The organism is Roseovarius conchicola, assembly GCF_041403425.1.
Taxonomy (GTDB): domain Bacteria; phylum Pseudomonadota; class Alphaproteobacteria; order Rhodobacterales; family Rhodobacteraceae; genus Roseovarius; species Roseovarius conchicola.
Genome location: NZ_JBGEHK010000014.1, coordinates 1 through 57671, shown reverse-complemented (window position 1 = coordinate 57671; position 57671 = coordinate 1). Strand labels below are relative to the sequence as shown.

Annotated in this window: 46 protein-coding genes and 2 pseudogenes (1 of these 48 running past the window's edge); 25 read left to right on the top strand and 23 right to left on the bottom strand. The window is 58.2% G+C overall.

Translation table 11 applies throughout. From position 1 onward, the window contains the following. Positions 1-650, top strand: the 3' portion of a protein-coding gene (locus V6N02_RS21730; protein ID WP_371229609.1) for an ABC transporter ATP-binding protein. Its footprint begins 1039 nt before the window's first position; 650 of the gene's 1689 nt are visible here — the last part of the coding sequence; its start codon lies off the left edge, out of view; the stop codon is at positions 648-650. Positions 651-693: 43 nt separating this feature from the next. Here V6N02_RS21730 and V6N02_RS21725 read toward each other — a convergent pair whose 3' ends face one another. The 3 genes from V6N02_RS21725 to V6N02_RS21715 form a co-directional block, all read right to left on the bottom strand. Further along, positions 694-1077 carry a DUF3461 family protein gene (locus tag V6N02_RS21725; protein WP_371229606.1) on the bottom strand — a complete coding sequence of 128 codons (384 nt, stop codon included), beginning with the start codon at positions 1075-1077 and terminating at the stop codon, positions 694-696. Positions 1078-1129: 52 nt separating this feature from the next. Next, positions 1130-3163 (bottom strand): oxidoreductase, encoded by a 2034-nt coding sequence (locus V6N02_RS21720; protein WP_371229604.1) that lies wholly within the window; start codon positions 3161-3163, stop codon positions 1130-1132. A 240-nt stretch (positions 3164-3403) separates the two neighbouring features. Then, on the bottom strand, positions 3404-4363 hold the full coding sequence (locus V6N02_RS21715) for a C-terminal binding protein (protein ID WP_371229601.1): 960 nt from the start codon (positions 4361-4363) through the stop codon (positions 3404-3406). 154 nt (positions 4364-4517) lie between these two features. Between V6N02_RS21715 and V6N02_RS21710 the strand changes: the two genes are divergently transcribed. Then, complete coding sequence (locus tag V6N02_RS21710) at positions 4518-6122, top strand: ABC transporter substrate-binding protein (RefSeq protein ID WP_371229599.1); 1605 nt, start codon at positions 4518-4520, stop codon at positions 6120-6122. Between the two features lie 176 nt (positions 6123-6298). On the opposite strand, the gene V6N02_RS21705 is transcribed toward V6N02_RS21710, so the two are convergent. Continuing rightward, complete coding sequence (locus tag V6N02_RS21705) at positions 6299-6958, bottom strand: GntR family transcriptional regulator (protein ID WP_371229596.1); 660 nt, start codon at positions 6956-6958, stop codon at positions 6299-6301. Between the two features lie 61 nt (positions 6959-7019). Here V6N02_RS21705 and V6N02_RS21700 point away from each other — a divergent pair, with 61 nt between their 5' ends. The 7 genes from V6N02_RS21700 (at position 7020) to V6N02_RS21670 (ending at position 16381) form a co-directional block, all read left to right on the top strand. Then, the gene (locus tag V6N02_RS21700) at positions 7020-7724 is read left to right on the top strand and encodes a GntR family transcriptional regulator (RefSeq protein ID WP_371229593.1); all 705 of its coding nucleotides are present in this window, start codon (positions 7020-7022) and stop codon (positions 7722-7724) included. 294 nt (positions 7725-8018) lie between these two features. Continuing rightward, positions 8019-9674, top strand: a complete 1656-nt coding sequence (locus V6N02_RS21695; RefSeq protein ID WP_371229591.1) for a hydantoinase B/oxoprolinase family protein — start codon at positions 8019-8021, stop codon at positions 9672-9674. Positions 9675-9684: 10 nt separating this feature from the next. After that, a complete protein-coding gene (locus V6N02_RS21690) occupies positions 9685-11775 on the top strand; it encodes a hydantoinase/oxoprolinase family protein (RefSeq protein ID WP_371229590.1) in 2091 nt (696 codons plus the stop codon). 18 nt (positions 11776-11793) lie between these two features. After that, entirely contained in the window at positions 11794-13404 is a 1611-nt protein-coding gene (locus V6N02_RS21685; protein ID WP_371229588.1) for a thiamine pyrophosphate-binding protein, read from the top strand. Positions 13405-13422: 18 nt separating this feature from the next. Then, positions 13423-14208 (top strand): SDR family NAD(P)-dependent oxidoreductase, encoded by a 786-nt coding sequence (locus tag V6N02_RS21680; protein WP_371229585.1) that lies wholly within the window; start codon positions 13423-13425, stop codon positions 14206-14208. Then, positions 14205-15119, top strand: a complete 915-nt coding sequence (locus tag V6N02_RS21675) for a branched-chain amino acid transaminase (RefSeq protein ID WP_371229582.1) — start codon at positions 14205-14207, stop codon at positions 15117-15119. The genes V6N02_RS21680 and V6N02_RS21675 overlap by 4 nt, the downstream gene beginning before the upstream one ends. A 71-nt stretch (positions 15120-15190) precedes the next feature. After that, positions 15191-16381 carry a M20 metallopeptidase family protein gene (locus V6N02_RS21670; protein ID WP_371229580.1) on the top strand — a complete coding sequence of 397 codons (1191 nt, stop codon included), beginning with the start codon at positions 15191-15193 and terminating at the stop codon, positions 16379-16381. Positions 16382-16405: 24 nt separating this feature from the next. On the opposite strand, the gene V6N02_RS21665 is transcribed toward V6N02_RS21670, so the two are convergent. Then, positions 16406-17629, bottom strand: a complete 1224-nt coding sequence (locus V6N02_RS21665; protein ID WP_371229577.1) for an aromatic ring-hydroxylating oxygenase subunit alpha — start codon at positions 17627-17629, stop codon at positions 16406-16408. A gap of 112 nt (positions 17630-17741) precedes the next feature. On the opposite strand from V6N02_RS21665, the gene V6N02_RS21660 reads away from it, so the two are divergent. Then, entirely contained in the window at positions 17742-18605 is an 864-nt protein-coding gene (locus V6N02_RS21660; RefSeq protein WP_371229574.1) for an aminotransferase class IV, read from the top strand. 67 nt (positions 18606-18672) lie between these two features. On the opposite strand, the pseudogene V6N02_RS21655 reads toward V6N02_RS21660, so the two are convergent. Further along, positions 18673-20130 (bottom strand): annotated as a pseudogene (locus tag V6N02_RS21655) (trimethylamine methyltransferase family protein); the annotation flags it as partial. A gap of 202 nt (positions 20131-20332) precedes the next feature. On the opposite strand from V6N02_RS21655, the gene V6N02_RS21650 reads away from it, so the two are divergent. After that, the gene (locus tag V6N02_RS21650) at positions 20333-20932 is read left to right on the top strand and encodes a short chain dehydrogenase (protein WP_371229571.1); all 600 of its coding nucleotides are present in this window, start codon (positions 20333-20335) and stop codon (positions 20930-20932) included. Here the strand turns inward: V6N02_RS21650 and V6N02_RS21645 are convergent. Genes V6N02_RS21645 through tcuA form a run of 4 tightly spaced genes read right to left on the bottom strand, consistent with a single transcriptional unit; the run spans position 20904 to position 26138 of the window. After that, entirely contained in the window at positions 20904-22238 is a 1335-nt protein-coding gene (locus tag V6N02_RS21645; protein ID WP_371229568.1) for an NAD(P)/FAD-dependent oxidoreductase, read from the bottom strand. The two genes, V6N02_RS21650 and V6N02_RS21645, sit on opposite strands and share 29 nt — an antisense overlap. A gap of 3 nt (positions 22239-22241) precedes the next feature. Continuing rightward, positions 22242-23687, bottom strand: coding sequence for an aldehyde dehydrogenase (locus tag V6N02_RS21640; protein ID WP_371229565.1), 1446 nt, complete (start codon positions 23685-23687; stop codon positions 22242-22244). Positions 23688-23692: 5 nt separating this feature from the next. Next, complete coding sequence (tcuB, locus tag V6N02_RS21635; RefSeq protein ID WP_371229561.1) at positions 23693-24757, bottom strand: tricarballylate utilization 4Fe-4S protein TcuB; 1065 nt, start codon at positions 24755-24757, stop codon at positions 23693-23695. Then, entirely contained in the window at positions 24747-26138 is a 1392-nt protein-coding gene (tcuA, locus tag V6N02_RS21630) for an FAD-dependent tricarballylate dehydrogenase TcuA (protein ID WP_371229558.1), read from the bottom strand. Before tcuA ends, tcuB begins: the two co-directional genes overlap by 11 nt. Positions 26139-26235: 97 nt before the next feature. Here tcuA and V6N02_RS21625 point away from each other — a divergent pair, with 97 nt between their 5' ends. Further along, positions 26236-27150: a LysR family transcriptional regulator gene (locus tag V6N02_RS21625; protein ID WP_371229556.1), complete on the top strand. Its 915-nt coding sequence runs from the start codon at positions 26236-26238 to the stop codon at positions 27148-27150. A 37-nt stretch (positions 27151-27187) separates the two neighbouring features. Here V6N02_RS21625 and V6N02_RS21620 read toward each other — a convergent pair whose 3' ends face one another. After that, positions 27188-29863: a hypothetical protein gene (locus V6N02_RS21620; RefSeq protein ID WP_371229552.1), complete on the bottom strand. Its 2676-nt coding sequence runs from the start codon at positions 29861-29863 to the stop codon at positions 27188-27190. Further along, the gene (locus V6N02_RS21615; protein ID WP_371229549.1) at positions 29860-31170 is read right to left on the bottom strand and encodes an ATP citrate lyase citrate-binding domain-containing protein; all 1311 of its coding nucleotides are present in this window, start codon (positions 31168-31170) and stop codon (positions 29860-29862) included. Before V6N02_RS21615 ends, V6N02_RS21620 begins: the two co-directional genes overlap by 4 nt. A 154-nt stretch (positions 31171-31324) precedes the next feature. On the opposite strand from V6N02_RS21615, the pseudogene V6N02_RS21610 reads away from it, so the two are divergent. After that, positions 31325-31471: pseudogene (locus tag V6N02_RS21610) on the top strand (glutamate dehydrogenase); the annotation flags it as partial. A 394-nt stretch (positions 31472-31865) separates the two neighbouring features. Here V6N02_RS21610 and V6N02_RS21605 read toward each other — a convergent pair. The 5 genes from V6N02_RS21605 to V6N02_RS21585 form a co-directional block, all read right to left on the bottom strand. After that, entirely contained in the window at positions 31866-32879 is a 1014-nt protein-coding gene (locus V6N02_RS21605) for an alpha/beta fold hydrolase (RefSeq protein WP_371229547.1), read from the bottom strand. 32 nt (positions 32880-32911) lie between these two features. After that, positions 32912-33712: an ABC transporter ATP-binding protein gene (locus tag V6N02_RS21600; protein ID WP_371229545.1), complete on the bottom strand. Its 801-nt coding sequence runs from the start codon at positions 33710-33712 to the stop codon at positions 32912-32914. Between the two features lie 30 nt (positions 33713-33742). Next, complete coding sequence (locus tag V6N02_RS21595; protein ID WP_371229542.1) at positions 33743-34789, bottom strand: ABC transporter substrate-binding protein; 1047 nt, start codon at positions 34787-34789, stop codon at positions 33743-33745. Positions 34790-34857: 68 nt separating this feature from the next. Beyond that, on the bottom strand, positions 34858-35613 hold the full coding sequence (locus tag V6N02_RS21590) for an ABC transporter permease (protein WP_371229539.1): 756 nt from the start codon (positions 35611-35613) through the stop codon (positions 34858-34860). A gap of 102 nt (positions 35614-35715) precedes the next feature. Continuing rightward, on the bottom strand, positions 35716-37155 hold the full coding sequence (locus V6N02_RS21585) for a glutamine synthetase family protein (protein ID WP_371229536.1): 1440 nt from the start codon (positions 37153-37155) through the stop codon (positions 35716-35718). Positions 37156-37919: 764 nt separating this feature from the next. On the opposite strand from V6N02_RS21585, the gene V6N02_RS21580 reads away from it, so the two are divergent. After that, the gene (locus V6N02_RS21580) at positions 37920-38378 is read left to right on the top strand and encodes an Lrp/AsnC family transcriptional regulator (protein WP_371229533.1); all 459 of its coding nucleotides are present in this window, start codon (positions 37920-37922) and stop codon (positions 38376-38378) included. Between the two features lie 43 nt (positions 38379-38421). Here the strand turns inward: V6N02_RS21580 and V6N02_RS21575 are convergent, their stop codons facing one another. The 3 genes from V6N02_RS21575 to V6N02_RS21565 form a co-directional block, all read right to left on the bottom strand. Next, positions 38422-39783, bottom strand: coding sequence for an MmgE/PrpD family protein (locus V6N02_RS21575; protein ID WP_371229530.1), 1362 nt, complete (start codon positions 39781-39783; stop codon positions 38422-38424). Positions 39784-39875: 92 nt separating this feature from the next. Beyond that, entirely contained in the window at positions 39876-41486 is a 1611-nt protein-coding gene (locus V6N02_RS21570) for an ABC transporter substrate-binding protein (RefSeq protein WP_371229527.1), read from the bottom strand. A gap of 54 nt (positions 41487-41540) precedes the next feature. After that, positions 41541-42266: a class II aldolase/adducin family protein gene (locus V6N02_RS21565; RefSeq protein WP_371229524.1), complete on the bottom strand. Its 726-nt coding sequence runs from the start codon at positions 42264-42266 to the stop codon at positions 41541-41543. Between the two features lie 285 nt (positions 42267-42551). Between V6N02_RS21565 and V6N02_RS21560 the strand changes: the two genes are divergently transcribed. From V6N02_RS21560 to V6N02_RS21525, 8 genes are all read left to right on the top strand, one after another. Next, complete coding sequence (locus V6N02_RS21560) at positions 42552-44150, top strand: 5-guanidino-2-oxopentanoate decarboxylase (protein ID WP_371229521.1); 1599 nt, start codon at positions 42552-42554, stop codon at positions 44148-44150. Positions 44151-44243: 93 nt separating this feature from the next. Beyond that, on the top strand, positions 44244-45305 hold the full coding sequence (locus V6N02_RS21555; protein WP_371229518.1) for a pyridoxal phosphate-dependent aminotransferase: 1062 nt from the start codon (positions 44244-44246) through the stop codon (positions 45303-45305). A gap of 89 nt (positions 45306-45394) precedes the next feature. Continuing rightward, entirely contained in the window at positions 45395-46363 is a 969-nt protein-coding gene (locus V6N02_RS21550; protein WP_371229515.1) for an ABC transporter permease, read from the top strand. Positions 46364-46373: 10 nt separating this feature from the next. Next, positions 46374-47294, top strand: coding sequence for an ABC transporter permease (locus V6N02_RS21545; protein WP_371229512.1), 921 nt, complete (start codon positions 46374-46376; stop codon positions 47292-47294). Beyond that, positions 47294-49099: an ABC transporter ATP-binding protein gene (locus tag V6N02_RS21540; protein ID WP_371229509.1), complete on the top strand. Its 1806-nt coding sequence runs from the start codon at positions 47294-47296 to the stop codon at positions 49097-49099. Before V6N02_RS21545 ends, V6N02_RS21540 begins: the two co-directional genes overlap by 1 nt. A gap of 108 nt (positions 49100-49207) precedes the next feature. Continuing rightward, positions 49208-49684: a cupin domain-containing protein gene (locus tag V6N02_RS21535; RefSeq protein ID WP_371229506.1), complete on the top strand. Its 477-nt coding sequence runs from the start codon at positions 49208-49210 to the stop codon at positions 49682-49684. A 32-nt stretch (positions 49685-49716) separates the two neighbouring features. Next, positions 49717-50133 carry a lactoylglutathione lyase gene (gene gloA, locus V6N02_RS21530; RefSeq protein ID WP_371229503.1) on the top strand — a complete coding sequence of 139 codons (417 nt, stop codon included), beginning with the start codon at positions 49717-49719 and terminating at the stop codon, positions 50131-50133. Positions 50134-50177: 44 nt separating this feature from the next. Then, on the top strand, positions 50178-50501 hold the full coding sequence (locus tag V6N02_RS21525; RefSeq protein ID WP_371229500.1) for a 2Fe-2S iron-sulfur cluster-binding protein: 324 nt from the start codon (positions 50178-50180) through the stop codon (positions 50499-50501). A gap of 57 nt (positions 50502-50558) precedes the next feature. Here the strand turns inward: V6N02_RS21525 and gloB are convergent, their stop codons facing one another. Then, the gene (gene gloB, locus V6N02_RS21520) at positions 50559-51338 is read right to left on the bottom strand and encodes a hydroxyacylglutathione hydrolase (RefSeq protein ID WP_371229497.1); all 780 of its coding nucleotides are present in this window, start codon (positions 51336-51338) and stop codon (positions 50559-50561) included. Between the two features lie 168 nt (positions 51339-51506). Here gloB and V6N02_RS21515 point away from each other — a divergent pair, with 168 nt between their 5' ends. Beyond that, positions 51507-52268: a creatininase family protein gene (locus tag V6N02_RS21515; protein WP_371229494.1), complete on the top strand. Its 762-nt coding sequence runs from the start codon at positions 51507-51509 to the stop codon at positions 52266-52268. On the opposite strand, the gene V6N02_RS21510 is transcribed toward V6N02_RS21515, so the two are convergent. Together V6N02_RS21510 and V6N02_RS21505 are read right to left on the bottom strand one after the other, a co-directional pair. Then, complete coding sequence (locus V6N02_RS21510; RefSeq protein ID WP_371229491.1) at positions 52265-53341, bottom strand: isocitrate/isopropylmalate dehydrogenase family protein; 1077 nt, start codon at positions 53339-53341, stop codon at positions 52265-52267. The genes V6N02_RS21515 and V6N02_RS21510 overlap by 4 nt on opposite strands. Before the next feature lie 16 nt (positions 53342-53357). Further along, entirely contained in the window at positions 53358-54032 is a 675-nt protein-coding gene (locus V6N02_RS21505) for a dienelactone hydrolase family protein (protein ID WP_371229488.1), read from the bottom strand. A gap of 320 nt (positions 54033-54352) precedes the next feature. On the opposite strand from V6N02_RS21505, the gene V6N02_RS21500 reads away from it, so the two are divergent. Both V6N02_RS21500 and V6N02_RS21495 read left to right on the top strand, forming a co-directional pair. Continuing rightward, a complete protein-coding gene (locus V6N02_RS21500; protein WP_371229485.1) occupies positions 54353-55714 on the top strand; it encodes a Rieske 2Fe-2S domain-containing protein in 1362 nt (453 codons plus the stop codon). Between the two features lie 144 nt (positions 55715-55858). Beyond that, positions 55859-57319 carry an aldehyde dehydrogenase family protein gene (locus V6N02_RS21495; RefSeq protein WP_371229482.1) on the top strand — a complete coding sequence of 487 codons (1461 nt, stop codon included), beginning with the start codon at positions 55859-55861 and terminating at the stop codon, positions 57317-57319. Positions 57320-57671: the final 352 nt, after the last annotated feature.

The window sequence follows — 57671 nt, the reverse complement described above, 5'->3', positions numbered from 1 at the left end:
GCCTGAACGGGGTGGCCCTGCCGCCGGGATACCAGCAGCGCAGCAAAGAGCAGCTTCGCAAAGTCCAGTTCGTGCCGCAGATGGCAGATGTCGCCCTGAACAAGTCGCACACGATCAGCAAGATCCTTGGGCGGCCAGTGACCTTCATGCGCGGTGAAAAAGGGGCTGCGCGCGACGATATCGTCGCCGATCTGATGGATAAGGTGAAGCTTCCGCGTGACTTCATGAAACGGCTGCCATCGCAGCTTTCGGGTGGGCAGAAGCAGCGGGTCAACCTGGCACGTGCGCTGGCGGCCAACCCCGAGGTGGTTCTGTGTGACGAGGTGACATCGGCGCTCGACACAGTGGTGCGCAACTCGATGATTGCGCTGATCGATGAGCTGCGAGAGACACTGAGCCTGACGTTCTTTTTCATCAGCCATGACATCTCGACGATTGCCACGTTGGCGGATCGGACGGTGGTGATGCTGAAAGGGCAGATTGTTGAGGATGATTTGACCGAAAAGGTCATGAAAGATCCCAGCGAGGATTACACCAAGATCCTCATGGGGTCCGTGCCGCATATGCGGGTCGGCTGGTTGGAAGACGCGATTGCAGAACGCGAACGGATCGCGGCGGGTCGCGAGGCGAGTTTCCTGGCGGATGCATAGTCCGACGTGACGGTCGCGATTTCGCGCGCACGGGGCAGGTTTTTCAGAGCTTTTCGCTGAGGTACTTGATGTATTTCAGGCGCGACGCGATGTCCTCTTCGAGAAGTTGGATTTCGTCCCGAATGGTGCGTGCCACGTCCTGGGTTCGATCACGCATCTGCTCGACCTGTTCCAGCTCCCGCAGGACGTCGCGGAAGATATGACTGCTTTCCTGAATGGATTGCGTTCTGCCACTTCCGCTGTCGGTCACAACCGATTTTTTCACAAGCGGAAACTTGTACTTGCGGCTAACCGGGAGCAGCGAGCCGGGCTTGCGATTGTAGACCAGTCGAAGGATGTCGTAGTCGTCCGTTGTGTAGTGCGAGTACCTTGCGATTTCGTGGGGATTCTGGACCCCCATTTCGTGCAGTTTTGGAAAATTCGCCATTATCAGTCCCTTTCGGACATCGGTTTATAGGTCTGCTTTCGGATCCGGCGCATCAGAAAACCATGCACAGGCGCCGGGCCTCGAACATTGCGGCATGGACCGACCGGCTGGCCACGGCGTCGCCAATGCGAAAGAGCTGGTAGCTGCCGCCGGGATTCAGATTGATCGCCTGAGGTTCGAGCTCTGCCAGCGCGTCGATATCCGTCATACCGCGGTTGGTTGCGTTGTCCTTGAGCCCGAAATAGGTGTCGTCCGCAGGCAGTGTCCCGTTTTCGACCACGACATGATCGGCGGTCAGTTCAAGCGGTTGGTGGGTGATATCGCACCAGAAGCGGGCCCTGATGCGGCCGCCGTCACGGGTCAGGGACACCAGGCGGTGGTCGGTGATCATCCGCATCCCGGCGTCGAGAAAACTCTTGAACGCCGCCGGATAGTTGGTGCCCCCGATATGGGTTCCGATCATGCGGTCAGGCGTGATCATGACCGGCACCGTTCCCTGTGCGATCAGGTATTCCGCCGTGCCGATCCCGGGTTCGGCCCCGTTTTCATCGTAGAGCAGAATGTCACCGGTCAGCTTGGCCTGGCCGCTCAGAACGTCCCAGCTGCTGGTGGCGAGGTCGTGACCGCTTTCAAAGAATTCGGTGTTGGGTAGCCCGCCGGTGGCAATGATGATGATGTCGGCATCATCGTCCTCCAGGTCCTCTGCGTCGACATAGCGGTCGTATTCGATAGGGACCTCCAGCGCCTCAAGCTCACCCTTGAGCCAGTCGACGATACCGATCAGGTCGCGCCGACGCGGCGACCGGGCCGCGATCAGCAACTGGCCTCCGGCGGCCGAGCTGGCCTCGATCAGCTTGACGTCATGACCGCGCAGTTTGCAGACGCGGGCGGCCTCCATGCCGGCGGGGCCCGCGCCGACGACGGTGATCTTGCGGGCCGGGCCGTCGCCCTTGTCCACCAGTTGGGGGATCGTCTGTTCACGCCCGGTGGCGGGGTTGTGGATGCAGTAGGCGGCGCCGGAATGGTAGATCTGATCAATGCAATGCCCGGCCCCGACGCAGGGCCGGATGCGGTGTTCCTCCCCGGCCTCGAACTTCGCAAGGATATGGGGGTCGGCCATGTGCGCGCGGGTCATGCCCACCATGTCCACCGCGCCGACCTCAAGCGCGGTGCGGGCCGATCCGAGGTCCATGACCCGGCAGGAGTGAATGACCGGCACGGTGATCTGGTTGCGGATCTTCTTGAGCGTGTCGATATGCGGCGAGGCCGGTGTGCCCATTGGGGGCACCGAGCGGCTGACCCCGATCTCGGACCCCATGACCGAGCCGTAGACGATGTTCAGGTAATCGGTCAGCCCGCTTTCGGCATAGCGCAGGTTGATCTCCAGCGCCTCTTCCTCGCTCATTCCGTCGGGGTCGCCGCCGGTGGTGCGGATGCCGACGATGAAATCATCGCTGACGGCGGCGCGGATCTCTTCGAGCACTTCCAGGCTGAACCGCATCCGGTTTTCGACACTGCCGCCGTAGAGGTCGGAGCGGAAATTCTGATTGGAAATCAGGAAAGACCCGGCGAATTGCGAATAGGCCATCAGCTCGACCCCATCCAGCCCGGCCTGTTCGGCGCGGATTGCCGCTGCGACATAGTCGGCCTTGATGCGGTTGATGTCCTCGATCTCGACTGCTTTGGGATATTGCTTGTGGGCCTGTTCCCGCACGCAGGACGCCGACATCAGCGGCAGCCAGTCGGGATCGGCCCAGGTCGTGCGGCGGCCCAGGTGGGTGAGGTGGGTGATGGTCCTGCAATCATAGGAATGCAGCATGTCAGCCAGTTTGCCCCACCATTCGATGATGCGGTCGGTCGAGGCATCGACATTGCCGAAGGTGGGCGGCGAATCGCGGCTGACCACGGTGGAGCCGCCGATCATCGACATGGCCAGGCCGCCCTTGGCCTTTTCCTCGTGATAGGCGATGTAGCGCCCGGCCGTCATCCCGTCTTCTGTAAAGGCGGGCTCATGAGCGGCGGAAAACACGCGATTCTTGAAGACTGTGTTCTTCAGGGTGAAGGGCTGAAAGAGTGGGGCTGTCATTTTTGCACAGGTGATCCATCGGTTGAAAGGTGGGAAGCTGCTCTGAGGCAAGCGAATTATACAAATGAATAACGAAAGCAATTCAACGTGTAAACTAGGTCCAGGATGTAGTTGCCCGCCTTTTCCGTTCAGCGCGGCGTATCGCTGCGTCAACACGGCAGGCGGACCCTGTCGCTGGTGATGGCTCTGATCGGGGCGGTTTCAGCGAACGGCCACCGATTTCAACCCGCCTTACCAATTTCAGAGCCCCAACGCATCGTATTTTGGCGCGCCAGTCTTGATGAAGGACAGCACATTTTCCGTCACCATGGCGTATTTGTCCTGCCGGGATTGTTCGGAATAGAATGCCGAATGCGGGGTCACCACGATTCTCGGATGGGTCAGAACGGGATCGTCGGGATGTGGGGGTTCCTGCGGCAGTACGTCAAGCCCCGCGCCCGCCAGATGGCCGCTTTCCAACGCATCGAGGATGGCGGCGGGGTCCGCGATTTCACCGCGCGCCGTGTTGAGCAGAAACGAACCCTGCGGCATCGCTGAAAGAAACGCTGCATCAACCAGTCCGCGCGTCAGGTCGGTCAGAGGTGTATGCAGGCTGACGATATCGGAATGCGAAAGCAGGTCCGACAAATGCTCTGCGCGCTCGACATTCTGGGGCCAGTCTTCGGCAGGCCGAAACGGATCATAGGCAATCAACCGTTTGAAGCAGGGTACCGCACGCATTGCAAAAGCCCCGCCGATCCGACCCAATCCAATGATGCCCACCGTCATGGTGCCGGGCCGTTGCAGCGCCCCCGCGGTCGTAAAATCCCAACCGCCCGTTGCCGTGTGCCTTTGCATGATCGGTATCTGCCGGACCAGAATCAACGCCAGGGCAAGCGCGTGACTGGCCACTTCGGTATAGTTGCAGAAGGCCGAGTGACCGATCCGCAGGTCCAGGTCGCGGGCGGCGGTAACATCGAAATGATCAAAGCCGACCTGCGGCGCACAGAGCATCTTGACCTCGGGCAGGGATGCCAGAATGCGGCGGGACAGTGGAACCCTGGACGAGACCAGGATATCCGCGCTTTTGCAAACCTCGATCACCTCATCCTCGGTTGGGTTTTTCAGGTCGGCGAGTATGGCACTCACACCCGCTTGGGCCAGTGGTTCAATCTGCGTCAGGACAGACGGGTCATTATAATCAACAAAGACGAGTTTCATCCCGAACCCCCGGCGTGACAGTGCCATTATACATTTGCATTAAATTAGGGCTGCTGTTAATAATAGGCAACTCGATTTGTTGTCGACACGAAGAAATCGACAAAAGATCAAGCGAAAAGCATCGCTTAAGCGCCAAAATGGGAGGAAGGCCAAGATGAAAGATTTCAAAGACCTGCGGATGCACGATCAGAACGAAGTGTATCACATGATCCGGAAGGGCGCGACGCGACGCGACCTGCTCAAATGGTTTGGCGCTGCCGGGATGTCGGCGGCTGTGGCCGGTCCTCTTACGCTGTCGGCGACCCGCGCCTATGCGGATACGCCCAAGAAAGGTGGCCACCTGCGCGTCTCCAGCTATGCACAAAGCAGCACCGATGCGATGGATCCGGCCAAGTTCACCTACACGAACGACTATGTCCGCGCCTACACAAACTACGACACGCTGGTTGACCTGGACGAGGTGGTCAACCCGCAACCGCGTCTGGCGACCGAATGGGAGGTCTCGGACGATGGCACGCTTTGGTCGTTGAAGCTGCGCGAGGGCGTGACCTTCCACGATGGCAAGACCTTCAGCTCGGCAGACGTTGTCTGGTCGTTGATGCGCCACAAGGACGAAGAGCTGGGTTCGACCGGCAAGGCGTTGATGGATGGGGTCGAGTCTGTAACCGCAGATGGTCCGAACCGCGTCAACATTCAGCTGTCGGGCCCGAACGCCGACTTCATCCGCGTGCTGGGCCTTTACAACTTTGCCATCGCGGCCGAAGGCACAACCGATTTCTCAAATGGCAACGGCACCGGCCCGATGGTTGTGAAAGAATTCACGCCCGGCGTGAACACCCTTTACGAGCGCAACGAAAACTACTTTGGCAACGTATATGTCGACAGCTGCGATTTCTTCGCCATCACCGATGGTGTGGCCCGTGTGAACGCGCTGCTGAGCGGGGAAATTGATCTGGGCATGCAAATTCCCGCCAACGGCCTGCAATCGGTCGAATCCTCGGCGGAAACGCAGGTGTTCAACATTCCGGCGCCTGCTTGGACGACGCTGAATATGAAGGTGGACAGTGGACCCTTTGCCAACAAAGACTTCCGCAACGCGATCAAATACATGTTTGACCGTGACCGGTTGATCAAGACCTCGTTCAAGAATTACGCAGTCAAGGCAAACGATCATCCCTTCCACCCAAGCAGCCCGTACTACAACGCCGATCTGCCGCAGCGTGATCTGGACCTTGATAAGGCCAAGAGCCTCATCAAATCGTCCGGAATGGAAGGCTCTACAATTGATCTGCACATTTCCGATGCGGTCGGCGCCAGCTCCGATATGGCGCTCATGCTGCAACAAGGCGCAGCTCGTAGCGGCATCAACGTCAATATCAAGCGCGAGCCCGCTGACGGTTACTGGAGCAACATCTGGCTGAAGCGTGATTTCTACGCCTCCAACTGGAATGCGCGTCCGGTTTACGATGTTATCCTGTCGATTGCATTCGGCTCGGGTGCGAAGTGGAACGAAACCAACTTTGCGAATGAGCGGGTCGATGCCCTTATCGTTGAAGCGCGCGGCGAAACCGACGAAGCCAAGCGCAAGGAACTCTATGGGGAAGTTCAGGCGATCCTCTATGAGGATGACGGCCATATGACGCCGCTGTTCTACGATTTCATCGACGGGATCCGAAACAACGTCAAAGGCCTGAAGAAGACGCCCCTTGGTTTTGCCAGCGGCTTCAACTTCGCCAACAAAGTCTGGCTGGACACGTAACCGCGATCCAGTCTGCAACAGACAGCGCCCCGGATGACGAGATGTTGTCCGGGGCGATTTCGTTGGTGGAGAGGGGTATCCCTTAAAGAAGCCGGCGGGTCGTCACGGCTTGGGACACCGTTTGGAATGAGCTCTGCACAACAGGTGCGTGCCGCAGCCGTAGACTGCGGGGCGGGTCAGATCCCTAGGTCAGCTTTGACAATCAGCGACATATGCGACTTGGCCGAATTCCGAATATGCGTTCGGATTGCCGCTTTGGCCATTTCGGTATCCCGCGCCTTCAGACCTCCGACAATCGCACGGTGCTCTTCGAGGATCGTTGCCGTACGACCGGGTTGGCGAAACGTTTCGCTGGGCATCAAGGCAAGCAAGGTTCGAAGGGTGCCAACTGAAGCTTTGAGGAAATCATTCTGGGTTGCTTCATAGATAGTTTGATGAAATTCTTGGTTGTTCCGCGCAAGATCCGCAAGCGTTACATCGTCACTCAGAAGGTGATCGTCCACAAGCTCGCTCAGAAGGTCTAAGCGCTCAGCCGTGATGCTCTCGCAGGCCATTTCTATGGCCATGACTTCAAAAACTTCACGGTAGGAAAAAAGCTCAAGCATCTGAACCCGGGTGAGTTTAGCAATGCTGAGACCTTTCCAGGGTTCGACAACAATCAACCCTTCTTGTTCCACCACTTTCAACGCTTCACGGATCGGAGAGCGGCTAATGCCAAGCTCCAATGCCAAATCCGTTTCTTTCAGCCGTTTTCCCGGGAAAAACGTTCCCGACAAAATACCTTCCTGAATATGTGATCTGACCAAATCCGAAAGTGTATTTGGATGTGTTTTCATCTGACGCCTAGGCTATGTTGCGACTTCTAGAGTAGAGTAGAGCAGAGGCTTGGGCTATACAATGACGGTGGACACCGAAAATCTGTCAGGCAAAAGAAGCAAAAAGACCATGAGGGAACAGGCAAGTGCCGCAAGCTCAGAAGAAGGCTCGATGGTGGAAAAAGCCGAGCAGCTTATCCGGCGGCAGATTGAGAGCAAGAAACTGCAGCCTGGAGAGATCATTGATTTCGTCAGCCTAGCCAAAGAACTGGGCACCAGCCGCACTCCGATCCGTGAATCCATCCGGCACCTGCACAGCATCGGGCTTGTTGAGACGTGCAACGGGGGACAGTTTCGTGTCACGATTCTGACCAGGGAAAAAATCATCGCGTACTATAATGTCCGTCTTGTACTTGAAGTTTCGGCGGTGGAAATGTCGGCGGAGTGGATAAGCGATCCTGAGCTTGCTCTGCTTCAGCAAAACATGGAAATTTTCAGAGATAACATTGAAAATTACAACCTGCTGCCAAGAGTTGACACTCAGTTTCACGAAATTATTTACGACGCGACTCGCAATCGGTATCTGGCCAAGCATCTGAAATCACTGAGGCCCGTGTTGGGATTGCTGCCGCATCGGACCTACGATGTGGTGAAACGCGTCCGGGAGATAGCAAAAGAGCATTCGGATATTTTACGCGCACTCGAGGCACACGACACCCAATCGGCGAAAGCCGCAGTGCGCACTCACATTGAAAACAGCATGGCGCCCTTGATTGATCCCGACTGATTCACGCGATTGAAATGGAAGACCTTCGCCCCGACCAGGCGCGTAGCTGGAATAGATTTGCGTCATTCCAAGACGAGTCGCTAGTCATTCTCTGACAATCCGCATCGCAGCTTGCCCTTGCCCGGCATCCGAGCGTGTTGGTTTGGACGCGGGTCTTTGTGTCGTAATTTCGATCACTCTGAACAAGTTGTCTAGGGTGGTTAGAGAGCCATGATGATGGATTTCACCGCTTGTGTTATGCAAATGCATAACTTAAACATGGAGTCGTCGTTACATGGATGAAAGCGGGCTGAAATGCACACTGAGTCAGAATCTTTTGATCCGATCACTTTGGAAATTCTCTGGTCCCGCCTGATCTCGATCGCAGATGAATCCGCGGCGGCGCTGCTGCGGACGGCCTTTTCGACAGTTGTGCGGGAATCCAACGATTTCACCACCGTTCTCATGGATGCCGATTGCAACGCGCTGGCGGAAAACACCGCCGGCATCCCGTCTTTCGTGGGCATGCTGCCCTCGGCGGTTCGGTCGTTTCTGGAGGTGATCCCCAAGGAAGACTGGCGTCCGGGCGATTGCATCATCACCAACGATCCCGAAATCGGCTCCGGGCATTTGCCCGACATCACCATGGCCGCGCCGATCTTTCACAACAGTAAACTTGTGGGCTTTTCCGGCTCGATTGCGCACCTGCCGGACATTGGCGGCGGCGGCTGGTCCGGGGATTGCCGCGAGTTGGTCGAGGAAGGCCTGCGGATCATGCCGGTCAAATTCATCCGTGAAGGGGTGGAGGATGATTTCGTGGGCCGTACCATTCGGTCCAATGTGCGTGTGCCAGATCAGGTGATCGGGGATGTCTACGCGCAGGTCGCAGCGCAAAGGGTCTGCGAAAAAGGCGTACAGCAGTTTCTGGAAGACACCGGGCTGGAGGATCTCACGGCCCTCTCCGCGGAGTTGCGCGGTCGCGCCGAACAGGCGATGCGCGATGCCATCGAAAAGCTGCCCGATGGCAGCTGGACCGCCTCGACCCGGGCGGACGGGTTTGACGATCAGGAAACGCTGATCAACTGCAAGGTCACGATCAAGGGTTCGGACCTTGAGATCGACTTTGACGGCACCAGCCCGCAAATCGCGCGCGGCATCAACTCGGTGATGAAATACACCTATGCCTACGCGACCTATCCGATCAAATGCGCGCTGGACCCTGAAAGCCCGCGCAACGAAGGGTCGTTCCAGCCGATCACGGTGAAGGCGCCGCGCGGCTCCATCCTGAACCCGGTCTTTCCGGCCCCTGTCGCGGCGCGTCAGCTGACGGGCCACCTGTTGACCGGGGCGATCTATGGCTGTCTGGCGCAGGTGGTGCCAGACATGGTCACGGCGGAATCCGGCTCGGCCCCGACGCTGCGCACGGTCTACGGCGGCGTTGACAAGGACGGGAACCGCTTCAACCAGGTGCTCTTTGCCTCGGGCGGGGTGGGGGCCAATGCGCGCATGGACGGCTATGCCTGCACCGCGTTCCCTTCGAACACCGGCGCGGGCAGCATCGAGGCGCTGGAAAGCGTGTCGCCGCTGCTGGTCCACAAAAAGGAACTGACCCCGGATTCCGGCGGGTCGGGGGAGTATCGCGGCGGGCTGGGACAGGATGTGGTGATCGAGGTTCTGTCGACGACGCCGATCAACTTTTCCCTGCTGTCGGACCGGCACAAACATCCCCCCAAGGGCATCATGGGCGGCAACCCCGGCTCAAATACCGTGGTCGAGCTGTCGGACGGCACCCGTCCGCACCAGAAATCCCGCAGCGTGCTGAAACCCGGAGAGATACTCAACATTCATTTCCCCGGTGGCGGTGGCTATGGCGACCCCAAGCGGCGTGATCCAATGGCGATCAAGTCCGACATTGAGGCGGGATATGTGACCGCAGAGGCGGCAAAACGCGACTACGGATACGAGGGCTAAGGCAATGGCAATGAAGAAACGCATCCGGGTTGGCGTGGACGTTGGCGGCACCTTCACCGATTTCGTCCTGGTGGATGAAAAGCGCGATATCATTTTCACCGGCAAGCAGCTGACCACCCCCAAGGACCCGTCGCTGGCGATCTGTGAAGGGGTGGCACGAATCACCCGCGAGGCCGGTGTCGAGATGGCCGGTCTTGATGGGATCGTTCATGGCACCACGCTGGTCACAAACACGCTGATCGAACGGGATGGGGCGACCATTGGTCTGATCACCACCGAAGGGTTCCGCGACGTGCTCGAGGTCGGGCATGAGATGCGTTATGACCTCTATGACCTCTTCATGGAAAAGCCGGTTCCGCTGGCGGATCGTCCCCGCCGCAAGACGGTGACAGAGCGGATCAACGCCATGGGCGACGTTCTCAAACCGCTGGACGAAGATGGGCTCAAGAAGGCCGCGCAAGAGCTGATCGACGGCGGGGTCGAGGCCATCGCGATCTGTTTCATCAGCGCCTATGCGAACCCCGCGCACGAAGAACGTGCGGCCGCGATCCTGGCTGAGGCGCACCCGGGTTTCCCGGTCACTATCTCGACGGTGGTGGCACCCGAAATCCGCGAATACGAACGCACCTGTACGGCAGCGGCCAATGCCTATGTGCTGCCACTGATGCGTCGCTACATCAATGATTTGCGCGACAAACTGATGGATATGGGTCTGTCCGGCCCGCTGAACGTGATGCTGTCGGGCGGTGGTATCGCCAGCTTGCGCGTGGCTCAGGAAGCGCCCATTCAGATGATCGAAAGCGGCCCTGCAGCTGGGGCGATTTCGGGAGCATATTACGGCAAACTGACCGACTCGGACCGCGTCATCGCGTTTGACATGGGTGGCACCACGGCCAAGATGTGCCTCATTGAAAACGGTGAGCCGGAGCATTCGAAAACCTTTGAGGCGGGCCGCGTGCGCCGCTTCCGTCAGGGCTCGGGCATACCGCTTAAGGTGCCGGTGATCGACCTGATTGAAATCGGGGCAGGAGGCGGCTCGATTGCGCGGCTGGACCGGATGGGTCTGCTCAAGGTTGGCCCGGACAGTGCAAGCTCGGAACCCGGGCCGGTCTGTTACGGTCGTGGCGGCGAAGAGCCGACCGTGACCGATGCCGATCTGGTGCTGGGGTATTTGTCGCCGGATTACTTCCTGGGCGGTGAAATGTCGCTGGATATCGAGGGCGTGAAAAAGGCCGTCGACAAGAAGCTTGCGACACCGGGCAACATGGATGTGACCCGCGCCGTTTCGGGCATTCATGCCGTGGTCAACAACAACATGGCCGCTGCGACCCGCCGCTACATCGCCGAAAAGGGACGCGACCCGCGCAAATACACGCTTGTCGCCACCGGCGGGGCGGGACCGGTCCATGCCTACGGGCTTGCCAAGGAACTCAAGATCGAACGGATCATTGCGCCTTTGGGGGCGGGGGTGTCCTCGGCCTTGGGCTTTCTGATCGCGGCACCCGCCACGGATGCGGTGCGCTCTTATGTGACACGGCTGGATCAGATCGACCTTGACCATGTGCGCGGACTTTTTGCGGACATGGAACGCGAGGCCACGGAACAGCTGGTCGAGGCGGGGGGCAACCCCGACACGATCACTGTAAAATACCGGGTCGAGATGCGCTATGTCGGGCAGGGCTTCGAGATCGAAGTGGCGCTGCCGAAAGAGGCGGTTGCCGACAGTCTGGGTGCTGCGCTGAAGCAGCAGTTCCTCGACAAGTACAATGCACTCTTCGGACGTGTGATCAGCGATGTGCCGATCGAGGTTGTCAGCTGGCGGATCACGGCCTCGGGGCCGACACCCAATATTCAGCTTCAGTTCGAAGGTCAGCAGATCGACCGGTCATCCGCCGAAAAGGGCGAGCGCATGGCGCATTTTCCCGACGAGGGCTATGTGCCGACCAAGGTCTACAACCGCTACGGGCTGGCGCCCGGTACCGTGGTGCCAGGCCCCGCAGTGATCGAGGAGCGGGAATCCACCGTGGTGGCAGGCCCTGATGCGACGATCACGGTGGACGATCACCTCAACCTCATCATCGACATTGATTACGGCCAGTAAGGCAAAAGGACAAAACCCATGAGCACAACCGTTGAAGTTCTGGCCGATTCACTCAAGGAGATCGGGACCGATGTCGTCGTCGGTCACCCCGGCGGCGAAACCGTTGAATTGATGGATGCCCTGCGCGAACGCGATATGCGCTACATCCTGATGAAACAGGAAGTGGCCGCCGCCATGGTCGCCGCCACCTGGGGTGAGCTCAAGGGCGTGCCGGGCATGTCCACCTCGACCCGCGGTCCCGGGGCGACCAACATGGTCAACGGTGTGGCTCATGCCTGGCTCGACCGGGCGCCGATGATTGCCCTGACCGATCAGTACCCGGCCCATACCTATGAGACCGGGCTGCGTCAGGTGATCGACCATCAAGCCATCTACAAGCCGATCACAAAGTGGTCGACGCGCATGCAGGCCAAGACAGCCCATCAGCAGGTCCGCCGCGCGATCCGCACCGCGATGGCGCCGACGCCCGGGCCGGTTCATATCGACATGCCCGCCACGGAGACCACGGCGGAGGCCCCGGAGATCACATTCGCGCCGTCCATGCTGCCCAATGAGCAGGGCATTCGTCCGGATCGTGATGCACTCAAGGTCCCGCTGGAGATGATCCGCAACGCTCGCAAGCCGATCATTCTGGTCGGGCTTGGCGTTTTCTGGGACAAGGCCTCGGATGAGATGGTCAAACTGGCCGAAACGCTCGGCGCACCGGTGCTGACCACGTCGAAATGCAAGGGGGCAATCCCCGAGGATCATGCCTTGCGCGCGGGCTGCATCATTGGCGGGTTGATTGAGCGGGAATTGATCAGCCAGTCTGATCTGGTCATCACGCTGGGTGTCGATTGTGTTGAACTCCAGCCGAAATCCTGGCCCTATGGTATTCCGCTTTTGTCGATTGTGAACACGCCAACGCTTGAGGCGCTGATCCCCGCGACACTGGAAGTGGTGGGTGACATCAAGCTGATCACACAATCGCTGACCGAGTTTTCGGATGGTGGGTCGAATTGGGGCGAAAAGGCTGCCGCCAAGTTCCGGGACGATCTGAACAATGCGCTGAATGTTGCGACCAGCTACATGTCGCCGCAAGCCGCGATGGAAGTGGCGCGAGACGTCCTGCCGCGCGACACGATTGCGACCTGTGATGCGGGTGCCAGCCGCCTTCTGGTGGTGCAGAAATGGAAATCCTATGCGCCGCGCCAGTTCCTGACCTCGAATGGCCTCGGCTCGATGGGGATCGCCATCCCGGCGGCGCTGGCCGCACGGCTTGCGCATCCCGAACGTCCGGTCGTCGCCTTTACCGGCGATGGCGGCTTCATGATGGCGGTGGCCGAATTGCAGACAGCGGCGAAGGAGAACCTTCCTATCACCGTTGTCATCTGGGACGACCGCGAGATTGCGCTGATCCGCATCAAGCAGGAGCTGAAGGGGATCGAGAAATTCGGCATCGACCTGGGCGGCGTGGATTATGAGAAACTGGCCGCCGGTTTCGGGGCCGATGGGGTCTGCGTCGAGACCGAGCATCAGTTGGGCGACGCACTGGCAGCTGCCGCAAAATCGAACCGAAGCACGCTTATTGCTGCGCGCATCGACGGCTCTTGCTATGTCGAACAATTCAATGCGCTGCGCGAATTGTAAGGAGAGAAAAATATGAGAATGAAGGACAAGAATGTTGTTGTCACCGGCGCAGCCCGTTCCATCGGCAAGGCTGTGTGCGAACGGTTTGCCGAGGAAGGTGCCAATGTCGCCATTCTGGACGTGCTGGAAGACAAGGGGCAGGAAACCGCCACCGAGATCGCCGAGCAATATGGGGTGAAAGCCAAGTTCTATAAATGTGACGTCGGTTACAAATCCGAAGTAGACCCGGTCATCGACCAGGTCATCGCGGATTTCGGGCATATCGATTCCCTCTTTTCCAACGCAGGCATCACCCGGCGCGCCAATTTCCTTGAGCTTAGCGAGAAGGATTTCGACGATGTGATCCGCATCAACCTGAAATCCATCTACCTGGTGGGTCAGAAAGTCGCCAAACACATGGTGGAACGCGGGCAGGGCTCGATTGTGAACATGTCCTCCAGTTCGGTGCGGATGACGATGCCGACGATTTCGCCCTATGCGGCCTCCAAGGGCGGTATTTCGGCGTTTACCAACGCAATGGCGTTGTCGCTGGCGGAACATGGTATCAGGGTCAACGCAGTTGGGCCCGGCACGATCCTGACCGATCTGAACCGCGACAACCTGTTGTCGGACAAAGACACCCGCCGCAACATCCTTCAACGCATCCCGATGATGCGGTTCGGCGATGGTCGTGACGTGGCCAATGTGGTGTTGTTCCTGGCATCCGAAGACGCAGGCTACATCACCGGTGAAACCGTTTACATTGATGGTGGCCGCTCGGGATTGAACTACACCATGCCGGTGCCCGAGGATAAAATGGTATGAGCGCGCATTCCGATCTGACGATCTATTTCAACGGTGATTTCATCCTGTGGGATGAAGGCAAGATCCATTGCTTCACCCCTGCGGTGAAGTACGGAGCGGCCGTGTTTGAAGGTATCCGTGGATACTGGAACGAAGAGCAGGAAAAGATGTACCTGTTCCGCCTTCAGGAACACATGGTGAGGATGGAAATCAGTCAACGGATTTCCCGCTTTGGTGAAATCGTCTCGGCGCAGAACATGTGTGATGCGACCATCGAGCTGATCCGCCGCAACAACTTTACCGGTTCGGTGCATATCCGCCCGACGGTCTATATTGACGGGATCGGCGAAAGCTCGGCCCGGGGTCCGGTAGGGTGTTTCATCACCGCGATCCAGCGCGGGACCGCCAAGTCCGTGGAGACCGGCGTAAAGGCGCAGGTCAGCTCCTGGCAGCGGATTTCGGACAACGTCATGCCCCCGCGCGCCAAGGCCAATTCCAACTATGGCAACGCGCGCCTGGCGGCGATTCAGGCCAAGAACGACGGCTATGATGCTGCGATCTTTCTCAACAGCCGGGGCAAAGTGTCGGAAGGGCAGGCGATGTGCCTGTTCATCGTGCGCGACGGTGTCGTTGTGACCCCGACGGTGACCAGCGACATTCTGGAAAGCATCACCCGTGACACGGTCATCACCCTGCTGCGTGACGCAGGATACGAGGTGCGGGAACGTGAGATGGACCGCAGTGAATTCTTCTGCGCCTCAGAAGCGTTCTTCTGTGGATCAGGCGCCGAAGTGGTGCCGCTGATCAATGTGGATGGCGAACCGATAGGAAATGGCGCGCCCGGAGACATCACCCGACAGGTTCAAAAACTCTATTTCGACGTGGCGACGGGCCGTGTCGAAGACAGCCGTGGCTGGCTGACCGAAATCTGATAGACTCTCCCTGAGACTGGGGCGGAAACGAAGAGCCGTTTCCGCCTCTTTTTTTGTGACTGAGGGCTGTGATGAGCGAATACCTGAACCTCTCGAGGCAACATCAACCGCACACGGTGCGGCTCCGTCGGGAAATCCACGAACATCCGGAACTGGGCGATGATCTGCACAGAACCAAGGCGGCGGTCGTGTGCGCGTTGCAACCCCTCGGCCTTGAGATGGTCGAGAGCCCGACAACATCAAGTTTTGTGGCCCGGATGCAGACGGGTCGGCCGGGCAAGACCCTGATCCTGCGCGCCGATATGGATGCGCTGCCGATGGATGAAGAAACCGGGCTGGATTTCGCCAGCAAAGTGCCTGGCCGGATGCACTCTTGCGGGCATGATTGCCATACCGCAATGCTGACAAGTGCCGCGTGCATCCTGCATGGGCTTCGCGACCAGCTGGCCGGCGAGGTGCGCTTTGTCTTTGAGGCCGATGAAGAGGGCGATGGCGGCGCGCGCGTCATGATGGACGAAGGGTTGCTGGACAATGGCGGCTCGGCGGATGCGGCCTTTGCTCTGCACATCATGCCGACACTGAAATCGGGAGTTGTTGAGTCCCGGCCCGGACCGATCATGTCCGCTGCGGATAGTTTCCGGTTCACGCTGACAGGGGCCGGTGGTCACGGCTCTGCCCCGCATCAGGCCAACGATCCGATCCCGGTTGCCTGCGAGATGATCATGGCGTTGCAAGTGATGGTCACCCGCAAGTTCAGTACGTTTGAGCCTGTTGTGATTTCCGTGGGGTCGATCCATGCAGGAACCGTCTCAAACATCATCCCCGATCAGGTGGTGTTCGAAGCAACGGTGCGCACCTGCACCGAAGACGCGCGTGACAGGGTCGATCACCTGATCCGCAAGATCAGCACCCAATTGGCTGAAGCGCACGACATGGCCTTGAAAATAACCCGGACGCAAGGATCGGGTGCGACGATCAATTCCTCAGACTTCGTTGATATGCTGAAGGACGTGGTGACAGACATGACCGGACCTGACGGCTATGTGACCAAGCCTGAACCTTACATGGCCGCAGAGGATTTTTCATCCATTGTCGAAAAATACGGCGGAGCCTTTGCCATGCTGGGTGTTGCACCACGGGATGCAGACCCAGCGTCTGCCGCACCGCTTCATTCCCCGCGCATGATGGTCGACGAAGACGCTCTGGCCATTGGGGTGGCGACGCATGTTGCCGTGGCCAGCAGGTTTCTCGCACCCAGATAAGGCCCCGTCATCTGGCGGTAAGGGTTAGTCCAAAAACGCGGCCAGCCGTTTGCAATACCAGTCTGCGAACTTCCGTGGTGAGATTTCGCGTGTTGGCGAATAGGGCCCCGGCACATAGGCCGGGGAGCCGATTCCTTCATGCGACAGACGTACAAACCGGGCGTCCTGCTGGTTGGTGGCCTTCCACACTTCGGTCAGGGTTTCGACGTTGTAATCCACGCCCTCGACAGCATCTGCATCCACCAGCCAGCGGGTTTGAAGTGCCGTCCGGTTTGAAGCCAGCGGCCTGATCCGCATAAAGACCGCATGGTCCGCCATCATATGCCCGAACATGTTGGGATGGTGCAGGACGCTGACGTCGCCGATCCCATTCTCGGTGATCCCTCCCAGGTATTTGCTGACAGCGGGCTCACCGCTCATCGTCATGGAGTCCCCCAGCAGGGGGCGGCGGTACAGGCGATGCTCGATCCCATCGTCCGCACCTAGGGTGTCACGGGGCAGGCCCAGCCGGTCGCATGTGTTCCATAAGTTCACGAAATCGCGGTCTTCGGTGTCCGCGCCACCCCCATAGGCAACCGGTTGCACAGGGAATGTCCGCGACAATTCCGGGTGGCCGTTATCGCAGTGATAACATTCGTGATAGTTTTCCCAGGTGAGTTTCCAGTTGCCCTCTTCAATGATCGTGCTGACATGAGCGACTTTGGCGTCGCCGATACCTTGTGCACGCATGTAGGGGGCGAATGCGGCCCCAAGATGGGACGCATCGGGTGCGTCTTCGGCAAGGCAGACAAAGACACAGCCCTCGATCACGCTGCAATGGGCCTGACGGACGTTATGGGCACCAAGATCAAAATCATCGTCCATGCCTTCGGCTCTGGTCAGGGCTCCGGTCAGGTCATAGATCCATTGGTGATAGGGGCAGACAATGTTAGGCATGCGGCCTTCTGATTTTTCGCATAGTCGGGCGCCACGATGGCGGCAAACATTGTGCAGGGCGCGAATTTCATTGTCACGACCGCGCAGGATAATAACGGATGTATCCGCCACATCGAACCGCTGAAAATTGCCGGATTTTGGCAATTCACTTGCGTGACAGACAAACAACCACGAGGTGTTGAAAAAGGCGGCAATGTCGACCCGGAATGCGCCTTCACTGACATAGAGATCACGCGGAAGGGTTTGCCCGCTGCGATGTTGTTGAACGATGCCCTTGAGGACGGTTTTGTCTGAGTGGTTTTCGATCTGCATTGAGGCCTCGCAAATACTGTGTTCGGCAATAGTTCTAGGGTGGAAAACTAGTTATGCAAATGAATAATGTAATCGCTTATGATACCTGAAACAGAAGGAGCAGCGGTAGGTCATGCAAGAGATCGTGTATCTGAATGGCGCATTCGTACCAGCGCGGGATGCCAAGATATCGATTTTTGACAGGGGCCTTTTGTTCGCCGATTCCGTCTATGAAGGGTTTGGCCTTCTGGAGGGTGATCTCATTGATTTGCCCTTTCACTATGCCCGGCTGGTCCGGTCGCTGGAGACAGTAGGAATCGACGTGCCACTGAGCATCGACGAAGTCTACACAGTGATTACCGAGCTCAACCGACAAAACGGTATCGACTCGGGTTTTAGCTATTTGCAGGTGACGCGCGGAGAACAGGCCCCACGGGATTTTGTCTACGCCCAGGGCCTGACACCAAATATCTTTGCCTTTGCCATGCCGCAGACCGACTGGTTTGCCGAAGAGACCCCGCGTGCAATCCGTCTGAAGTCGCAGCCCGATCTGCGCTGGGCGCGGCGCGACATCAAAACCACCAACCTGCTGGCGCAGGTGATGGCCAAGCGCGCAGCGGCGCAGGACGGTGTGGATGAGGCCCTGCTGATTGATGATGATGGGCATGTGACCGAATGTGGCTCGACCAGTTTCTACATTATGAAGAGTGGAGTGCTGATCACCCGGCCCCTTTCGCATGACATTCTGCATGGCTGTACCCGCAAACGGGTACTTTCTGTCGCCGAAGAATTGGGAATTCCCGTGGAAGAGCGACTCTTCACCTTGCGCGAGGCATTGAAGGCGGACGAGGCGTTTCACACCGCGGCCAGTTTCTATGTCAAACCAGTTGGCGAAATAGATGGGATGCGAATCGGTAATGGCAAGGCCGGTCCGGCGACCTTGAAGCTGCGCGCGGCCTATCTGGACACTGTCCGGCGGGATACGTATCGGCCATGATCTTATCGGGACACCATGCCAATGGAATTTGTCGCTGGCATGGGTGGTCGATTCCATGGGAGCGATCTCAGCCCAGATCGACCTCTAGTTTCCCACTGGCGATCTCTTCTTTAAGTCGGACGATATAGTCATTGATCCCGTCGAGAATGGATGGATCAAGCGGTGGTTCCTGATACTCGTTCTCCAGCGATTTACATATCTTGTTGGCGCGATCGGTCGCTGTCAGGCCGCCCCGATCCCGCCAGTTTTCGAAGTTTGACCAGTCAGACAGCATCGGCTCATAAAACGCGGTTTTGTAGCGTTCCATTGTGTGCGGGCAGTCCAGATAATGTCCCGCAGGCCCAACATCGTGAATTGTTGAAACCGCAATCGTCTCGTCTGTCACCTCAATTGGTTTCAGATAGGCCTTCATCATCTGCAGCATTTCGGCGTCCAGCACCATCTTTTCCATCGAAATGGACAAGCCGCCTTCGAGCCAGCCGCAGGCATGGTTCAGGAAATTGGCGCCTCCCATGATCGTGCCCCAAAGCGACATCTGGCTTTCATAAGCGGCCTGTGCATCGACGCAGGACGAACCGGTTGTACCGCTGGTCCGGTATGGCAGGCCATAAAACCGCGCCATCTGGCCCGAGGCCTGTGCGGCTTGCGTGTATTCCGGGGTGCCAAAGGCGGGTGATCCAGTGCGGAAATCAACCGACAGCGCAAAGGACCCATAGAGGATCGGCGCCCCCGCACGAACGATCTGGGACAGGACCACCATCGCCAGGATTTCTGCGGTCTGGATGGTCAGCGCGCCAGCGATGGTCGCCGGGGCCATCGCACCGGCCATCGCAAAGGAGGTGGCATTGATTGGCTGCCCGAATTCAGCCAGCGCCATCAGGCCCTCGCCCATGGGGATATCAAGCTGAAGTGGCGAGTTGGAATCAATGTTCCCATGCACCACGGGGTTCGCGATCAGCCCATCGATGTCTTCACCATACACAATGCGCTGAATGGCCAGTGAATCCCGCACCATATGTCCACCCATCGTCTGACACCGCCAGGTCTTGTCGGTCAGCGTGGTCATCTCTCGGTAGATATCGAGATAGCGGGTTTCTGGCGGCAGGTCCTGGGGTTCCACCAGCACATCGGCGAGCAGCTCGACACAGTTCAGGCTTTGCGCAAGTTTGGTGACTTCGCGCATGTTTTCAAGCGTGCCCACCTGACGTCCGCGGTCATTGTCCGAAATGAACGGCGATCCACCAATCGTGGACAAGATCAGATGGTTCCCGCAGCATTGGACCGTGTGGTTCGGATTGCGCGCACGCTATGAGAAATGCGATGGTGCCTTGGCCACATATTCCATGACAAATTCCGGATCGAACCAGACCATCATGGACTCGTCATCAACCTTGCACCCTGCCGCCGCATAAACCTTGCGCACATTGGGTGAATGAACTTTCATGCCGGTTTTCTTCAGGACGGTAAGAGCAGAATTGTGTAAGTACTCAATCTGATCCTGGCTGAGAAGCTCGATCAACGGGTGCGGGTTGGTCGACTGTTTCTAGGGGATCCGTCTGACAGAAGATGCACTGGCGCGTGCTCTGCAGTTAGGTCTTGCCATTGGTTTCCTGATCTCAGCTGGGTGTGGTGGGGAGATTGTGAATTTCCAATTTTGAAGAGTGTTATACATTTGCTTAGCTAACTCCCGAAGATTCGTTTCTGCCGGGTGTCGTGGGAGACAAGAAATGCAAAAGATGCTGGTCATCGGGGGAACGGGCGCGATCGGGCGGCTGGTCATCGCCGAAATGGGGCAGGGCTATGACGTGGTCACTGCGGCGCGGTCGGGTGGGGATCATCGGGTGGACATCGCCGACCTGGCCTCAATCCGGAGCCTGCTGACAGCGGTGGGAAAGATCGACGTCTTGATCAGTGCCGCAGGCGGTGTGGCCTTTGAGCGGATCGACCGGATGCGTGATGCAGATATCGAACGCTCGCTCGCGGCCAAGCTGCTGGGGCAGGTGAACCTTGTCCGGCAAGCGGTTGCGCATATGAGTGACGAGGGTTCAATTGTGCTGACCTCGGGCTGTACCAATGTGCAGGCGGTGCAGCGTGGGGCCATTTCCGGGCTGATCAACGGGGGTTTGGCGGGGTTTGTGACCTGTGCGGCCTCGGACATGCCGCGCGGCATCCGGATCAACGCGGTAAGCCCCGGGTACCTGCGAGAAACCAGCGGCGATGGATCAGGCTGCCCGGGGTTCGCCCTGGTGGAGGGGGTGGATGTCGCGCGGGCCTATCACCGCTGCGTGGCGCAGCGGCTTACCGGTCAGGTGATCGCGGTGCATTAAGCTCTTTTCGCAACGCCAGCGCATCGGTCATCCGATACCACTGGATCATCGCCGCGGCGGTGTACCGGCCAAAGGCGTGGAACGGTAGCGGGCGGATGTCCTTGACCGGCACATAGGGTCGGTGGTCCGGCGTCTCCATCGCGATATGGGCCATGTCCCGGCCCATCAGGGTCGCACCGGCCAGACCACGGCCGTTGTGGCCAAACCCGGCCCATGCGCCGTCTCCCAGCCGCTGGATGCGGGCAAACTGATCCGGGGTCATTGCGACCCAGCCGCTCCAATCGCTTTGCCAGCCGACATCGGCGATCTGCGGGTACATTTCTTTCAACCGGTTGATCACCGAGCGCAGATCAGCGCCAGACTGCGCCGTGAGGGTTGACCCACCGGCGCTGAGATGCAGCCGGTTGCCGGGCAGCTTCTTGATCCCCGACCAGGTGTGCCGTGTGTCGGTCACAACCCCGGCACCGGGCAGGACCGAGGCGAAGACATTGTCCGACAAGGGTTCGGTCACCGCCTGATGACCGCGAACCCGGACAAAGGAGCGCGTCACGCGAGACGAAAGCGACCCGGCATAGGCGTTGGTGCAGACCAGCAGGCGGTTTGCAGTGACCGTGCCGCCGGGTGTTTCGACCGTCCAGCGGTCACCGGTTTTGTGAAATCGGGATGCGGGCGTGTTGGAGAATTGCCGAACACCGGCGTCCCGCGCGGCGCGGGCCAAGCCCAGGGCATAGTTGTAAGGGTTAATGCCAAACGCGCGATTGTCTTTCATCGCCATGTCGTAGCGGTCGGTTCCCAGCGTCTCGTGCAGGGCGGCACCGGTCAGGATTTCGACATCGGCCCCGCGATTCTGCCAATATCCGGCGCGCTTGCGCAGCCCTTCGGCACTGGCCTGCACATGCGGGGCCAGCACCCAGCCGTCGCCGTGTTTGGCCCCCTGAATGTCATGGTCGGCAATCAGGCGGCGCACCAGATCGGGCCCCTGGCTAAGCACGTCAATATGATGCGCGCCTTGCTCCGCGCCGAAGTGACGCAGGATTTTCGCCTCGCCATGTTTGCCGTAGGGCACCACCAGTCCAAAGGCCCGGCCCGATCCGCCACAGGACAGCGCCCCCGCCTCAAGCTGCACCACCGAGTGACCGGCCTTGGCCAGATGCAGCGCAGCACTTGACCCGGTGATCCCGGCCCCGATCACGATGTGATCAGCCTGGATATCCTCTGCCAGCGGCGCGGTCTGGGTGTCCTCACGGCACAGGTCGGCATAGGCCGATGGCAGGCCGGTGGGGTCCAGATATGCGGCACCGGCCATGGCTCAGCCTCCCTTGGACCAGAACACGGCTTGGGTCTGCTGATAGGCGCGCATGCCCTGAAACCCCTTTTCGCGGCCCAGACCGCTGGCCTTGTGTCCGTCAAACGGCGTCGAAATGGACAGTTGTTTGTAGGTGTTGATCCACACCGTGCCCGCCTGCAAGCGGTCGGCCACATACCATGCGCGCTCCAGGTTCGAGGTCCAGATGCCCGAGGCCAGACCGAATTCGCTGTCATTGGCCTGCGCCAGAAGGTCGTCTTCGTCGGCAAAGGGCAGGATGACACCCACCGGGCCGAACACCTCCTGCTGGCAGATGTCGGCCTCGTTGCCAACGCCGGTCAGCAGCGTGGGGGGATAGTAGAAACCCCCCTGCAATTCGGGCGCGTCGGGGATCGTGCCGCCGGTCAGCAGCGTGGCACCGGCCTGCACGGCGCGGGTCACATGACCATGCACCGCGTCACGGTGGGCTGCGTGAATGAGCGGGCCAATCTCGACACCATCGGCCTCGGGGCGGCCGACTTTCATCGACTGCGCCTTGGCCACCAGCCGTTCGCAGAACGCGTCGAAGAGGGATGCCTCCACAAAAATCCGCGACCCCGCGACACAGCTTTCACCGGCGCCTGAGAAAATGCCCCCTGCGACACCGGCCACCGCGCGGTCCAGATCGGCATCGGCAAAGACGATGTTGGGGGATTTGCCCCCCAGTTCCAGCACCAGCGGCTTGAGCTGCGCACCGGCGGCGGCGGCGATATGGCGACCACCGACCGTGCCGCCGGTGAAGCTGATCATGTCGATGCCGGGATGTGTGACCATGGATTTGCCCAGTTCCAGATCGCCCACCAGAACCGACAGGACGCCTGCCGGGAACCCGGCCTTTTCGGCCAGCCTTGCGTATTCCAGCCCCATCAGCGGGGTGACTTCCGAAGGCTTCAGGATCACTGCGTTGCCAGCCGCCAAAATGGGCGCCAGTTTCTGCGCCTCCAGCGTGGCCGGTGAATTCCACGGCGTGATCGCACCAACCACACCGACCGGCGCAAAGCGGCACAGGCTGTGATACTGGCCGCGGGGTGGGGTGACCGAGCCTTCGCCGGTTTCGCAGGCGGCGGCGTAGTAGCGAAAGGTATTGGCCGCGCTGGCGATCATGCCCCGGCATTCGGTCAGCGTCTTACCATTGTCGGACAGCTGAATACGGGCGAGCGTGTCGGCGTCGCCGTCGATCAAAGCCCCGAAGCGGTGCAGCAGGGCGGCGCGCTGATGCGGCATCAGATCGCGCCATTCGGGGTTTTCCATCGCGGCGCGCGCACCCGCGACGGCCTTGTCGAGATCCGCCGTTGCGGCCCCGGCGATTTCGGCCAGTTCACTGCCATCGGCCGGGTTGGTGCTGCGGACGGTCGGTCCGGAACCGCGGACCCAGTGGCCGGCAACGAAAATCTCGCGTTGGGTGGTCATCGCCTTCAGCCTTCTTTTTTCTGGGCATCGCGCATCAGCGCGGCCAGTCGGAAAAACCCGTGCATCATCTTGGAATAGGGCGTGAGTACGAAAAACGCCAATACCAATCCCAGGTGCAGCGCCAGCAGGACCGACAGCGCGGCTGTCGCGCCAAAGGCGTAGAGTGCGAGGCCCGAGGTGCTGACCAGATGCAGCAGCACGACGAACCCGACCTCGCCCCCCCAGTTTCGGGCATCCGTCAGGGTCTTGTTCGACTTCAGCTTGAGCCGCAGCAGCTCCAGCGTGCCGAGGCTGAGCAGGATGCCGCCCGGAATCCCGAAGAGCTTGGGCAGGCTGAACAGGCCATAAGGGGCGTGCATGTCAAAGCCGTAATGCAGGATTGTCCCTGATGCAGTTGCGGCAAAGCACAGCAGGAAGCCATACATCGTGGCCTGATGCGCATAGCGGCGCGCGTTTGAGAACCGGTCTTCGTCCTCGAAATTGCACCCCTCACCGTGACCGCCCGCGAGGTTCTTCATCTGCGCGGCAGAATGGAACGCGTCCACAATGTGACGCCAGCGCAGGCGCGTGCCGCCAATCGTTCGCCAGTAGCGGTGCAGGCTGATCGCGATCACGGCCAGCGGCGCAAGAAAGGCAGGTGCAAAGAGCGCAACCATCAGGTTATGCGACAGCACCGCGTAGAACCCTGTGCCGCCCTCTGGCGTGTAGTTCTGAATGAGCCAGAACAGCACGGCAACGCCAAGCGCGAGCGCAAGTGACACCGCAACGCCGCTGCGGTGAAAGAGGCGCGCAAAGGGCGCGGGAAAGGCGTGGTCCTGCCAACTTTCGTTGCGGACCTCGGCAAGAATTCTGGGCAGGTTCAGGTCAAACTCATGCGGCGCGGTGTACTGGCAGGCGTGATAACAGCCCTGACAGTTGTGGCACAGGTTCGCCAGCTGAGTGATGTCCCCGTCGGGAAACACCCGTTCGCGGTTGATGGCCGGAAACACCGAACAGAAGCCTTCGCAGTATCGGCAGGCGTTGCAGATGTCGATCTGGCGGCGAGCCTCTGAGATTGTATCAAGCGACATAAGATGCGGCCTCCCGCCCTGCGATACGTCCGAACACAGTTCCGATGGTCATGCCGAACCCCGCCAGATAGCCTTGGCCGAGGATGCTGCCGGCCATGGTTTCGCCTGCGGCCCAGAGATTTTCCATTAGCGCGCCTTCAGTGGTCTGAACCTGCGCTGTGTCGTCCACCTTTAGCCCCAGATAGGTAAAGGTCACACCGGGCCGCAGGCTGTAGCCGTAAAACGGTGGTTTGGTGATCGGCCGCGCCCAATTGGTTTTGACGGGCTCGATGCCCTTTGTGGCCAGACCGTCCAGCTCGAACGGTTCGAACGGGCCGTCCTGGCAGGCCGCGTTGAATTGGTCAATCGTGGCACGCAATCGCTCCGGCGGCAGGCCCAGCTGTTCGGCCAAATCCTCGATCGTATCGGCTTTGACCGGCGGAAAGACGGACGGCATGAACAGCTCCAGCGACTTGGCGTCGATGATGGAATACCCCACCTGGTCGGGTTGTGCGGCCACCAGCCGCCCCCAGATCGCATAGCGCTTGGGCCAGACATCCTCGCCTTCATTGTAAAACCGTTCGGCGTTCTTGTTGACGACCACCGAAAACGGCACGCAGTCCAGACGGGTGACGATGCCGCCGTCAAACTTGGGCGCGCGCCCGTCGATGGCGACGGCGTGACACTGGGTGGGGTCACCAACGGATTCGCACCCCTGATCGAGGAGGTCCTTGAGAACCACGCCGCGATTATAGGGGGTGCCCCGGATCAGGAAGTTCCTGGCCGCTGGCCCCCAGGCCCGGGCCAGCCAATCGACATCGCCCTGAAACCCGCCAGAGGCCACGATCACGGCCTGCGGCGTCAGCATCTGTTCGGTCCCATCGTGGATGAAATGCACCGAAGCGATACGGTTTCCATCCCGCTCGAGATGCGTGACCTGCGCGTCATAGAGCACCTCGACCCCCAGCGCCTGTGCGGTGCGGTAATAGGCATTGACCAGCGCCTTGCCACCCCCGAGGAAAAACGCATTGGTCCGGCTCAGGCTGAGCGTACCCGAAAGGGATGGCTGAAACCGCACGCCATGCTCTTCCATCCAGGGCTGGCTTTCCTCCGAGCCGCGAATGGCGATGCGGGCGAGGTGCTCATCGGTCTTGCCTTTGGTCACCTTGAGAAGGTCGTCGAAATACTCTTCTTCCAGGTAGTCGCCAGTCAGCACCGAGAGCGGGCCGCGATGCATGCAGCGAAAGTTGCGGGTGTGGCGCGAATTTCCGCCGCGATAGGGTTTGGGCGCGCCTTCAAGGATCAGAACCTTGGCCCCGGCCTTGGCGGCGGTGATCGAGGCACAAAGCGCGGCGTTCCCGCCTCCGACAACAACGATATCGTACTGCGATGTCTCGGGCATGGCGCGGGCCCCTTTGGCTGCCTGGCGTGGAAACACAATGCTTATGACAGAGGACAGGGGAATTGATAAATGAAATTATGTTCAGTATTATTCCATAATGCGCATCAATTACGACTTCACCGATATTGAGGCCTTTCTGGAAGTGTCCGAAACTGGCTCCTTTCAGCGGGCGGCGCATCACCTCAACATGTCTCAGCCCACGCTGACACGGCGCATCCGCAAGCTGGAACAGGCCATCGGCACGGAGCTCTTTGAGCGCACGACGCGCTCGGTGCGGATCACCTTGGCCGGGCGGGCGTTTCTGGACCGGGCCCGCACGATCCTGGACGAGGCCCGGGCCGCGCAGCTTGCCTTGCAGGACAGCTCGGACGCGGGCCACGCACAACGCAACGCGGTGATCACGCTGGCCACCATCCCCTCGGCCACGCACAACATCCTGCCCCATGCGATCCGATCCTATCGCGAGGCCGGGCATGACACGCGGTTCCGTATCCTTGAAAGCCTGGCGGGGGAAACGCTGGATCTGGTGCGTGATGGGGATGTGGATTTCGGCATCGGTTTTGGCGGGCTGGATGATCCGGTGTTGCAGTTCCAGTCGCTGCAATCGGACCGGTTTGTGCTGGCGCTGCACCGCGATCACCCGCTTTGCGCCCGCGATCAGGTCGACTGGCAGGACTTGGCCGGGCATGAGCTGATCGTGCCGTGGAAGGGGACGGGCAACCGAATGCTAATCGACAATGCCCTCGCGGAAACCGGCCAAAGCCTTGGCTGGTATCTGGAAATCCGCAACTCGTCGACAAGTCTCAACATGGTGCGGTTTGGTCTGGGTGTCGCGGTCTTGCCGCAATCGACCTTGCCCACGGAACAGAACGCCCCGGTCGATTTCCGCGAGCTTGTATCGCCCAGCATCACCCGGCGGATCGGCATCATCACGCGACGGACGAGCCGACCGGGCAGGGCAGTGCAGGCCTTTCTGGCTAATCTTCTGGGGGAGGTGGACCCACCTGATTGATCGCCACCCCCGGCAAAGGGTCCGCCGTACGCCGTGATCAGGTCACGAACCGGCACTGCGACGCAGGGCTGCGCGTATCCATGTTCTTGCCCCGGTTCAGGTGGTCGTCGATCTCCGCGACAGACCCGATGATCCTGCCAAATAGAAAGGCGTTGAAAGCGGCGCGCTCGATGGCGTCCTTGCTCATCACCCCGCTACGCTGTTTGTCCCAGATGGCATCCAGCAGAAGGCACGCAATGACCGCATCTACATTTACACAGAACACATTGCGCGTCGCACCGCAGTCATGCAGGGCCTGCACGACCTCTTTGTAGAATTCCAGCAAGACATTGTGCTGACCATGTTCGGCAAGCAGGTCCGAGATGTATTCTTCGCGCGGGTCGACATTGACGGCGGCGCCACGAAACACCGGGTGGTTGATCCCCGGCAGGGCCCGCGCGCGCTGCCCCTTTGACTTGCGCTCGGTTTTTTCCGCCTTGTAGGTCTCGGCGAAGGCGCGCGCCATGGCCCTGATGTCGAGGCCATGCGCGCTGTCACGCACAGAGGTAAGGTCCGTGCCAGCGAACTGTTCGAGCAGGAACTCGACACATTCAAAGCCGTTGCCGCCATGCGAATATCCCGCATGGGTCAGGAAACCGATCATGGCCTTGTTCAACTGAACCCGTTCCGGAATTTCCGGGCCGTCCGCCGACACGGCCCCTTTGGCCCCCTGCGCCGAGATGGTACCGGGACCGTTCGACAGAACGATACCTGTCATGATCTGACTGGTCCGCACCTGGTCGGGGTCCGGCACATCACCGGTCAGCGCGAGGTGGAACATCTCACTGACGCTCAGGCGCGACATGAGATCGTCGCGGGTGTTCTCATTCACCTCGATGCCCGAACTGGCCAGTGCCGCCCGTGTTGCCGTGCCGAGGATCATCAGCATCCAGGGGAAATTATGCAGCGATTGCAGTGATATCCGCTTGCTCGACAGGGTGTCGCGGCCAAGGTCCAGACATAAGGCCGCGATGATGCCCTCTTCGGTCAAGGATTGGCCCGACGCCTGCAACAGCGCGACATGCGGGCTGTGGATGGCGCGGGTCGTCATCGCCTTGAGCAAACGGGAGGCCGCGTCCGACATCGTGTCCGCGAAAAGCGCCTGCGTCCCTGCAAGGTCGCCCGGCTCCGAGGGGCGACCCTCGCGCAGGGCGCGCATGGCGACTTGGGACAGCTCCTCGATCGCGGTCCGGCTATGCTTGACCGTTGCCGGCCCGATCAGGGCAAGTGCGGCCGCCAGAACGGTGTTGGGCGTGTTGCCCGCCGCATGCGCCATCCGGGCCACATCACCCGCCTGCGCCGCCGCCGCGCTTGTGGCCGCGTGGGTGACAAGAAGGTCGACGATCTTTTCTTGATTGGCGTCGGGTTGCGTCTTGGTCAGCACCAAGCCGATATTGCTGGCCACCGAATTGCGCGACAGGTTCAGAACGGTTTCGCCGTAAACGCTCGTCACTTGCGTTTTGGGGTCCATCTTGGTCGCGCCGGACGCGTCCTTCATGCTTTGGCGCACGAATGTGGCGCCGACATGATGTCGCAGGTGGTCGATTTGGCTGGCATAGGGTTCAATCGCACGGATGATCGGCAGGTCCAGCTCCGGCGGCAAATCCAGCCCCTGATTGTTGCCAAACCAGGCCTTCAGCTCAAGACCGCCGCGCGGTGCAAAATCCGGCCCGGTCCCGTTCGCTTTCATCACCGCATTCAGCGCCATGTGCACATGCGACAGGTTGGTCACAACTGCGCCACGCTTGGAGATAACCGGGTTTTCGGGGGTGAAATTCTCCGAAACGCCAAGTGTTTCACGCAACCAGGCTTCTTTCGCCTCGGCATCGTCGCCTGATCCGGCCAAGGCCCCCGCATGGCCCACCGCCCGCGTCAGGTTCGACTTCCACTTGCCCACAACGCAGGCCACGACCGGCTTGTCAAAGCGCAGTCCCTTTTCGTAATAGCCGCCCGGCTCGGCATAGATCACCGCCGCCTTGGAGCGTGGATCGGCGTTGAACCCTTGGGCAAACTCCTGGGGACCGTATTGGATGTAGAGGTCCTTGCCGCTGGAAATCAGCGTGGTCGTGCCCCAGCCCGCCATCGACAGATAGGTGGCGATGGTGTTGGTGAAGTTGCCCGAGTTCGAGTAGATGGCAATCGAGCCCTTGATCAGCACCTCTTCGGGCGCATCGCCCCCGAGGGCCCCGCCAATCCGGACCTGGTTCCAGCTGTCGGCGACGCCAAGGCAGTTGGCCCCGAACACATCGACATTGCGCGCATGACAGATCGCCCGGATTTCGCGCGCGGCGCGGACCGGCACTTTTTCCGTCAGGATGATCACCTTCTTGAGGTCGGGATTGATCCGCACCAATTCGGCCACACCGTCGCGCACGGCATTGGGCGGCAGGTAAACCACGCCGGTGTCGAAGCTGAGCCCCGCCGCCATGGCCGAGCGCACATTGTCAAAGACCGGGATATCCCCCGCCGGTGTTTCAAGCACCATGCCCTGCCGTCCGGGTGAGGTGCCAAACACGATGTTGCCGCCGGAATAGGCATGGCTGACCGGGGTGACAATGCGGGATTCGTTGCCCACGATGTTGAGAACACAGACCCGGTCATCGCGGGTTGCGATCTGTTCCAGTGAGTGGATGCCGCTATGGTTGATAAGGTCGTTGAAGGCCGGTTGCGTCATTGTCCGTTCGCTCCCGCTTTGATCGTTTCGGGGACGGCGGCGAGGCCCATGTTCTGCGTGATCTGAGCCTTGCCACCCGATTTCATCCATTGATCGACGATCTGCGCATAGGTCACCACCTCGGTGATCGCACTGTCGAACCCGAAAAACCGGTATGGCAGTCCAAGCGCGTCCAGCGTTTCGCTGAGCGCACCCATACCCTGGATCAGGTTCGGCCCGCCGCGCCCGACAACCACGTAAATCGGCTTGGCCCCGTATTTCGAGAAATTCTCGCGCAGCGCGTCGGCAAGGGCGCGGAAGGTGACGAAGATATCGGTATTGTTGGCCCGCCCGCCGATGATCAGCAGAACATTGGTCTGCTCCAGCCAGTGCCGATAGGTGATCTCGGCGATTTTGAACATCTTTTCATAGGGCGGGTTGCCGCCGAAATCCGACGAAATAATCCCGTCCTGTCCGAGGCCTTCGCTGACCGCAGAATTCGCGCCACCGCCAAAGGTCGGGGCAAGGATCGTCCCCTTGTCGTTGAGCACCAGAACGTCGCTTTGCCCCTGATAGGTGCGCAGGGTGTTGATCTCTTCCTCGAATTCTGTGGCGTCCTCGGCAAAGATGTGGTTCGGCAGGCGCAGGCGCGTCCACCGATCATCGTCCCGGTCAAACCCGCATTTGAAATCACACGCCACCGGCTTATAGCGCCCGTTGGGCTGCATCTGCATCCGAACGGGGTTCAGCTCGAGCGTGGTCATGCCGAAATCGTTGTAGAGCTCCCAGAGCTTCGGCAGCGCCTGGATGAGCGGAGACCTGAGCGGGCGAGGGGCATCGAGCGCGTCAAGCGCGTTGGCCACAATATACGCCTTCATGCCCGTGATCGGATCGAACGGTATCTCGATGATCCTGGTGCTGTCGACCTCTTCTATGTTGATCCCGCCATCAATGCTGATGGTCAGCACTGGCGCGCGATGAATGGTCGAGTCGGATATGGACACATAGATTTCGTAGTCGGCCGGAACAGCGGCCTCATAGGTCACGCCATTGGCCTTGACCTCCTGGTTTCGGAACACGTGCCTGGCGAAATAGAGCCGTTCCTTTTCGGCCATGGCTTCGCGCAGGCTCGACACCCGTGCCACCAGCCCAGCGGCACCTTTCTTTCCCACCGCCCCGCGGAAAATCGGTTTTACGAAGACCGAGCCGTGTTTTTCGATCAGAGCCGAAAGGTCGGCATCGCTACACCCCGGGCCAAGCATTTCCGGCGTTGGAAACTGGACAAGGTCTAAGAGGGGTTTGCCGTGCAACAGGCCGGTTAGCTGCATTGTTCTGTCTCCGAACGCATCGCGACTATGTAATTATGCAACTGCATAACACTAACGGAATTGCTACCTTGAAAGTGAGCCTCTGCGCAAGAAATATTAATGCTCCGGGTGTGTAAGGCTTGTTTCGCGTCTGCGTTAAAACCGCATTGAAAATCGGTCGGGGCTAGATGATACGATCCGCACGGCTTACCAAGCGATGCGTGAGCAGATGCATGAAAGACAACACGAATACCTGCGAATAGCGGCCTATTGCTTTTCGATCGCAAGGATCGCCATTAGCTACCACTTGAAAGGGCTATGATGGCAAACCCCGCATTGCCGGTTCTGTGCGTCGGGGCCTTCCGACCTCAGACACGGATACAGAATGTGCTGTCGAAAACCTAGATGTTAGCAGTGTCCTCTTGTGTTACCGTTGGTAGGCTAATGGACCTGTCCCGCTTTCGTGCCGCCCCAAGTGCTCGTTTAAGCCACCTTCCATTCGAGCTCGGCCCGGTCCTGTCATTCAACGGCTGTCACAATCCATCTAACAGTAGTCTGAAATCGGCTGTTCGTGCCGGGTGCTGCGCATTGCGGACATCATCATACAGTGTCTTCCTACGAACATCAGTCATAAAGCCCATCATCTTGACTAGGACAATCTGATCCTCGCATCCAACACGGACTCGCCGCTCATAATCAGGCGCGACTTCTGATGCTTATGGCTGCAAAAGCTTTCGAATGTTCGCGTCAAGTTGGCGCTGAAACCCGGGGTCGTTTCCGGGGTTTGCCGCACAGTGACCCCAGGGGGAGGCGTATGGTTGAAACTCAGCATTCACTATGTAGCGCGCCTCAATTTCATTATCTTCGGGCGGGAAATAAAGGTCTTGGGTGCAGGGCATCAGGATGGCGCGGGCCTTGATCGCGCCGAGCGCTTCCTGAATGTCGCCCTGATAGAGCGGCCCCGCCGAAATGTCACCGGCCTGCCATGTGGCCAGTTTAGCCAACAGGTTATTGGCATCCCAGCCTTCTACATGATCGGCTTCCCAATCCTGCAAAAGCTCTTCGACCGTGTCAAAGCCGAGTTGCCGGTACAGCCCTTCGCGGTAAAATGTTTGCGAAAAGGCCCAGCCTGCATACACACGGCCAAACGCCTTGAGGCCGGCGACAGGTGGGGATGTGTAATCACCCCTGTTCCACGTCTGATCCGCACATAGCGCAGCTTTCACACCTTCTAGGAAGACGATGTTGTGTGGCGACGTCTTGGCAGATGCGCAGAACGGAAGAATTGCATCGACCATATCGGGGTATTGTGCCGCCCATTGATAGGCTTGGCATCCAGCCATGGACCACCCGGCAACAAGTGCGATCTTATCAATCCCAAGATGGTCATGTATCAGCCTGTGTTGACAGGCAATGTTGTCCCAAAGCTGAACAAGGGGGAAACGTGGTCCGTCCTGTGGCGCGTCGCTGTTGCTGGGGGACGACGAAAACCCGTTGCCCATCAGGTTGGGGCAGATGATGAAGTGTTTTGCAGGATCAATCGCGCGGCCCGCACCGAAAAACCCTTCGCAGCGCAGATGCGTACCGGTGTAAAACGAGGGCAGAACGATGACATTGTCCTTGGCAACAGACAGCGTTCCGTGTGTTTTATAGGCCAGTTTTGCGTTGTTCAGGGTTTCACCCGACAACAATTTGACCTGCCCCAATTCAAGAATCTCATAATCCTGCATTTTTTGCACCGTTTTTCTGGGTGGACATCTTCTTAGTAATCATCTTGATCCGGCTTTGCCTCGTTACGCATGAGCGACATGATTTCACGCTCACACGCGGCGTAGCCGTCCAGCGCGATCAGGTCTTCTTTGCTTTCGATCTCTTTGCCTGCCTTGAAATCAAGGTTGAGAATGGTTTTCAACCGTCCCGGGTGCGCCGAAAGAAACACGATGCGATCGGCCAGGAAAATAGCTTCCTGAATGTCATGTGTGACCAACAGGATTGTCGTGTGGGTGGTCCGAACGATTTCCAGCAGCATTTCCTGCATGTGCCAGCGCGTTTCGGCATCAAGGGCGCCATAGGGTTCATCCATCAGAACGATTTGCGGGACATTGGCGAGGGTCCGCGCGATGGCCACGCGTTGTTTCATACCGCCTGACAGGTTTTTTGGATAGGCATCACTGAACTTTGTCAGATGGACAAGGTCGATGAACTCGCGGGCCCGTTTCTTTCGTTCGGCCTGAGGGACACCGTTCAGCTTCATGCCGTATTCGACATTCTGCGTGACTGTCAGCCATGGGAAGGACGTGTAGCTTTGAAAGACCATGCCGCGTTCGCGCGCCGGGCCCAAGATCGGATGGTCCTCCAGCCACAACTGGCCAGTCGTCGGCATTTCGAGACCGGCCACGATATTCAGAAGCGTGGACTTGCCACAGCCCGAGGGGCCCAGAAGCACACAGACTTCGTTCTTAGCCACGGAAAAGGACACGTCACGCAAGGCTTCAATCTGACCGCTTCGGGTGTTGAATGTCTTTCCGACATTATTGACAGTCAGTATCGGGTTGTCCTGCACGGCGTGTCCTATCCGAGATCTTCTGGTTGATCAGCCGCGATAGCCGCTATCGTACAGCTCTTTGTGGAGGCTGCAGTCAATACCGGTTTCGGGCGCTTTGATTTCTTCGATGAACCCGAACTTCACCCACCATTCGCTGACCAAGTTCCAATGATCGCTCATCTGGCCATTGGTCTGATTGAACGGCGGATTGCCCGGGGCTGAGCCGCAGAATTGCGCGGCCTCCACAAAGTCATAGACATAAAGGCCGCCATCAAGGCTCGTGCCGTCCTTGCCCAGCACAAGCTCGACATCGTCAAGGCTCATTCCCATGCCCTTGGCGATGATCTGATTGCCCTCGGCCGGGTTCTGTTTCCACCACGAGATCGCGTCATACATCGCCTTCATGGTTTTCAGGCCCACATCGCGGCGATCAGTGGTCAGCGAGTTACTCATGTAATGGCCATCGGCCACCACCGCGTTCTCAAGCCAAAAGGTCTCATCGGATTGCGACAGGATACTGGACCCTTCAAGCGCCTTGAGCGTGTTGCTGCCGTAAGGTTCCCAGAACTCCGAGGCAGCAACGCCACCGCCGATCATCGCCGCAAAAGCATCGTCCGCGATGATATTGCGATAGGTGACGGAGTCGAACGCCTCGCCGTTTTGTTCAAGCCACATGGCAACGTAGATCTGAGCCAGTCCGCCTTCCAGAACGGCGACTTCCTTGCCGACCAGGTCAGCGGCTGTTTTGATGCCTGGCCCGGCCACGATCTTGTCAGTGCCATTCGAAAGATTGCCAAAAGCCACCAGTTTCACAGGTAGACCGCGCTCCACGCCAACAGGTGTGAATTCGGCCGTCGAGGACACCACGTCCAGTTGTCCGGCGGCAACAAGATTGAAGCTTTCGTAAGGGTCTTCGATGGTCTGATAATTGATGTTCAGATCGGGGGCGAGATCCTTCTCGATCGCGATATGCCAGAACCCGTATCCCGGCCAGGTAAAACCGGCGATATTGACGTCATCCGCCGCCTGGGCCATTCCGGCCAACCCGACAAACGCTGTGGCAAAGCTTGCGTATTTTATCGCATTCATTTTCATTGTCTTTCCTCCTGCTGGAACCCGTAGGTTTGAAGTTTGATGTGTGTTTCCAATCCCTCCGTGCGCGATCAGTTGTGTTCTTCGAGATAGTGAAATGCTTTGCGGTGCAGAAGCCGGAGCAGGAAATCAAACATCAACCCCAGTAGGCCAATGACCAGAATTCCCGCCATAATCTGATCGACATGCAGAAACCGTTTGGCCCGCATCATCATTGCACCGATACCGGCGTCGGCCGCGGTGATTTCGGCGATCACAAGATAGGTCCAGCTGACCGCCAGCATCTGCCGCATGGCAATGACGATATTCGGCAACGCCGCAGGAACCACGACACTTCTCAGGACCTGCATCCTGCTGCCGCCCAAAGTGACCGAGGTGCGGATCAGATCGGCCGGAACGGCCTTGGTGTGGTCCGAAATCAACGTGATCAGGAACCAGATCACGCCGATAAAGAGAAGCGCGAGTTTCTGAGCGTCCCCGGCACCGAACCACATCAGCAGCAGCGGGATGAAGGACGGTGCGGGCAGGTAGCGCCATGCCGAAACAAAGGGGCTGAAGAACGCCTCGACCGTCCGGAACGACCCGATCAGGATGCCAAGCGGTATGGCCAGAAGACAGGCCAAGAAAAAGCTGAGCATCACGCGCCAGACGCTGACCAGCACATCCTGCAAAAACCCCTGTTCTGCAAAGAGCGTGTAAAGCGCGCTCAGAACCTTCCCGGGGCCGGGCAGCAGGATCTCGGGCATCCAGCGCAGCCAGACGGCAAATTCCCAGAGCCCGAAAAACAGAACCCAGACCAGAAGCCCGAGGACGAGCCGCCAGGACATGGGGATTTCCGATTTGAATTCGAAAAACCGTTGCCTGCGGGGGCGCGATGCCCCCGCGGCGTTTTTTTTATGTGCAGCCGAAGTGCTCATTCACGTGCGAGATCAGTAGAGACGCAGGTACTCCTGCACCTCCCAATCCGTTACAGCCTGGTGATAGCGTTCCCACTCGTCATTTTTGTACTCGATATACGAATGGCGCATCACCGGCCCCATCACGTGCTCGGCCATGTCGTCGGACCGCAACGCCTGAATCGCAGCCCACAAGGTCCGGGGCAGGCGGCGGATGCCCAGCTCGGTCAGTTCGTCCTCGGTCTTTGCATAGAGGTCGAAGTCAGTCGGCTTGCCCGGGTCGATCTTGTTCTTGATCCCGTGCAGGGCGCAGGACAGGTGCATCGCCATCGCGAGATAGACGTTCATCGTCATGTCGCAGGCCCGGTTTTCCAGGCAATGACGGCTTTGCGGCAGGCGGAACTGGGCCGAGCGGTTGTTGAAACCGTAGGTGATGTTGGTCGGCGCCCAGGTCACTGTGCCACCTTCGAAACCACCCACACGCGGCACCAGGCCGTTATAGGAATTCACGGTGGGGCAGGTGATCGCGGTGATCGCCTCGGCGTGCTGCATCAGGCCGCCAACGGCCCAGCGGCTTTCGTCCGACCAGTCGCCATCCGGGGTCTCGAAGATGTTTTCGCCGGGGCGGCTTTCGTGTTGCATCGAGAGGTTGATATGCGCCCCCGAACGCCAGTCGCCCACAGTGGGTTTCGGCATGAAGGTCACGAACATGCCGTGTTTCTTTGCCACCTCTTTCAGAACGATCCGCAGGAAGGCGAGCCGGTCTGACATTTCCAGAACATTCGTATAATGGAAATCCAGCTCGAACTGGGAATAGGCACCCTCGGCCACCACATCGTGCAGGTTCCAGCCCAGATCTTCGATGATGTCGATCATGTCCTTGAGGAAGGGCATGGAATCGACCGAATACTCGACGTCATAGCCAAAAGCCTGACGGCGCGGTTTGACGGCTTTGCCAAGGTCATCGTCAAACGCTTTCACGGGCGCGCCGTTCTCGTCGTATTTCATGACGATGAATTCCGGCTCGACCCCGGCATAGCCGGTATAGCCCTCATCCGCCGCTTCCTTCATCGCGCGTTTCAGCGCCTGCCGCGGGCAGACATTGTAGGGCGCGTCTTCCCAGTAGAGGTCCGAGAAGATGATCGCGAGGCTGTTGTCCCACGGGCAAACATACACCGCATCGAGATCGGGCACGACGACCTGATCGCTGTCGGCGGGCGAAAGCTCGGGCACGAAAGAGATGGAGTGCACGGCAAATTGCGGCCCCTTGCCAAGGCAGAGCGGTTCAAAATCGCTCATCGGGACAGGTTTGGTTTTCGGGATGCCGTGCAGGTCAATCCACGCCGCCATGACGTATTTGACGCCGGTCTCTTCGAGGTATTTCCTGACCTCGGGGATGCGGGGGCGGTTGCGTTCAACCGCTTCCTGGAAGGTCTCGTAGTAGATCTTCGATTTCGCGTTGTCTTTGGCCATGCGTTTTTCCTCTTGTTGGAAGGCTGCCTGTTTTTTGGCGACATGCTGGCAGCACTTGGTTGTTGCGGTTTTCCGGGGCTCTCGCCCCCTCCCAGAAAAAAGGGCGTTGAACTCAACGAGTGAAGTTCAACGCCCAGTCTCGGGAGTATTTGAATTCTGCCTGGTATGGGCGTGTCAGGATGGATGCCCTGGATCTGGGACAGCTTCGCGCACACGCTTCGGAAACGGATAACGAACGTGGTTTTGTAATGGTCATGTTGTCCCTCTCCCTACGATACAAACGAAGCCGCAAAACGCGCGTCACTGCGTTTTGGAAATTGCGAATATCGTATCATTATGTGTTTTATAGTGCTTTTCAATTACTATTATCAAAACTATCCGCAATTCTGCGCACATATTTCGCAACTCTTTGGAGTAATTCGCATTTCTTCGAGGCATAATTCTGTTTCAGGAATTTTTCGCGTTCCGGAACGAAACAGGGCGGCATATAATTTGCGGAACGACGGTCGCTCATGGCGAACAACCACCAGCTCAATACGGCAGTTGCCACTCTTCAGGGCGTTAGCTTCAAACTGTTTGGGATGCTTACAGGAGTCCAGTAATTTGACAGGTCTGGACCTCTTGAAGGCAATTAAGCTATACGTAAAAAGAAACCGAATACCGCACACGGATCGGCAAAACCAAAAGTAAATAGGGGCTGACAATTGCGGAAAACAACAACATCAACGCGCACATATGAAGGTATTCGGTCCAAAGATGACGGATTGAACCAGGAGATTATCAAGCTTCTCGAAGTCGATGGCCGAATGGCATTCAAGGAAATCGCGCAGCAGCTGGGTGTTTCAGAAGGTACCATCAGGAATCGTGTGAGCGGTCTTCGCGCAAACAATCAATTGCGTATCGTTGCAATGGCGGACCCGGCCGCAGCCGAATACACAACCGACGCAATGATAGGGTTGAAGGTTGCCTCAGGCGTGACACCAAGACAGGTGGCCGAGCGACTTGGTGCGGACCCGCATGTTGTCTTCATCCTTTGGGTCGCGGGCCAGTATGATCTGATTATAGAGATTGTCAGCAACAATAACGAAGCGTTGAAGGATTTCCTTGAAAACGAGATCCATGCGTATGACGACATCTCGGATGCAGACGTGATGCTTGGCATTGTCAATTTCAAAAACCAGTTCCTTTTGAAACGGAACAAGAGCAAACCTGACCACCATTGACCGGCGCGCCAAAGCGTACAATGCCCAGCAAAACAGACAGTAGCTAGGGCCGTAGCATCTCTGACAACACCCCAACCTGTTGCAGTTTGTCCAGATCAGCCACCGCCGTAAGGATGGCACCGGTTTTGTCAGTGTCGAAACACGTCAAGACGCAATCGGCAAATTTGGCATCCAACTGATCGGGCGACAAAGGCAGTCTGGGGTCGCCTACCACAATTGCAGACTCCGACGTCAAGCGCGCGCCTGTCGTTGTCGTGACGCCGACACCTTCGGGCGGTTGCGTCGCCGATACGCCAGGGGACGCGCCTGTGGAGAATGTTTTGAACGACACCTTGTCATAGAGCGCTCTGACCTCAGGCCGCGCAACGGCATCCGGCGTGTAATCGGCCAGCGATACGCGGTCCTGAAGCATCGCGACGGATATTCCATACTGCATCGAAAACCGGGCTTCGGCAGGTGTGTCCGGGGCGGTGTATTTGATGCTTTCTGCATAGGCATGCGGGACATTAGCAACGACGCTTTCGATCATGTCCGCCGTCAAACCATGCTGGTCCTTCAATTCAAAGAAGCAGTCCAAAGCGCGGTGCAGGCAGGCGCAGTTTGGGAAGCGTTTGATGATCAACCCGAACTCTTCGATGGCGAGCGGATTGCCCAGCTTTGGAATGCCGGTTGGGAAATCCGGGGCGTCTGAACCGGCATAGAGGCTGACAAACCCAAGCGGGCCGTCAAGGGCGTCTTTGTGGCCGGAAAGGCCAGCCCGTGCCAACGTGGCGGCCGTCACCCCGTTTTGTGCAGCTATCCCGGCGTGAAGCGGTTTTGCGTCCGTGCCAAACTGAACTTTCATTCCCGCTGAATAGCTGGCCGCGATGCTCAGGGCCGCCAGCATTTCACCTGCGTCAGCGCCATATAATCTGGCGCAGGCCGCGGCGGCACCGAAAATACCCAGCGTTGCGGTGGTGTGCCAGCCCTTGTTGTAGTGGGCCATATTGACCGCTTCGCCGATGCGAATGATCACCTCAAGACCAATGATATAGGCGTCCAGCGCCTCTGCGCCGCTGCTTCCGATCTCTTCTGCAAAGGCAAGAATAGCCGGAACCAGCACGGCACTTGCATGGGCCTGAGACGCTTCGTCGTAGTCATCGAAATCAAAGCTGTGCGCGGATGCGCCGTTGATCAGGGCCGCCACCGGAGAGGGCATACCCCTTGCCTCACCGATGGCTGTTGACGGACCTGACCCCCAGTTTTGCGCAGCGGCGCGTAGACCACAGACCACCGGGCTTTGCGCGCCAAGAACAATGCACCCGATCGTATCTTTGAAGGCTAGATTTGCACGGACACGTGCAACGCTCGATGTCGAGGCATCCGCCGTTGCACACCATCCAGAAAGTGTTTCCAAGGCTGTCATGTCAGTTTGGCCTTATCATTGGCGTCTGCTTCTGCTCGAAAACAAACTGAGCCCACCGAAGTGGGCTCAGTCCCATCTATTGGGTCGATAGTTTAGCTGTCAATCCAGACCTGATCCATCCACTCACCGGCACCAAGCGCGCCGACCGCGACGCTGGTTGTACCTTTAACCTTGGATGCCTTCGCATCAATGAAGTTGAAGTGATGCGGAATGATCAGCGAGCTGGTGTCATGCACGATGGTCTGCATTTCACAGTGCAATTCGTGACGCAAACCGTCATCCTGAACCACCTGTGATTCAGCCAGAAGCGCATCAAAGTGCTCGTTCTTGAACACGGACTCGTTCCAGGACGCATCACTCTTGTAAAGAGCGGACATCATGATGCCTGCGGTCGGACGCATATTCCAACCCGTGACAAAACCGGGGCGGTTCATCCAGATATTGCCCCAATACCCGTCCGCCGGAACCCGTTTGACTTCCAGGTTGAACCCGATCTTCTGGGCTTCGCGTTGCAGCAGCAAACAGGTGTCGGTGATGCCGGGGTCCAGCTCGGTCACTTCGATTGTTGCACCGGACAGGCCGGATTTTTCAAAGTGATGCTTGGCCTGATCTGCATCAAACTCCCGCTGGGCAAGCTCGGAGCAATGGTCCGCTCCATAAGCTGGACCAATCGGATGGTCGTTGGCGACACTCGCATATCCTTGCATGATCGATTCCACGATGCGTGGACGGTTTGCCAACAGCTTCATACCCATGATGAAGTCCGGGTTATTGCCGGGTTCGCGATCTGCCATGAAAGTGATGCCGGAGAAGGAACCGGTATTCGTTTCCCACAGATCCACGCCATCTGCACTCTGGACTTGCGCGGCTGCTTTCGGATCCAGCGCGCCGATCATATCGACATCACCAGCGAGCAGTGCGTTCATCCGCGCCACGCCATCGGTAATGCCGAATGTCTCGATTTCGTCGAGGTAGACTTCACCGCCGAAGTAATCTTCGTTGCGAACGCCAAGGCTGCGAATGCCGGGCTGGAATTCGGTGACCTTGAACGGTCCGGTACCTGCCGGCATGTTGAAATAGTCGCCTGCCGCACCGTCCTTGACGATCTTGAAGTGGAACGTTGCCAAGATGACCGGAAGGTCAGCATTTGGTGTGGCCAGAACCGCTTTGACCGTGTGGTTGTCGACCTTTTTCCATTCTGCAACATTGGATACGAGCGATGCCATTTTGGACACGCTGCCTTCGCCGAGGTGACGGTTCATCGAGTAAACGGCATCATCAGCGGTAAAGGGTGATCCGTCGTGGAATTTGACGTCCTTGCGCAGTTTGAATGTCCATTCCAGCCCATCGGCGCTGACGCTCCATTCCTCTGCTAGGTCAGGGCGCAATGACATATCCGGATTGAACCGGGTCAGGGCATTGTAGTAGGCGCGCCCTCGAATGTAGTCCAGCGAACTGCTGAACAAAGGTGGATCAAGCGTGTCCTGAGGACCGGTCGAGTTCCAGGCAAGGCGCAAACGGCCGCCCTTCTTAGGTGTTTCAGCAAATGCAGGTGTTGCCGAGCCGACAAGCGCGGATGCGCCGGCAACGGTCAGACCCATTGCTGTTAAACCCTGAAGGAAATGCCGCCGGGACAGACGTCCCGTTTCGTAGCCCTCTCTCATCCGGCGAATTTCATGTTGGTCGGGTCTGTTGGATTTCATTTTGTTGGTCTCCCGTTGGTTTTTCTGTTGGTGTTGGTTGAAAGTACTGAACTTCTAGTGTCGGTAGTCTGGTTCCGTGGTGTCGAGCGTTTGCACGAGTGCCTCGAAGCGATCATCCCAAACCGGGCTCAGGGCATACTCGCGGCCCATCTCGGCAACATCTTCGGGCACTTGGGTCAGCCGTCGCTGCCCGGCGGCCATGGCGATCATCTGGTACATGCAGGCGCGTTCGAAGAGATAGAGATTGTGCCAGGCCTGTCCGACTGTTGCGCCGCCGACCATGACACCGTGCCCGCGCATGACCAGAATGCGTTTGTCGCCGAGCGCATCGGCCATACGCTGGCCTTCGCTTTCGTCTCTGAGGGGGCCGTCGTAGAGATCAAAATAGGCGACGTTCTGATAGAAATGGATTGCAGCCTGGCTGGCACGTTCGTCAAACGTCAGATCCGCGCACATACCCAGCGCGGTGGCGTAAGGTGTGTGCAGATGCATCAGGCATTTTAGGTCTGGGCGCGCCTGGTGGATTGGATAGTGGATGATCCATGCCGCCTTGTTGGGTGCAATCGGCCCGGAAATCTGCGTGTTCTGAGCCCCCAGGACCGCCAGATTGCTGGCGCAGACCTTGCTGAAATGGGTATCGCCGGGTGTTAGGAAAATCTGGTCAGGATGGTGGTCGAGCGTCAGGCTGAAGTGGTTCCATGTCCCTTCATGGTAGCTTTCGCGCACTGTCAGCCGGTGAGCCGCCGCGAGCCTGAACCGTTGGTCCTTTCCACTGTCCATGATTTCGCTCTCCCAACTCCTTAGTCGGCGTGCTTTCGGCTTTACGCGGTAAGTTACGATATGCCCAAAAAGCCCCCAGATAAGTTTTATATTATGCATGAGCATGCGCGATTATCAACTATTTCTTCGAAATTCGTACTTTTGATTGTATTTAGCGCAAGAGTCGTCAAACTGTAGAAATTCGTCGCCACACGTCGCTTTTTGCGTTTGAGTGGATGGGGAACGTGAAATGAAAGACACCTATGCGACGTGGTCGCCACAACTAAGGTCTGCTCGATGCGAAAAATGAACGTTGGGGAAGCGGTTGTTAAGCTGCTCGAAATGTACGGGGTCAAGGCTGCATTCGGAATTCCGGGCACGCATACCCTTGAATATTATAGGGGATTGGTTGGCAGTTCGATGCAGCATGTGCTGCCGCGCCATGAACAGGGGTGTTCGTTCGCCGCCGACGGATACGCCCGGGCATCTGGCGAGGTCGGTGTTTGTTTTCTGATTGCCGGTTGCGGATTGCTCAATGCATCAACCGGAATCGCCGCGGCCTATAATGATTCGATTCCAATGCTGGTCATGTCGTCGGTGACCAATCGCCCGGCCCTGAACAAGGCGTGGGGCGAAGGACACGAGCTGCGTAAACAAACCCAAGTCATGGAATGCTACACGGCGTTCAGCGCCACCGCAATTCTTCCGGAGGATGTGCCCCATCTGATCGCCAAGGCGTTCGCAGTGTTTGACGGTCCGCGCCCGCGCCCGGTGCATATCGAAATCCCGACAGATGTTCTGTTGATGGATGTCGAGCAGGAGACATTTGACAGAGAGTGGTCAGTGCGCCGCCGCCCCACGCTGCCATGGCCCAATGCGGGTGAAATCGCAGAAGCGGCTCGTTTGCTGGAAAGCGCCGAGCGCCCGGTCATTTGTGTCGGCGGCGGCGCGCGCGGCGCTGTCGCCGAAGTGAACGAGCTGGTCGCCAAGACCGGCGCTTTGGTCACGCATTCCGCAAAGGGAATGGGTATTTGCCCGGCCTCCCACCCGCAGACCATTGGGTCAGTCAGCCTGGAATGCGCACGCAATGAAATGGAAGCGGCGGATGTCTTGCTGGTGATCGGCTCCGAATTGGCGGTGGTCGATCGGCTCTATGCCCCTCTGACGCCCCGCGGCAAGATGATCCGGATCGATGTCGATCCGATCAAATTTACTGATCAGTACAGCGCCGAGGTCGCAATCAATGGCGATGCCGCAAAGGCGGTTCGCGATCTGTGCGCCGAGATCAGCCAGCCGGTCGGCGCGGATAAGTTGGCCGCCGCAATTACCAGGGCTGACAAGGTGCGGGCAGAGACTGTGGATGTCATGCGTCCCATCGAGCAAAAATATGACCGGATCCTGAAAACCGCGCAGTCGGCTTTGCCGTCTACTACGGTCTACTATGGAGATATGTGCCAGTTCAGCTATGCGGCGCTTTATATCGGTCAGTTTGAAAAACCAAACTATCACTATCCTGCCGGTCTGGGCTGTCTCGGTTTTGCTTTGCCTGCTGCGATTGGCGGCAAGATCAACCATCCTGACGATCCGGTCGTTGTTCTGATCGGGGATTCCGGGTTTCAATATACAGTGCAGGAACTGGCGACCTGTATTGATGAAGACCTGCCGCTTATTGTTCTGGTCGCGAACAATTTTGAGCTGTCTGCAATCCGCGAAGGATTTGATACAAGAGGGATCGAATACATGGCGCTCACGCCGACGCCTCCTGATCATGCCAAACTGGCTGAGTCGTTTGGCTGGCAGTATGCTGGCCCGTCGGATCACAAAAGTCTGACAGCTGCGATCGAACAGGCCGTTGCGTCCGGGGCGCCGACCATCATCGAAATTGTGGAAGCGGATGACTACTGATGCTTTTTGAAACTCAACCAGCGGTCTCGCTGGCTGAGTTTTTCCGCGAACGGAAAAAGACCAATGATCAAGACCCGACCTCATATTGAAAAAATGGCAGGCTACGCGCTGGCCGATCTTCAATTGCCGGATGGTATTAACCCGGCTCCGCTGGCGCAGAATGAAAGCTGCTTTCCGCCAAGCCCGAAGGCGATAGATGCCGCGGCGCAGGCGATGACCTGTGCACAGTTTTATCCTGATCCAGGACAAACCGACCTGCGCCAGTCAATTGCATCGGTGCACGGTCTGAACATAGACAATATCGTGTGTGGCGCCGGCTCGATGGAGCTTATTTCGGCACTGACACGGTGCTATGCGGGGCCGGGTCTGCGCGTGTTGACCACTCAGTACGGCTATGCGTTCTTCAGAACGGCCTCGATCATGGCCGAGGCCGAAATAGACTTTGCACCCGAGGTTGATTTCACGGTTTCGGTTGATACTCTGCTGGCTGCTGTTCAACCGACGACCAACATCATTTTTGTTGCAAACCCCGGCAATCCCACGGGCACCGTCATTCCCAGAGGTGAACTTCTGCGGCTGAGGGACGGGCTGGATGAGAACGTCCTTTTGGTTATTGACGAAGCTTACGGCGAATTTAACGACAGCAACGAGGCACCGATGTTCGATCTGGTGGAGCGCGGCAACACGGTCGTTTTGCGGACTTTTTCCAAAGCCTATTCTTTGGCCGGAATGCGGATGGGGTGGGGATTGTTTCCGACGGAGATCGTCGAGCAGGTCACCAAGATTCTCTGCCTTGGCAGCGCGAGTGTCGCGAGTCTGGCCGCCGCGGCCGCGGCAATGCTGGATCAAGACTATATGAAATCCTGCTGCGCAGATGTTGCAAAACGCCGGGACAGCTTTGCTAAAGACTTGAGTAAGCTTGGGTTAACTGTACCGCAAAGCAAGACAAACTTCGTCCTCGTCGGGTTCCGCGATGAGGCCGAGGCGGTCCGGACCGAAACCCACCTGCGTCAAAGGGGTGTCCTGACGCGGGGCATGGGCGGCTATGGGCTGTCGCATTGCATCCGAATCACAATCGGCAGCGCGGAAGAGATGGACTTGACGGGCCAGCTGATCGGGGAGGCGCTTGGGCGGTTTTCCGAACTGGCGATATGAATTGACGGGGGACGAAAGCGGTCAGATCGGACGAAAGACATCGTTTTTCTGAGATCGCTGGCAATCCCAGCTTGAGGGAGGACGACCAGATGATGTGGCGGATGATTTTGAACCGGCTGGGGATCGGCCTGGTAACGCTCTGGGTCGTTTCCGTTCTGATCTTTGTGGGGACAGAAATCCTGCCCGGTGATGTTGCGCAGGCCATGCTGGGCCAGGATGCGACGCCCGAAAAGGTCAAGGCCCTGCGCGAAATCATGGGTTTGGACAGGCCCGCGTATGTTCGCTACTTTGCCTGGCTTGGCGACATGCTGCGGTTCGATCTGGGGATGTCTCTGGCAAGCATGGGCGCAAGCGGCGGTGGTACAACGATCGAAGATCTGATCAGTGCACGACTGTCCAACACGCTTTTGTTGTCCGCGATCGTCGCCGTCATTTCAATACCGCTGTCGCTGCTGATGGGAATGCTCGCCGCGATGTTTCCAACGAGTCTTTTTGACCGGATCGTCACCTTTTTCACCCTTTGCCTCGTCGCGGTGCCCGAGTTTTTCGTGGCGACGCTGCTGGTCATGTTCTTTGCGGTCAAGCTGCAATGGTTCCCGGCAATTGCGCAAATGTCAGACTTCTCATCAATCGGGGATATGTTGCGCACACTGGCGCTCCCGATCATCACCCTATGCGCCCTGCTTTTCGCACAGATGGCCCGCATGACCCGCGCGGCATTGCTGAACGTGCTGGCATCGCCCTACATCGAAATGGCGATCCTGAAAGGCATATCGCGACGGCGGATCATTTTTCGCCATGCGCTGGTGAATGCGGTGGGGCCGATCATCAACATCGTCGCCCTGAACCTCGCCTATCTGGTGAGCGGCGTGGTGATCGTCGAAACCGTGTTCGCCTTCCCTGGCGTTGCCAAGCTGATGGTTGATGGCGTGCAGGTTCGGGACATGCCTTTGGTGCAGGCCTGCGGAATGCTGTTTTGTCTGGTCTACATCGTGCTGATCCTGATTTCCGATATTTCTTCAATCCTCACAAATCCGCGCTTGCGGTTCCCGAAATAGGAGCAGTTCCATGACTGATGTTGATGAGAAACTGCCGGTAGATTTTGACGAATTGCCGGACGCCCCGCCGAAGAAGCGGATCCAATTCTCGCTGACCGGAAAGGTCGCAATCGTGATTGTGGGGTTCTGGGTGTTGATGGCGTTTATCGGCCCGTTCGTCGCGCCCTATGACGAAGCCGCATTCCTGTCCGACAGCGGCTATGCGCCAATCGGGAAAGCCTGTTCGAAATGGGAAGATGACCTCTGCTTTACCAATGTTCTGGGCACTGACTATTTGGGCCGTGACACGTTTTCCCGGATCATCTGGGGGGCAAGGACAACCATTGGCATTTCTTTCGTTGCGACCATGCTGGCTTATCTCATCGGGGTAACGCTCGGCATCTTTGCGGCGATTGGCAGCAGCCGGGTGGATATGGTTCTGAGCCGGACCAATGATGCGCTGATTTCCATACCCAGCATAATGCTGGGGCTGGTCGTTGTGGCCGCCATCGGCAGCTCCATCCCTGTCCTGATCATCTCGGCCGGTGTTATTTTTTCCACCGTTGTGTTCCGCATTTCGCGGGCGCTTGCGATGGAAATCAAGGTGACCGATTTTGTCGAAGCGGCGCGCGCGCGCGGTGAGGGGCTGGGCTGGATCACCCGCCGCGAAATTCTGCCGAACATCATCATGCCACTGGCCACGGATTTTGGCATTCGGCTTGTCTACATCATCCTGTTCATCTCGGGGCTCAGCTTTCTGGGCCTCGGCGTGCAGCCTCCGATGGCCGACTGGGGCAGCATGGTCCGGGAAAACCTTCAGGGCATTGGCTATGGGTCCATCGCGCCAATCGCGCCGTCGATTGCCATCGCGTCGCTGACAATTTCGCTCAATCTCATAGTCGATGACATTTCCGCACATGCCGGCGGCAAACTTTCGGGAAGGATGATCTAATGACGAACTTGCTGGAAGTCGACAATCTGCAAATCGGGGCCAAGGCGGATGACGGCTCGGACATTCCGATTGTCAAAGGTGTGAGCTTTGAGATCAAGCGCGGAGAGGTCGTCGCGCTGATCGGAGAATCCGGGTCGGGCAAGACGACAATCGCGATGTCTTCGCTGGGCTACACCCGCCCGGGGCTCGAATTCACCGGCGGTCAAGTCCGGCTGGACGACACCGATCTGCTGACCATTGACAATCAGGCCCTGCGTCAGTTGCGCGGCGAGCGCGTGGCCTATCTGGCACAAAGCGCAGCCGCCAGCTTCAACCCGGGGCTGACCATTGGTGAACAGGTCACCGAAACGGCTGTCCTGCACGGCATTCTGCCTCAGGAAGAGGCCGATGCTCGGGCGGCGAGGCTCTACAAGGCGCTTGATTTGCCGGACCCGGAACGCCTTGGCAAACGGTACCCGCATCAGGTTTCAGGCGGCCAGCTACAACGGCTGATGGCCGCGATGGCGCTGTGCGGAAAACCCGATTTGCTGGTTCTGGACGAACCGACAACAGCGCTGGATGTGACCACCCAGATCGAAGTATTGAAGGCAGTCAAGAAAGTGATCCGCGAGGAAGAGTCGGCGGCGATCTATGTGACCCATGATTTGTCCGTGGTGGCCCAGATCGCGGACCGGGTCGTGGTGCTTTACAGCGGCGAAATTCAGGAACAGGGCACGACGGACGAGATCATCAATCATCCCAAACACGCCTATACCAAGCGGCTCATGGCCGCTGTGCGCCCGGCGCCGGCCTCGGGGCAGGGTGCTGAGACCAGCGAAGAACACATGCGCGCCAAACCGGTACTGGCGGCGCGGAACATCACGGCAGGCTATGGCAGCCTGAAGGTCATCAGCGATGTCAACATCGAGGTGGAATCAGGGCAGGCCGTCGGTGTGATCGGAGAATCCGGCTGTGGGAAATCCACGCTGGCCCGGGTGATCGCGGGTCTTACCCCAGCCATGAAAGGCGATGTTCTTCTGGATGACAAAGCTCTGCCTTATCAGGTTGAAAGCCGAAATAGGGAAGACATTCGAAGGGTGCAGTTCATTTTCCAGATGGCGGACACGGCGCTGAATCCCCGCCAGCGGATTGATGAAATCCTTTCCCGACCTGTGGAATTCTACATGGGGCTGAAGGGCAAAGCCGCCATGCAGCGGGTCTACGAACTGCTGAAACTGGTCGAGTTGCCTGTGGAATTTGCAAGCCGCTACCCCGGAGAACTCTCCGGCGGGCAAAAGCAACGGGTCAATCTGGCTCGCGGGCTTGCAGCCGACCCAGATGTGCTCTTGTGCGATGAGGTAACGTCAGCACTGGACAGTATCGTCGGGGCGAAGGTGATCGAGGTGTTGCAACATGTGAAGGAAAAGACAGGTGTTTCCTTCATGTTCATCAGCCACGATCTTTCGACGGTCGCATCCTTTGCGGACCATATCGTCGTGCTGTACGCCGGGCGCGTGGTTGAAAAAGGGCCGGTCGATCAGGTGCTGAGCCCGCCGTTTCATCCCTATACCCAATTGCTGATCTCATCCGTTCCTGAAATGCGGATTGGTTGGCTGGAGGAGGTGATTGAGTCCAAAGCCATCAAGGCTGGTGTGGACCGGGCGATTACCAGAACTGACAAAGGCTGCCCGTTTTATTTTCGGTGTCCGGTCTACATTAAAGGAAAATGCAATTCTCAAATCCCGCCTCTGCGCGAGGTGGGTGAAAACCACTTCATCGAGTGCCACCATGACGTCAACAAGCTGATGGCGGATCAAGTGGAGTGAACCTGCCTTATTCGTAGAAATTGCTCACATTTTTGGGCTATATGCGCAAAAATGGGAAAGCAGTTGCATAATTCGCAACGGTGATTACTAATGTTGCCAGAAACTGCAATGGAGTGGTTCGACCACCTGAAAGGAAAGCCAGTGGATACCCCCAAGAAAATCTCGCGAGAAGACCTGCCGCATACCAAGAATGCCGAGCCGACGCTCTATAAATACAGCAAGTTTGAGCATCGCCTGCATGAGCTGCCGCCCGGCAAATCCTACCTCCGGAATTGTGTCGGCAACCACAACAGCGAAACGATGCGCGGTGGCTGGAACTTCCTCAACAAGGTGACGATCCCGTGGAGCCTACCGATTGACGAGATGCTGTTCATTCTCGAAGGCACGCTGAAGATGACCGTGGGCGACAAGACATTTGTCTGCGAACAGGGCGATATTCTTTGGGTGCCAGGTGGTGACGATGTGATCTACGAGGCCGAGGAAAAAGTGTCGGTCTTCTACGTCACCTATCCGTTTGACTGGAAAGAACAGATCGGCATCACGTCTGTACCCGGAAAAGAAGCAGACGACGTCCCACCCTACTGAACTCTGCCACCACCACTGCAAGGACTACCAAGATGGGCACCGAGGCTTCAAACACCGGTTTTCGTTTCGTTCACACGATGTTGCGCGTCAAGGATATCGACGCCTCTGTCGATTTCTACACCAACATACTGGGCATGAAAGTGATCCGGCGCCGCGACGACGACATCGGGAAATACACCAATGTGTTTCTGGGCTACGGGCCGGAATCCGAAGTGGCCGCACTTGAGCTGACCTATAACTGGGGCCAGACCGAAGGCTATGACCACGGCACGGGCTTTGGCCACATCGCCTTGCAGGTGCCCGATGTTTATGAGGCGGCCAGGTCGCTTGAGGCGGCGGGTGCCGAGTTCACCCGCCCGGCCGGTCCGATCAAGAGCACAGGGCGGATCATTGCCTTCGTCAAGGACCCCGATGGCTACAAGATCGAACTTGTCGAACCACGAGACTGAGTGAGCACAACAGACGTTGTGGACATATTTGGGGCACGAACGAAATGACGAAGATCACTTACATTGAGCATAACGGGACCGAGCATGTGGTCGATGTGGCCAATGGCCTGACCGTGATGGAAGGCGCGCGCGACAACAACATTCCCGGCATCGAGGCCGATTGCGGCGGGGCCTGTGCCTGTTCGACCTGCCATGTCTATGTACATCCCGACTGGATTGAAAAGCTGCCCGCGAAGGATGACATGGAAGTAGACATGCTCGATTTCGCCTATGAGCCGGACGAGACCCGCTCGCGCCTGACCTGTCAGGTGAAGGTAACGGATGCGCTGGACGGGCTTATCGTGCAGATGCCGGAAAAGCAGATCTGACTGATTTTTCTCAGTGGTGCCGCCAGAGAGTGCGGCACCATTGAGAACCGCATCCTGTCAGGTTGCCTTGAAGGTATCTTTCATCTTCCTCAGGGCGGCAAAAACCTCGGCCACGGGGGTGCCGCCCGGCAATCCCGCACCGGCGGTAAGTTCGGCACTGTCCGCGCGCAGGAACGGGTTGTACCGTTTCTCAAACCCAATACTGGACGGCAGCGTGGGTTCTCCGGCGTCCCGCTTTGCCTGAATTTGCTCGGCAACGCGTCCAAGCTCCGTGTTGTTCGGTTCAACAGAGACGGCGAATTTTGCATTGTTGAGCGTGTATTCGTGACCGCAATAGAGCGCGGTCTCATCCGGCAAGGCGCGGATGCGCTGGATCGACGTCCAGAGGTCATCGACATTCCCGCCCCGGCTGACCTTGCCGCATCCAAGCGAGAAAATGAGATCGCCGGTGAAAACGATCTTTTCCTGCGGCATCCAATAGCTGATGTGGTCGTCGGTGTGGCCGGGCGTGTCGATGACCTCGATCTGTAGCCCGGCACAGTCAAAGCTGTCTCCGCCACTGACGGTCACATCGTACAACCCGGTATCGGCGGCGGACTTTTCCGGACCAGTCACCTGACAGCCATATTTTTCCTTCAGCCCGGCAATACCGTCAATGTGGTCCCAGTGATTATGCGTCACAAGGATATGGCTGAGTTGCCAGTTTTTGTTGGCAAGAGCGGCCTCGACCGCCTCTCGTTCCGGCGAGTCGATGGCAATGGTCTGACCGGTCTCGGGCACGTGGATCAAGACGCCAAAATTGTCCGATCGCGCGGAGAATTGGTAAACTTCTATCATCGCTTCATGTCCTTGTGATCCGGGGCTGAGTCTGGTCCGGAGTTATGCCGATTTCGAAATAAATTGGCAATGGATGTGGCAAACATAGTGCATCTCGCGCATTTTTGCGTATTCATTAATATCAGGCAGCGGCACTTTCGTTTTTGTCAAACAGCGGGAAGAGGACTCATGGCGGATATCCAGTGGAGCAACCTCAGATCTCCGGATCTCGCGCGTTTGGCGCAGCAGGACGCCATTGTCATCCTCCCCGTTGCCTCAACCGAACAGCACGGGCCCCATCTGCCGGTTCAGGTCGATGCGCTGCTGGTCAACGAGGTCGCCCTGCGCGCGGCCCGGATCGTGCAGGCCAGCACTCCGATTGTCGTTGCGCCAACTGTCTGGTTCGGGCTGGCCGAACATCACATGGCGTTTGGCGGCACGCTCAGCGTGGAGTTCGACACGTTTCGCGCGGTGATCAGAAACCTGGTGCACTCGATGCAGCGACACGGGTTTCGCCGGATTTTGCTGCTTAACGGTCATGGTGGCAACATGACTGCGCTGGATGTGATTGTCACCGAACTGGCACTTGACCGGGACCTGAAGATCGCGTCGGCAACCTATTTTGACCTGCCCGAGACGGTCGAGGCCAGCCGCGCGGTTCTGGAGGATCAGACCGGTCTCCTGCACGCGGGGGAGGCGGAAACGTCCATGGTGTTGGCATTGCGTCCTGAGCTGGTGGATGAGGAGGCAATGCGGTCGCTTGAGGGCAGCGTGACAAGCTGGCTTCAGACCAGCGGCATCTACCGCCCGGTGTCTTTCCGGGATCGGACAGAAACGGGTGTGAACGGGCACACCAGGAACGCAACGGCGGAAAAAGGCGAAAGACTGCTTGAGATCGCGGCAAACAGCCTGGCCAGGGCGCTGCTGGAGTCGGGGCTTTTTGCAGACTAACGTTCAAGCAGATCGACGAGGACCTGCGTGAATGCAGCCGTGCCCAGCGTGCCGCCAAGGTCGGTGGTGCGGGTTTCGGGGCAGGTAAGAGCGGTTTGAACGGCCGCGTCGATGGCCTGTGCCGCCTGCCTCAGGTCATCGCGCGCGTCGCGGTCTGCCAGCCAGTTCAGCATCATCGCGGCAGAGAGTATCAGTGACGCCGGGTTCGCGGCATCTTTCCCCGCAATGGACGGGGCCGAGCCGTGCTGGGCCTGTGCCACGCAGTGATCCGCCGATGCGTTGATCGACGCCCCAAGGCCAAGCCCACCGGCGATCTCGGCCGCGAGGTCGGACAGGATGTCGCCATACATGTTGGTTGTAACGATCACATCAAACTGGCCCGCATCACGGACCAGCAGTGCGGCGGCGGAATCCACCAGGTTTTCGGAATAGGGAATGTCCGGATACTGCGCCGCGACCTGCCGGGTGCAGTCCAGGAACAGACCGTCAGACACGCGAAGGACATTGGCCTTGTGCACCGCGGTCACGGTGCCGTTGCGCTGCCGGGCCTGTTCGAACGCGGCTTCGGCTATGCGAAGACTTGCCTTGCGGGTGACCTTTCGCACGGCCAGTGCCATATCCGGATCCGGCATGAATTCTCCGGGCCCCAGATGCATCGACCGGTCGGCATAAAACCCTTCGGTATTTTCGCGCACGATGACCAGGTCCGCCGGATGGCCGCATCGCGGCGGGACGCCGGGCAGTGTTCTTGCCGGGCGAATATTGGCGAAGAGATCAAGACGCTTGCGCAGCTCGCCCGAGGGGTTCAACCCACCGTCTTCGCGCGCAGGGTAGTCATTATGCGACACCGGACCCAGCACCACGGCATCCGCCGCGCGGGCCTCTTCGAACACGGGTTCGGGAAAGGTTGTGCCCTGTTGGTCCAGAGCTGCAAAACCGATCTGGGCCGTTGATCCGATCAGGTTCAGGTCAAACAGCTTTGCGCTTGCGTGCAGAATGGTGCTGCATGAGGCCGTGATCTCGGGCCCGATCCCGTCGCCGGGCAGAAACAGGATGTGAAGCGGCTCTGACATTCAGACACACATGACCCTAGTCCAGATGTTGAGCAAAGAATGTGACCGTCCGCTCCCGCGCCAGACGGGCCGCTTGCGCATCAAACGATCCGCGCTGGTCACAGTTGAAGCCGTGGTCGGCCTTGTAGAGGTGGAACGCCTGATCCGGATGGGCGGCCTGCAATTTCGCCACCCCGTCCAGCGGGATTTTCTGGTCCAGTTCGCCATAGTGGAAGAGAACCGGGCATTGCGGCTGTAGATCAGCCATCTCGGTGGTGCCGCCGCCATAGTAGGAGACGGCCGCCCCAAGCGCGGGGATATGGGCCGCACTCGCCCAAGCGATGGCGCCGCCCCAGCAATAGCCGACGATGCCCACCTTACCGGCCTTTTGACCTTCGCGCACGGCGGCGGCACAATCCAGCATGGCTTTTTCCAAATCCTGCTGATCTTTCAACTGAATACCCGTCTGAATGTCCTCTGGCGTATAGCCCATCTGAACATTCGGCCTAATCCGGTCAAACAGGGACGGGGCAATCGCAAAAAACCCGTCGGCTGCGAACCCATCGGCAACGCTACGAATATGACTGTTCACCCCAAAGATCTCCTGAACGACCACAATGGCACCACGCACAGGGCCATCGGGTTTCGCCATATAGGCGGCAAATTCATGCCCGTCGGAGGCCGTTAGCACCGTCGTGTCGTTGTCGATCATGTGATGTCTCCGCTCTTTGGGTTTTGGTCCTCACGTACTTATGATGGTCCAACCTTACGGTGCAACAAGCAAGAAAAATGTGTATTACGCAAATTTTCGACAGGTTAATCGAGAAACTTCTGCGGCAAATGCATTTTTATGGGATTTTTCGTGATAGTTATTGCGTTATTCGAAAATTGACGTAGCATCCTTGTGGAATTGAGCGACGCGACGAGTCGAGGTTGGCAATCAGGTGCGTCGACGAACACTGAAACGATACATGCAAAAAACTGTCCCGGCGAACAACTGAAGCAAGAAAGCCCAGCAACTGGAGAAATGGCGTGACCACTGAAGAAAAGCACCCCCGATTGGCACGATTAACCGAACCCTATAGCGGGTATTATGATTCCGCACCACACCGCCAGGACGGCGAATTGGCCAAGGTTGGGCCGGGAACAGCCGGAGGTGAATACCTCCGCAGGTACTGGCAACCTGTGTGTCTGACCCGTGATTTGGGCGATCTGCCCAAGCTTGTATGGATTTTGGGCGAAGAGTTGGTGCTGTTTCGTGACAAGCGCGGCGAATATGGCCTGGTTCACAAGCACTGTCCGCATCGGCTGGCTTCGCTGGAATACGGCATCATTCAGGAATGTGGTATTACCTGTCCCTATCATGGCTGGTCGTTTGACGTGGATGGCACGATCCTGAGCACGCCCGGCGAACCCCCCGAAAGCAAATTGAAAGAGCGGCTCGCGCACGGGGCCTATCCGGTGATCGAGTTCAACGGGATTATATTTGCCTATCTCGGGCCGCCCGAAGAAAAACCCGAATTCCCGTTCTATGATTCCTTCGAGCATGAAGATTGCGAGATGCATCCCTATATGGTGCCGATCGGCTGCAACTGGATGCAGGCATGGGACAATGTTGTCGACCAGATGCATGTTGTCTTCCTGCACAGCGGCATGGGAACAATTCAATTCAATGAAGCCTTCGCTCAGTTCCCTGTTCTGGAGTTCCATGAAATCGACAACGGGATCGTTGTCACCAATACCAAGCGGGTCGGTGACCGGATCTGGGTTCGGACCCACGATGTCGTCTTGCCCAATTTCAACCAGGCGGGTGCGATCACCACGATGGATGCCTCCGAAACCAAACTCTTCGGTCGCAACGCGCTCAGCCGTTGGGTCGTTGCTCTTGACGATAAAAGATCGGCTGTCTTCGGTTTTCGGCAATTCCACAAACGTGGGGATCCGCGCGAAACGGCGACGGACGAGCTGCGCCGCCCCGAGGTCATTCAGCGTTCGGAAGCGGGCGAGCCGCTAGACCGCCCCTATGAAGAGCAGCAGCGCAATCCGGGCGATTTCGAGATGTTCCCGTCTCAAGGCATCATTTCAGACCGCACGCGCGAGCATCTGGGCAACACGGATCGTGGGATCGCCAAATTGCGCAGCAGGCACCGCAGGGATGTGAAGGCGTTGGATGAAAAGGGCGTGCAACCCTATCATTCGCCCCCCGGTGTGATCAACACCTATGGCGGGGACACGGTACTGCACATTCCGATGACCGATGAGGCAACAGACCGTGAACTGATGGCCGACATCGCGCAAAAGGTGTTCGACATCTACCGTTCGGTCGATCATCTGCGCGGCGCCGAGCGATACGAGGCTGCTGAGGCGAAGCTTGCAGAGTTGGAAACTTCCTGACCAATCCGTGATCCGGCAGTAAAGGCTGTTGTCGGTTCACGACTGTAACCATTCGCCGAGCAATCGTGTAAAGAGACGTTGCCCGGCGCTTTACTAAGCCTGCCAACAGGCCATTACGCACAACTGAACCGGGCGGAGGATCACATGCCTGACATCAAGCCATTTTGGCCAAACTATATTGACGGTGAGTGGGTCGAAGGCGGCGAGGGCTGGCTGCCGGTTCTTGATCCTGCGACCGGTCAGGAGATTGCAAAGCAGGCTCTCGCGGATGCCGCCGACATTGATCGCGCTGTATCCGCGGCAAGGACGTGTTTCCAGACAGGTGTGCTCGCCGCGATGCGCCCCTGCGATCTGGGCCGCATGGTCCGTCGCATGGGGGATTACCTGCTTGATCACATCGAGGAGATCGCACCGATCCTCACGCTCGAATCAGGCAAATCGCTTTGGGAATCCCGCATCGAAATTCAGGGCGCGGCCCGGTTCTTTGAATATTACGGTGGGCAGGCTGAAACCATGGAAGGCGTATCCATTCCACTGGGTCAAAACTTTCTCGATTTTACCGTGAACGAGCCTTACGGCGTGACCGCCCATGTGATCCCCTGGAACTATCCGGTCGAGATGACCGCCCGCTCGCTGGCCCCTGCTTTGGCCACCGGCAATACCTGTGTAATCAAGACACCCGAGCTTGATCCGCTGACAAATGCCTATCTGGTTGAGGCCGCAGAAGCGGTGGGGTTCCCCAAAGGAGCGGTCAATATCCTGTGCGGACACGGCAAAACCGCAGGTGCGGCGCTTGTGTCTCACCCGGATGTCGATCAGATCGTCTTTACCGGTTCCGTTCAAACCGGACGCTCGATCGCCGTGGCGGCAGCTCACAACCTGGTGCCTTGTGTTCTGGAGCTGGGTGGAAAATCGGCCGCTATCGTTTATCCCGATGCTGATCTGGACCAGTTTATCGACTCGGTGCGCTGGGGAATTTACTTCAACGCAGGGCAGGTGTGTTCCGCGATGTCCCGGATCATTCTGCACGAAGACATCCATGATGATTTTGTGGAGCGTATCGTCGATCTTGCCAAAGGGCTGGATGTCGGGCCGGGTATCGGGTTCCCGGAATTTGGAATGAATATGGGCCCGATGATTTCAGAGCCGCAGCGGGATCGGGCCGAAGCCATCTGTCGTCAGGCTGAATCCGATGGGGCTGTTGCCGTCACCGGGGGCCGCAGGCTGAACCGCGACGGGTTCTTCCTGCAACCAACCGTGTTTACCAATGTCACCCCGGACATGAATGTGGCGCGGGACGAGATATTCGGGCCCGTGACATCTGTTCTCAAATTCCGCAGCGACAAGGACGCGATGGACATCGCGAACGGGACCGATTTCGGGCTTGTTGGCGGGGTTTTCACCGAAGACCTGGAACGCGCCATGGATGTCGCGCGAAAAATCCGGGGCGGGCAAGTCTTTGTGAACGAATGGTATGCTGGCGGCGTCGAAACGCCATTTGGCGGCACAGGTCAATCCGGCTATGGCCGTGAAAAGGGCCGTGAAGCTATGCGCAACTATGTGACAACCAAAAACATTGGTATCGCCACAAGGAAAGGCCGATAAGAACACAACCACCCCAAAATTAGGCTACTGTTTTTTCACGCTGGATACAGAGTCGAAAGAAGAAAAGACTTGTTACAGAGGAACAGCCAATGACCGTTCGAAGATCAGTTTACTCCAAAGAGCTTGAAGTTGTCTCTTCAGAAATTAACCTTGAACAAGAAGCTGCTCAACTTGAATCCGGGACCTTACCTTGTGATGATAGAAATTGCGAAGAGTGCAACCGTCATTACGTGTCCGTCGTCAGGGATTTTGGGACAGATGGCGGCCTGAGCTAAGAGAGGGTCTGGCGCATCTGGTTGTTGTGATTATGCGGCGGATTTGCGGTGGAGCAAGCGTCGCGTTTCGATGGTCT

What these genes read in the sequence shown, in the direction of transcription:
- V6N02_RS21695 (WP_371229591.1), top strand. Translation starts at nt 8,019, where the DNA reads ATGCACACTGAGTCAGAATCTTTTGATCCGATCACTTTGGAAATTCTC.
- V6N02_RS21625 (WP_371229556.1), top strand. Translation starts at nt 26,236, where the DNA reads ATGCGCATCAATTACGACTTCACCGATATTGAGGCCTTTCTGGAAGTG.
- V6N02_RS21705 (WP_371229596.1), bottom strand. Translation starts at nt 6,958, where the DNA reads ATGAAAACACATCCAAATACACTTTCGGATTTGGTCAGATCACATATT.
- V6N02_RS21680 (WP_371229585.1), top strand. Translation starts at nt 13,423, where the DNA reads ATGAAGGACAAGAATGTTGTTGTCACCGGCGCAGCCCGTTCCATCGGC.
- V6N02_RS21675 (WP_371229582.1), top strand. Translation starts at nt 14,205, where the DNA reads ATGAGCGCGCATTCCGATCTGACGATCTATTTCAACGGTGATTTCATC.
- V6N02_RS21700 (WP_371229593.1), top strand. Translation starts at nt 7,020, where the DNA reads ATGACGGTGGACACCGAAAATCTGTCAGGCAAAAGAAGCAAAAAGACC.
- V6N02_RS21575 (WP_371229530.1), bottom strand. Translation starts at nt 39,783, where the DNA reads ATGACAGCCTTGGAAACACTTTCTGGATGGTGTGCAACGGCGGATGCC.
- V6N02_RS21505 (WP_371229488.1), bottom strand. Translation starts at nt 54,032, where the DNA reads ATGATCGACAACGACACGACGGTGCTAACGGCCTCCGACGGGCATGAA.
- V6N02_RS21565 (WP_371229524.1), bottom strand. Translation starts at nt 42,266, where the DNA reads ATGGACAGTGGAAAGGACCAACGGTTCAGGCTCGCGGCGGCTCACCGG.
- V6N02_RS21535 (WP_371229506.1), top strand. Translation starts at nt 49,208, where the DNA reads ATGGAGTGGTTCGACCACCTGAAAGGAAAGCCAGTGGATACCCCCAAG.
- V6N02_RS21725 (WP_371229606.1), bottom strand. Translation starts at nt 1,077, where the DNA reads ATGGCGAATTTTCCAAAACTGCACGAAATGGGGGTCCAGAATCCCCAC.
- V6N02_RS21690 (WP_371229590.1), top strand. Translation starts at nt 9,685, where the DNA reads ATGAAGAAACGCATCCGGGTTGGCGTGGACGTTGGCGGCACCTTCACC.
- V6N02_RS21720 (WP_371229604.1), bottom strand. Translation starts at nt 3,163, where the DNA reads ATGACAGCCCCACTCTTTCAGCCCTTCACCCTGAAGAACACAGTCTTC.
- V6N02_RS21670 (WP_371229580.1), top strand. Translation starts at nt 15,191, where the DNA reads ATGAGCGAATACCTGAACCTCTCGAGGCAACATCAACCGCACACGGTG.
- V6N02_RS21585 (WP_371229536.1), bottom strand. Translation starts at nt 37,155, where the DNA reads ATGGCCAAAGACAACGCGAAATCGAAGATCTACTACGAGACCTTCCAG.
- V6N02_RS21710 (WP_371229599.1), top strand. Translation starts at nt 4,518, where the DNA reads ATGAAAGATTTCAAAGACCTGCGGATGCACGATCAGAACGAAGTGTAT.
- gloB (WP_371229497.1), bottom strand. Translation starts at nt 51,338, where the DNA reads ATGATAGAAGTTTACCAATTCTCCGCGCGATCGGACAATTTTGGCGTC.
- V6N02_RS21545 (WP_371229512.1), top strand. Translation starts at nt 46,374, where the DNA reads ATGACTGATGTTGATGAGAAACTGCCGGTAGATTTTGACGAATTGCCG.
- V6N02_RS21510 (WP_371229491.1), bottom strand. Translation starts at nt 53,341, where the DNA reads ATGTCAGAGCCGCTTCACATCCTGTTTCTGCCCGGCGACGGGATCGGG.
- V6N02_RS21685 (WP_371229588.1), top strand. Translation starts at nt 11,794, where the DNA reads ATGAGCACAACCGTTGAAGTTCTGGCCGATTCACTCAAGGAGATCGGG.
- tcuB (WP_371229561.1), bottom strand. Translation starts at nt 24,757, where the DNA reads ATGTCGCTTGATACAATCTCAGAGGCTCGCCGCCAGATCGACATCTGC.
- gloA (WP_371229503.1), top strand. Translation starts at nt 49,717, where the DNA reads ATGGGCACCGAGGCTTCAAACACCGGTTTTCGTTTCGTTCACACGATG.
- V6N02_RS21615 (WP_371229549.1), bottom strand. Translation starts at nt 31,170, where the DNA reads ATGCAGCTAACCGGCCTGTTGCACGGCAAACCCCTCTTAGACCTTGTC.
- V6N02_RS21660 (WP_371229574.1), top strand. Translation starts at nt 17,742, where the DNA reads ATGCAAGAGATCGTGTATCTGAATGGCGCATTCGTACCAGCGCGGGAT.
- V6N02_RS21620 (WP_371229552.1), bottom strand. Translation starts at nt 29,863, where the DNA reads ATGACGCAACCGGCCTTCAACGACCTTATCAACCATAGCGGCATCCAC.
- V6N02_RS21525 (WP_371229500.1), top strand. Translation starts at nt 50,178, where the DNA reads ATGACGAAGATCACTTACATTGAGCATAACGGGACCGAGCATGTGGTC.
- V6N02_RS21595 (WP_371229542.1), bottom strand. Translation starts at nt 34,789, where the DNA reads ATGAAAATGAATGCGATAAAATACGCAAGCTTTGCCACAGCGTTTGTC.
- V6N02_RS21715 (WP_371229601.1), bottom strand. Translation starts at nt 4,363, where the DNA reads ATGAAACTCGTCTTTGTTGATTATAATGACCCGTCTGTCCTGACGCAG.
- V6N02_RS21495 (WP_371229482.1), top strand. Translation starts at nt 55,859, where the DNA reads ATGCCTGACATCAAGCCATTTTGGCCAAACTATATTGACGGTGAGTGG.
- V6N02_RS21540 (WP_371229509.1), top strand. Translation starts at nt 47,294, where the DNA reads ATGACGAACTTGCTGGAAGTCGACAATCTGCAAATCGGGGCCAAGGCG.
- tcuA (WP_371229558.1), bottom strand. Translation starts at nt 26,138, where the DNA reads ATGCCCGAGACATCGCAGTACGATATCGTTGTTGTCGGAGGCGGGAAC.
- V6N02_RS21515 (WP_371229494.1), top strand. Translation starts at nt 51,507, where the DNA reads ATGGCGGATATCCAGTGGAGCAACCTCAGATCTCCGGATCTCGCGCGT.
- V6N02_RS21650 (WP_371229571.1), top strand. Translation starts at nt 20,333, where the DNA reads ATGCAAAAGATGCTGGTCATCGGGGGAACGGGCGCGATCGGGCGGCTG.
- V6N02_RS21645 (WP_371229568.1), bottom strand. Translation starts at nt 22,238, where the DNA reads ATGGCCGGTGCCGCATATCTGGACCCCACCGGCCTGCCATCGGCCTAT.
- V6N02_RS21665 (WP_371229577.1), bottom strand. Translation starts at nt 17,629, where the DNA reads ATGCAGATCGAAAACCACTCAGACAAAACCGTCCTCAAGGGCATCGTT.
- V6N02_RS21555 (WP_371229518.1), top strand. Translation starts at nt 44,244, where the DNA reads ATGGCAGGCTACGCGCTGGCCGATCTTCAATTGCCGGATGGTATTAAC.
- V6N02_RS21550 (WP_371229515.1), top strand. Translation starts at nt 45,395, where the DNA reads ATGATGTGGCGGATGATTTTGAACCGGCTGGGGATCGGCCTGGTAACG.
- V6N02_RS21570 (WP_371229527.1), bottom strand. Translation starts at nt 41,486, where the DNA reads ATGAAATCCAACAGACCCGACCAACATGAAATTCGCCGGATGAGAGAG.
- V6N02_RS21590 (WP_371229539.1), bottom strand. Translation starts at nt 35,613, where the DNA reads ATGTCCTGGCGGCTCGTCCTCGGGCTTCTGGTCTGGGTTCTGTTTTTC.
- V6N02_RS21605 (WP_371229547.1), bottom strand. Translation starts at nt 32,879, where the DNA reads ATGCAGGATTATGAGATTCTTGAATTGGGGCAGGTCAAATTGTTGTCG.
- V6N02_RS21560 (WP_371229521.1), top strand. Translation starts at nt 42,552, where the DNA reads ATGAACGTTGGGGAAGCGGTTGTTAAGCTGCTCGAAATGTACGGGGTC.
- V6N02_RS21640 (WP_371229565.1), bottom strand. Translation starts at nt 23,687, where the DNA reads ATGACCACCCAACGCGAGATTTTCGTTGCCGGCCACTGGGTCCGCGGT.